This window comes from Paenibacillus sp. FSL R10-2734 (assembly GCF_037963865.1).
GTDB lineage: Bacteria > Bacillota > Bacilli > Paenibacillales > Paenibacillaceae > Paenibacillus_AQ.
Window position 1 is genome coordinate 7,150,966 of record NZ_CP150170.1, and the last position, 57,671, is coordinate 7,208,636.

At 44.9% G+C, this 57,671-nt stretch carries 50 protein-coding genes and 1 riboswitch (2 of these 51 only partly in view); of the genes, 9 read left to right on the plus strand and 41 right to left on the minus strand.

Translation table 11 applies throughout. The features are described 5' to 3' along the window. A protein-coding gene (locus NSS67_RS31000) for a sensor histidine kinase (RefSeq protein ID WP_339317620.1) crosses the window boundary here: on the minus strand, positions 1 to 833 show its 5' portion. Its footprint begins 805 nt before the window's first position; only the first 833 of its 1,638 coding nucleotides appear in the window; the start codon lies at positions 831 to 833; its stop codon lies off the left edge, out of view. Positions 834 to 1,057: 224 nt separating this feature from the next. On the opposite strand from NSS67_RS31000, the gene NSS67_RS31005 reads away from it, so the two are divergent. Then, the gene (locus NSS67_RS31005; protein ID WP_339317621.1) at positions 1,058 to 2,848 is read left to right on the plus strand and encodes a flavocytochrome c; all 1,791 of its coding nucleotides are present in this window, start codon (positions 1,058 to 1,060) and stop codon (positions 2,846 to 2,848) included. A 716-nt stretch (positions 2,849 to 3,564) separates the two neighbouring features. Here the strand turns inward: NSS67_RS31005 and NSS67_RS31010 are convergent. The 6 genes from NSS67_RS31010 to NSS67_RS31035 all read right to left on the minus strand — a co-directional run bounded on the left by NSS67_RS31010 (position 3,565) and on the right by NSS67_RS31035 (position 10,067). Beyond that, positions 3,565 to 4,164: a HEPN domain-containing protein gene (locus NSS67_RS31010; protein WP_339317622.1), complete on the minus strand. Its 600-nt coding sequence runs from the start codon at positions 4,162 to 4,164 to the stop codon at positions 3,565 to 3,567. A gap of 9 nt (positions 4,165 to 4,173) precedes the next feature. After that, on the minus strand, positions 4,174 to 5,373 hold the full coding sequence (locus NSS67_RS31015) for a DUF262 domain-containing protein (protein WP_339317623.1): 1,200 nt from the start codon (positions 5,371 to 5,373) through the stop codon (positions 4,174 to 4,176). A gap of 165 nt (positions 5,374 to 5,538) precedes the next feature. Further along, complete coding sequence (locus tag NSS67_RS31020) at positions 5,539 to 7,440, minus strand: hypothetical protein (protein ID WP_339317624.1); 1,902 nt, start codon at positions 7,438 to 7,440, stop codon at positions 5,539 to 5,541. Continuing rightward, entirely contained in the window at positions 7,437 to 7,898 is a 462-nt protein-coding gene (locus tag NSS67_RS31025) for an ABC-three component system middle component 4 (protein WP_339317625.1), read from the minus strand. Before NSS67_RS31025 ends, NSS67_RS31020 begins: the two co-directional genes overlap by 4 nt. Next, positions 7,885 to 9,189, minus strand: a complete 1,305-nt coding sequence (locus NSS67_RS31030; RefSeq protein ID WP_339317626.1) for an ABC-three component system protein — start codon at positions 9,187 to 9,189, stop codon at positions 7,885 to 7,887. The genes NSS67_RS31025 and NSS67_RS31030 overlap by 14 nt, the downstream gene beginning before the upstream one ends. Positions 9,190 to 9,722: 533 nt before the next feature. Further along, positions 9,723 to 10,067, minus strand: coding sequence for a helix-turn-helix transcriptional regulator (locus tag NSS67_RS31035; RefSeq protein ID WP_339317627.1), 345 nt, complete (start codon positions 10,065 to 10,067; stop codon positions 9,723 to 9,725). Between the two features lie 160 nt (positions 10,068 to 10,227). Here NSS67_RS31035 and NSS67_RS31040 point away from each other — a divergent pair, with 160 nt between their 5' ends. From NSS67_RS31040 to NSS67_RS31050, 3 genes are all read left to right on the plus strand, one after another. Beyond that, positions 10,228 to 10,722, plus strand: a complete 495-nt coding sequence (locus NSS67_RS31040; RefSeq protein WP_339317628.1) for a transposase — start codon at positions 10,228 to 10,230, stop codon at positions 10,720 to 10,722. Positions 10,723 to 10,888: 166 nt separating this feature from the next. After that, positions 10,889 to 11,653 (plus strand): S-layer homology domain-containing protein, encoded by a 765-nt coding sequence (locus NSS67_RS31045; RefSeq protein ID WP_339317629.1) that lies wholly within the window; start codon positions 10,889 to 10,891, stop codon positions 11,651 to 11,653. 81 nt (positions 11,654 to 11,734) lie between these two features. Further along, the gene (locus NSS67_RS31050; protein ID WP_339317630.1) at positions 11,735 to 11,968 is read left to right on the plus strand and encodes a hypothetical protein; all 234 of its coding nucleotides are present in this window, start codon (positions 11,735 to 11,737) and stop codon (positions 11,966 to 11,968) included. A 429-nt stretch (positions 11,969 to 12,397) separates the two neighbouring features. Here the strand turns inward: NSS67_RS31050 and NSS67_RS31055 are convergent, their stop codons facing one another. Both NSS67_RS31055 and NSS67_RS31060 read right to left on the minus strand, forming a co-directional pair. Beyond that, positions 12,398 to 15,298, minus strand: a complete 2,901-nt coding sequence (locus NSS67_RS31055; RefSeq protein ID WP_339317631.1) for a hypothetical protein — start codon at positions 15,296 to 15,298, stop codon at positions 12,398 to 12,400. A gap of 435 nt (positions 15,299 to 15,733) precedes the next feature. Continuing rightward, positions 15,734 to 15,883, minus strand: coding sequence for a hypothetical protein (locus tag NSS67_RS31060; RefSeq protein ID WP_339317632.1), 150 nt, complete (start codon positions 15,881 to 15,883; stop codon positions 15,734 to 15,736). A gap of 146 nt (positions 15,884 to 16,029) precedes the next feature. Between NSS67_RS31060 and NSS67_RS31065 the strand changes: the two genes are divergently transcribed. Next, positions 16,030 to 17,547 carry a recombinase family protein gene (locus NSS67_RS31065; RefSeq protein WP_339317633.1) on the plus strand — a complete coding sequence of 506 codons (1,518 nt, stop codon included), beginning with the start codon at positions 16,030 to 16,032 and terminating at the stop codon, positions 17,545 to 17,547. A gap of 3 nt (positions 17,548 to 17,550) precedes the next feature. On the opposite strand, the gene rlmD is transcribed toward NSS67_RS31065, so the two are convergent. The 4 genes from rlmD to NSS67_RS31085 form a co-directional block, all read right to left on the minus strand. Beyond that, positions 17,551 to 19,029, minus strand: coding sequence for a 23S rRNA (uracil(1939)-C(5))-methyltransferase RlmD (gene rlmD / locus NSS67_RS31070; RefSeq protein ID WP_339317634.1), 1,479 nt, complete (start codon positions 19,027 to 19,029; stop codon positions 17,551 to 17,553). 100 nt (positions 19,030 to 19,129) lie between these two features. Next, positions 19,130 to 20,020, minus strand: coding sequence for a diacylglycerol kinase (locus NSS67_RS31075; RefSeq protein ID WP_339317635.1), 891 nt, complete (start codon positions 20,018 to 20,020; stop codon positions 19,130 to 19,132). A gap of 234 nt (positions 20,021 to 20,254) precedes the next feature. Beyond that, a complete protein-coding gene (locus tag NSS67_RS31080; protein WP_339317636.1) occupies positions 20,255 to 21,022 on the minus strand; it encodes a CbiX/SirB N-terminal domain-containing protein in 768 nt (255 codons plus the stop codon). A 3-nt stretch (positions 21,023 to 21,025) separates the two neighbouring features. Beyond that, positions 21,026 to 21,316, minus strand: coding sequence for a YerC/YecD family TrpR-related protein (locus tag NSS67_RS31085; protein WP_019913624.1), 291 nt, complete (start codon positions 21,314 to 21,316; stop codon positions 21,026 to 21,028). 430 nt (positions 21,317 to 21,746) lie between these two features. Here NSS67_RS31085 and NSS67_RS31090 point away from each other — a divergent pair, with 430 nt between their 5' ends. Then, positions 21,747 to 22,307, plus strand: coding sequence for a tyrosine protein kinase (locus NSS67_RS31090; RefSeq protein WP_339317637.1), 561 nt, complete (start codon positions 21,747 to 21,749; stop codon positions 22,305 to 22,307). A 115-nt stretch (positions 22,308 to 22,422) separates the two neighbouring features. On the opposite strand, the gene corA is transcribed toward NSS67_RS31090, so the two are convergent. Then, a complete protein-coding gene (corA, locus tag NSS67_RS31095) occupies positions 22,423 to 23,382 on the minus strand; it encodes a magnesium/cobalt transporter CorA (RefSeq protein WP_339317638.1) in 960 nt (319 codons plus the stop codon). A 731-nt stretch (positions 23,383 to 24,113) separates the two neighbouring features. On the opposite strand from corA, the gene NSS67_RS31100 reads away from it, so the two are divergent. Then, positions 24,114 to 24,839, plus strand: coding sequence for a hypothetical protein (locus NSS67_RS31100; protein WP_339317639.1), 726 nt, complete (start codon positions 24,114 to 24,116; stop codon positions 24,837 to 24,839). 359 nt (positions 24,840 to 25,198) lie between these two features. Here the strand turns inward: NSS67_RS31100 and NSS67_RS31105 are convergent, their stop codons facing one another. From NSS67_RS31105 to NSS67_RS31145, 9 genes are all read right to left on the minus strand, one after another. Further along, a complete protein-coding gene (locus tag NSS67_RS31105; protein WP_339317640.1) occupies positions 25,199 to 25,414 on the minus strand; it encodes a hypothetical protein in 216 nt (71 codons plus the stop codon). A 114-nt stretch (positions 25,415 to 25,528) separates the two neighbouring features. Further along, positions 25,529 to 25,666, minus strand: a complete 138-nt coding sequence (locus NSS67_RS31110; RefSeq protein ID WP_339317641.1) for a hypothetical protein — start codon at positions 25,664 to 25,666, stop codon at positions 25,529 to 25,531. An 87-nt stretch (positions 25,667 to 25,753) separates the two neighbouring features. Beyond that, positions 25,754 to 26,746, minus strand: coding sequence for an inorganic phosphate transporter (locus NSS67_RS31115; protein WP_339317642.1), 993 nt, complete (start codon positions 26,744 to 26,746; stop codon positions 25,754 to 25,756). A gap of 13 nt (positions 26,747 to 26,759) precedes the next feature. Then, positions 26,760 to 27,377 (minus strand): DUF47 family protein, encoded by a 618-nt coding sequence (locus NSS67_RS31120; protein WP_042124056.1) that lies wholly within the window; start codon positions 27,375 to 27,377, stop codon positions 26,760 to 26,762. A 200-nt stretch (positions 27,378 to 27,577) separates the two neighbouring features. Further along, entirely contained in the window at positions 27,578 to 28,042 is a 465-nt protein-coding gene (locus NSS67_RS31125; RefSeq protein WP_339317643.1) for a DUF3048 C-terminal domain-containing protein, read from the minus strand. Between the two features lie 2 nt (positions 28,043 to 28,044). Beyond that, entirely contained in the window at positions 28,045 to 28,674 is a 630-nt protein-coding gene (locus tag NSS67_RS31130) for a DUF3048 domain-containing protein (protein WP_339317644.1), read from the minus strand. A 225-nt stretch (positions 28,675 to 28,899) separates the two neighbouring features. After that, positions 28,900 to 29,676 (minus strand): class III extradiol ring-cleavage dioxygenase, encoded by a 777-nt coding sequence (locus NSS67_RS31135; protein ID WP_339317645.1) that lies wholly within the window; start codon positions 29,674 to 29,676, stop codon positions 28,900 to 28,902. A gap of 85 nt (positions 29,677 to 29,761) precedes the next feature. Further along, positions 29,762 to 30,592: an alpha/beta fold hydrolase gene (locus NSS67_RS31140; RefSeq protein WP_339317646.1), complete on the minus strand. Its 831-nt coding sequence runs from the start codon at positions 30,590 to 30,592 to the stop codon at positions 29,762 to 29,764. A gap of 2,294 nt (positions 30,593 to 32,886) precedes the next feature. Next, the gene (locus NSS67_RS31145) at positions 32,887 to 33,090 is read right to left on the minus strand and encodes a hypothetical protein (protein WP_339317647.1); all 204 of its coding nucleotides are present in this window, start codon (positions 33,088 to 33,090) and stop codon (positions 32,887 to 32,889) included. A 183-nt stretch (positions 33,091 to 33,273) separates the two neighbouring features. Here NSS67_RS31145 and NSS67_RS31150 point away from each other — a divergent pair, with 183 nt between their 5' ends. Together NSS67_RS31150 and NSS67_RS31155 are read left to right on the plus strand one after the other, a co-directional pair. After that, positions 33,274 to 33,936 carry a DUF1129 family protein gene (locus NSS67_RS31150; RefSeq protein WP_339317648.1) on the plus strand — a complete coding sequence of 221 codons (663 nt, stop codon included), beginning with the start codon at positions 33,274 to 33,276 and terminating at the stop codon, positions 33,934 to 33,936. Positions 33,937 to 33,983: 47 nt separating this feature from the next. After that, positions 33,984 to 34,925 (plus strand): hypothetical protein, encoded by a 942-nt coding sequence (locus NSS67_RS31155; RefSeq protein ID WP_339317649.1) that lies wholly within the window; start codon positions 33,984 to 33,986, stop codon positions 34,923 to 34,925. Between the two features lie 88 nt (positions 34,926 to 35,013). Here NSS67_RS31155 and ilvA read toward each other — a convergent pair whose 3' ends face one another. The 18 genes from ilvA to NSS67_RS31245 all read right to left on the minus strand — a co-directional run. After that, positions 35,014 to 36,276, minus strand: a complete 1,263-nt coding sequence (gene ilvA, locus NSS67_RS31160; RefSeq protein WP_339317650.1) for a threonine ammonia-lyase IlvA — start codon at positions 36,274 to 36,276, stop codon at positions 35,014 to 35,016. Positions 36,277 to 36,473: 197 nt separating this feature from the next. Then, positions 36,474 to 37,772 carry an SEC-C metal-binding domain-containing protein gene (locus NSS67_RS31165; protein ID WP_339317651.1) on the minus strand — a complete coding sequence of 433 codons (1,299 nt, stop codon included), beginning with the start codon at positions 37,770 to 37,772 and terminating at the stop codon, positions 36,474 to 36,476. Positions 37,773 to 38,244: 472 nt separating this feature from the next. Continuing rightward, positions 38,245 to 39,510 carry a phosphoribosylamine--glycine ligase gene (gene purD, locus NSS67_RS31170; protein WP_339317652.1) on the minus strand — a complete coding sequence of 422 codons (1,266 nt, stop codon included), beginning with the start codon at positions 39,508 to 39,510 and terminating at the stop codon, positions 38,245 to 38,247. A 23-nt stretch (positions 39,511 to 39,533) separates the two neighbouring features. Further along, entirely contained in the window at positions 39,534 to 41,081 is a 1,548-nt protein-coding gene (gene purH / locus NSS67_RS31175) for a bifunctional phosphoribosylaminoimidazolecarboxamide formyltransferase/IMP cyclohydrolase (protein ID WP_339317653.1), read from the minus strand. A gap of 162 nt (positions 41,082 to 41,243) precedes the next feature. Continuing rightward, complete coding sequence (purN, locus tag NSS67_RS31180) at positions 41,244 to 41,861, minus strand: phosphoribosylglycinamide formyltransferase (protein WP_339317654.1); 618 nt, start codon at positions 41,859 to 41,861, stop codon at positions 41,244 to 41,246. After that, positions 41,861 to 42,901 (minus strand): phosphoribosylformylglycinamidine cyclo-ligase, encoded by a 1,041-nt coding sequence (gene purM / locus NSS67_RS31185; RefSeq protein ID WP_339317655.1) that lies wholly within the window; start codon positions 42,899 to 42,901, stop codon positions 41,861 to 41,863. Before purM ends, purN begins: the two co-directional genes overlap by 1 nt. Before the next feature lie 705 nt (positions 42,902 to 43,606). Next, positions 43,607 to 45,103 (minus strand): amidophosphoribosyltransferase, encoded by a 1,497-nt coding sequence (gene purF / locus NSS67_RS31190; protein ID WP_339317656.1) that lies wholly within the window; start codon positions 45,101 to 45,103, stop codon positions 43,607 to 43,609. Next, complete coding sequence (gene purL / locus NSS67_RS31195) at positions 45,088 to 47,334, minus strand: phosphoribosylformylglycinamidine synthase subunit PurL (RefSeq protein WP_339317657.1); 2,247 nt, start codon at positions 47,332 to 47,334, stop codon at positions 45,088 to 45,090. Before purL ends, purF begins: the two co-directional genes overlap by 16 nt. Then, complete coding sequence (gene purQ / locus NSS67_RS31200) at positions 47,312 to 48,001, minus strand: phosphoribosylformylglycinamidine synthase subunit PurQ (protein ID WP_339317658.1); 690 nt, start codon at positions 47,999 to 48,001, stop codon at positions 47,312 to 47,314. The genes purL and purQ overlap by 23 nt, the downstream gene beginning before the upstream one ends. A 5-nt stretch (positions 48,002 to 48,006) precedes the next feature. Further along, complete coding sequence (gene purS, locus NSS67_RS31205) at positions 48,007 to 48,252, minus strand: phosphoribosylformylglycinamidine synthase subunit PurS (protein WP_036680912.1); 246 nt, start codon at positions 48,250 to 48,252, stop codon at positions 48,007 to 48,009. Positions 48,253 to 48,385: 133 nt separating this feature from the next. Next, a complete protein-coding gene (locus NSS67_RS31210) occupies positions 48,386 to 49,276 on the minus strand; it encodes a phosphoribosylaminoimidazolesuccinocarboxamide synthase (RefSeq protein ID WP_339317659.1) in 891 nt (296 codons plus the stop codon). 248 nt (positions 49,277 to 49,524) lie between these two features. Beyond that, the gene (gene purB / locus NSS67_RS31215) at positions 49,525 to 50,820 is read right to left on the minus strand and encodes an adenylosuccinate lyase (protein ID WP_042124027.1); all 1,296 of its coding nucleotides are present in this window, start codon (positions 50,818 to 50,820) and stop codon (positions 49,525 to 49,527) included. 5 nt (positions 50,821 to 50,825) lie between these two features. Then, entirely contained in the window at positions 50,826 to 52,022 is a 1,197-nt protein-coding gene (gene purK / locus NSS67_RS31220; RefSeq protein WP_339320755.1) for a 5-(carboxyamino)imidazole ribonucleotide synthase, read from the minus strand. 29 nt (positions 52,023 to 52,051) lie between these two features. Further along, on the minus strand, positions 52,052 to 52,537 hold the full coding sequence (gene purE, locus NSS67_RS31225) for a 5-(carboxyamino)imidazole ribonucleotide mutase (protein WP_042184739.1): 486 nt from the start codon (positions 52,535 to 52,537) through the stop codon (positions 52,052 to 52,054). A gap of 271 nt (positions 52,538 to 52,808) precedes the next feature. Next, positions 52,809 to 52,910, minus strand: a riboswitch (purine riboswitch). Between the two features lie 1,008 nt (positions 52,911 to 53,918). Continuing rightward, positions 53,919 to 54,353 carry a universal stress protein gene (locus NSS67_RS31230; protein ID WP_339317660.1) on the minus strand — a complete coding sequence of 145 codons (435 nt, stop codon included), beginning with the start codon at positions 54,351 to 54,353 and terminating at the stop codon, positions 53,919 to 53,921. A 43-nt stretch (positions 54,354 to 54,396) separates the two neighbouring features. Beyond that, positions 54,397 to 54,660 carry a DUF1294 domain-containing protein gene (locus tag NSS67_RS31235; RefSeq protein WP_339317661.1) on the minus strand — a complete coding sequence of 88 codons (264 nt, stop codon included), beginning with the start codon at positions 54,658 to 54,660 and terminating at the stop codon, positions 54,397 to 54,399. Between the two features lie 119 nt (positions 54,661 to 54,779). Next, entirely contained in the window at positions 54,780 to 55,988 is a 1,209-nt protein-coding gene (locus tag NSS67_RS31240; RefSeq protein ID WP_339317662.1) for an MFS transporter, read from the minus strand. A 125-nt stretch (positions 55,989 to 56,113) separates the two neighbouring features. Beyond that, positions 56,114 to 57,671, minus strand: the 3' portion of a protein-coding gene (locus NSS67_RS31245; RefSeq protein ID WP_339317663.1) for a DNA topoisomerase 3. Its footprint extends 578 nt past the window's final position; only the last 1,558 of its 2,136 coding nucleotides appear in the window; its start codon lies beyond the right edge, outside the window; the stop codon is at positions 56,114 to 56,116.

The following is a 57,671-nucleotide window of genomic DNA, read 5'->3' on the forward strand; positions in this document are numbered from 1 at the left end:
TGAATTGGACGAATAATGGAAGAAGCAAGCAGCATCAGAAAGACGATAAACGCACTACCGATAAGAACGCCTACCAGCAATGCAGTCCGCTGGGTTTTGATCACCGCTAGCGATAGACTTGAATTCGGTACTTCGAGTACTAGCTTCCAGCCTTCCACATTTAGAATTGGAGCCTCAAATACACTCATGTTCTTCTTATCTGCTGTATCCTCCGCTCCATCTCCTTCACCCAGCTCTCTGCAATCGACGATAAGCTGGCCTGACTGGTCATATAGCATTACATCTTGAGCAATCTCCTTCATCTTCTTGACGGAGACGGCTGCGGCAATATAAGCTACCTCATCATTCACCGATGGATTCACGCGATAGAGAATGACGACGATTTCGGCTGCATTCGCTTTGGATACGATCGGATTGCTCACCACATAATTGGAATCTGAATTTTGCAGTAGTTTTCGATAGTAGGGTCGGTTTAGTATCGAAAAAGGCTTGTCCCTTGCTGACCAGGAATTTCCGTGAATATCCACCACGCGTATGGATTCGTACTCTACTTGCTTCTTCGCCTCGAACTTATCGATCTCTTGCAGCAAATCATCTCGTGTCCAATGGTGGTCCGAAGCTAGAGAAGCAAACATGTCTATCTCACCGATGCGCTGATTAAACCAATAATCGATCTGGTCGCTGCGTGCAGTAACCACTTGCTGCGTTAAGTTCTTATTCAAAGGGACAACCGTATGGTTCATCTCCAAATATATTGTTACAAGCAATGCAACGAACAGCAGCAAGAAGCAGCCTCCTGCAATTAACGTAATTTTTAAGTGAATTGATTTCATTGTAATCATAGCCCTTCACAATATCCGTTTCTTACATGCCCGAAAAAGACAAAAAAACGCTAATCTGTGCAAATACATAATGCTGTACTAAATCTATAATAGGTCTTGTGCATATTTTCACATGAAATACCATTCATGTCTAGGCTAGAGATAAAGGATTTGCCTAGCAAATCTTCCTCTCCCTAGTGTATGTAACCAATTCACAACAGAATGAAGGAGATATTATGCAAACTCACACGAAAAAGCTGTTATCTATTCTACTAGTCCTCAGTCTTATGTTCACGCTTGCTGCCTGCGGCGGTAAAGATGCAGCACCCGCTGCAGATGCAAACGGAGTTCAAGTCTTTGAAGGAGTTGGGCAAGGTAAACATGGCGATATTAAAGTACAAGTTTCCTTATTAGATAACAAGATCACTGACATTAAAGTAACAGAGCATAAGGAAAATGAAGTACTTGCAGAACCTGTTTATACGCAGCTCAAGGAAGATGTCATGGCAACTAACAGCGCAAAAGTTGATGCCATTAGCGGATCTACGGTTACAAGCAAAGGATATCTCGAAGCAATTCAAGATGCAATTACGAAGTCTGGACTTACCCTTGTCGCTGGCGCTGCAGTCAGTAGAAGCAAAGACAAAGAAGAAGTCGAGCAAACCTATGATGTTGTCGTCATCGGTGCCGGGGGTGCTGGCTTTAGTGCGGCTATCGAAGCGAAGAGCGCTGGAGCTAATGTAGTTCTACTCGAGAAAATGCCAGCTGTTGGCGGCAACACATTGATCTCCGGTGGTGAGATGAATGCGCCGGACAACTGGGTTGAACGTGCTCTTGGCATCACAGATGACACGGCTGATTTGTTCTATAATGATACGATGAAAGGCGGAGACAACCTCGGGGATCCAAAGATGGTTCGTATTCTTGCCGACAATGCTCTATCATCTGCCGAATGGCTGCGCGATGATATCAAGGTAGAGTTCTTACCTGATCATCTGTTCCAATTTGGAGGCCATTCCAGAAAACGTGCGTTGATTCCTGTAGGTCATACAGGTGCTGAATTGATTACCAAGTTAAAAGCCAAAACAGACGCTGACCGAATCACGATCAAAACGAATATGAAAGCCGAAACCTTGTTGAAGGACGAAAGCGGAAAAGTAACCGGTGTAACTGCGACTTCGGGTACTGGCGACAAGATCACATTCCATGCGAACAAAGGCGTCATCATCGCTACTGGTGGTTTTGGATCCAATGTAGAGATGCGTAAAAAGTATAACCCTAAAATGGATGAAAAATATATGTCTACCGATACACCAGGATCTACAGGTGACGGTATCGTTATGGCAGAAACGATTGGCGCCAAACTGACAAACATGGAGAATATTCAAACGTATCCAATCTGTAATCCTGAGACAGGTGTTATTTCCCTGGTTGCAGACTCCCGCTTCGATGGTGCGATCCTGATTAACCAAGAAGGCAAGCGCTTCGTCGAGGAATTAGAACGTCGTGACGTTATTTCTAAAGCAATTCTTGCCCAAACGGGCGGATATACGTATCAATTATGGAATCAAGGCATTGAGGATATCGGTAAAACGATCGAAGTTCATCAAGACGAATACGATCAACTCGTTAAACAAGGCTTGCTCTTTAAAGCCGATACGATTGAAGAGGCGGCTGATTTCTTCAAAATTGACGTGAACACTTTGAAAGAAACGATTAATAAAGTAAATGATTATGCGAAAACAGGTAAAGACCTTGATTTCAAACATCGCGGTGGATTGAAATCTCTTGAAAAAGGCCCTTACTACATCGAAAAAGCTGTACCATCCGTTCACCATACAATGGGCGGATTGGTGATCGACGAGAAGACTCGCGTATTGAATGAAAAAGGCGAAGTCATCCCTGGGCTGTTCGCTGCAGGTGAAGTAACAGGGGTTATTCATGGTGCAAACCGTCTTGGCGGTAATGCCATCGCTGATATATTCACATTCGGCCGGATTGCAGGCAAACAAGTTGTAGCAGAGTAATCTTATGTTTGTGTAACTGCTCTATTAATAAGTTAGCCTTAAAAACGTGCAAGATAGTTTGTAGAGTGCAGGTTGAATGCTAACTTTCAAGTTGCCCTCTATGACATAGCAAACCGCCCTGTCAGCAACATTGCGAACAGGGCGGTTTTTTATGGTGGAGCCTAGGGGCTACGCTCGTCTAACTCGCTGCTCTTTTATCGTTCTCCGTTAGTGGAATTAAAATTGCCCATTTCTTTTCTGGTACTATCACTAAAACTATAGCAATTATTTAGTGTCTACTTGACAAGGGTTCCTTCAAATTTCCTAGTGTCTTCTTTACATCAGGCTCAAATCCGGTAGATTTTCACATCAATTTCACATCAAGTCTGATCTCCTCTATCTGTGCCTCCAATGTTTCAATCTGTACCACACTGGAAAACTCAAGTAAGTAAAGGGGGTTGAATCACTGTTACATCCCTCACCAACAAAGCTACCGATTCTACGTGTGTCGTGTGTACAGTGCGAACAAATCTTATATAGATGTGCCCCCAAATGTAAAGCCAGACTATATAATCATAGTCTGGCACATTTCTTGATATACTCAGACTCTTCTAAATATACCACGGACTTAACTTAGATTTAAATTCTGATCCAAACATGATTTCCACTTGCTAAATTCTAAATATAGCTCAGGATAGAAAAAATAGAATTTCTAATAGCCTGTCCAATAAAATTCACTATTGTTTTATCTTCTTATTAATAAAAACATCAAAATCCTTTAATCCATTTAAAATTAAGTTAATTGTTGATAATTCTGTGGTAACATCGATTGGTTGCTGTGTTCTTGCTGCTGTATGAGCAGTATTTCCTCGATTTTCCCCATATGAATCCAGAGTAGATAACCATGTTGAATCAAAATCATCTTTCTCAAGTCCTAATGGGATAAATAGCTTGTAAATATTATCCTCTTTAATACCGTGGTTTTTTTTAATCCTATCTCTTTCAAACCCTATACATATTTGATTTACTTTTGAACTTAATGTTTGTTTAGTTTCTATTTTTTCATAGTGAGCAAAAAGTGCAGCGATAGTAGTGCTCACCTTTTGACTCTCATTCCATTTTCTTCTAGCTCCACTCAACATTTCAGTTGCTCTATCTTCAAAGTATGCCTCGAATTCTGCATGACATAGTACTCTAAATCCCCTAGCTAAATCCATTTGTCTTTTGGTTAAGTCTGAGACATTTCTATTTTTAAAACTACCTATTAAATTTTTATTCAATTGGGTTAGCCTTCGATCTAAATCACTAAATCTACGTGATAATTTAGGATTTGACATAACTCACACTCAGCCCCATTCTACCGAGACTGTGCCATCTGTTACGTTTAGTCTTGGAATCTCACAGTCAATTATTTCTTTTAGAACGGCATGTATTTTTGTGAAACGATAAATTAATTTACGAATATCTTTAGTTGTTGAGCTAATCGAATCATTAAATGCTCTATCTTTTTGACTAATCATTTCAAACATTTCTTTAAAGGTACCTTTTTTCCCTTCCAATTGTTCCCTTACTTCAGGAATGGATAAATAGTATGTGAATACTTCATATAACGCTCTATTAAACCTATTGCTGTACCCATTTGAGTATCTACTAAAGGCTTCCTTCTCCCCGAATATATCCATGGTAATCCTAATTGCTTCTTCCAGATTATTAAAGTCCTCTTTAAAATTATTTTTTTTAAGCTCCCACAACCCATTCAACTCTTCACATGTACCATCCAAAAATTCTTTTAAATTACCATGAAAATCGCCTATATTATGTTTAAATGCGAAATACCTCAGAGCTAACTCTACATCTCTCATTCTTGCATCGGGTTTGGAGTTTCTTAATACTCGCATAAAGACTTCACTTTTAGCAGTTTCTTCATCTAAAAAATCTAGAAAATCACCCGGATGCAATGCTTGCCTTAACTCTTGCGGAGATAGCTTCTTACTGCCAGTGTTTAATCTAAGGAAAACAGCATATAAAAATTTTTCATTTGGCCAATTTCTAATGACGATCGTCCTAATTGTTTGATTTTCAAATTGTGTTTTATAATCATTAAATTCAAAATTGTCTTCTAAATCATTAAAGGTCTTACCATTAAGAGATGTTAAAAACTGTAGATTTTTTAAAACTAACATGTCAAAATCATCATTTTCTGATGCACTAAACTGTCTCAAGGTTAACAACCTTTGTTTCCCATCAATAACTATATACTTATTCTTCACTCCTTTGCGCTCTGCTAAAATAATTGGCGGGACAGGAAGACCTAGAATTAATGATTCAATCAATCTACTCTTATCATATTGATCCCATGCATCCCTTCTTTGAAACTTAGGATCTAAATCAATATTGTCTTTTTGCAATTGAGAAATAATTGTTTCTGTGGTCCAATCCGTTCCCCATATTACTGCTTGATTAAATACTTGAAGGTTTTCAATAAGCAAATCTTCTTCATTTTCCTCACCAATTAACTCAAACTCATTATCATACTCATATCCCATGCTAATTCACCTCACAAAATTACTTACATCTTGCAGAACAACGCCTTAATAATATATTTCTTGTGGAATTGAAAGCTTAATAGGTAAGGACCAATTTCCTTAAAAAGCAACAGATGTTATCCTGACTTGACAGAGGTATAGCTTCTATCCGATGCTTCAATGATATTATTTTATGCTCCTCTTCTCATTAAGGTCCATATTAATAAAGCCCTTAAGGTCATTCCGATAAAACTCATACTTTATATATTCAATTGCAATATCTGGAGGAGTGTTATCTACAATAATAATTTGGATGTTATCCTGAAGTTCAATAAGAAAATTATATATCGCTTTATAACTTTGTGGATCTAACCTGTCATCATCCGAAACACTAGCATTAATACCTAAATATTTACTAACTGTATCAAACATAAGTATTCCTGGATGATTCAATTCAGGTTGATCAATTTTCAACTTTAATATAGCCCCAAGGTATGCAATTTGTATACACATAACCAATCCGCCACTCTCATGCTCAAATACACTTGCATTGTGGTAGTATGGCATATAAGATTCAGTATTTATGTAATCAACCAATGGATTTGTTGAAAAATTAAACCTTTCTAATAACGCTCGATACTCTGTATTCAAATGTTTCAATGTATCTTCCTCTATATCCTCTTCAACCCGCAGTCCTTGTTCCTGTATTCTTAGCTTCTCTAATGTTCTTAGAGTAGAGCTAATTTCTATATTCTTCTCTTCAATTTTCTTGTGAACCCGAAGAAATTCTTTGACAAGATTTTCATTATGTTGAAAAGAGGATATAAAACTGTTAATCACCTCAATTTCGGCAAGGAATGGAGTCTCAATATTCTCTGAAAACTTTTTAAAAGCCCTATCGTAGATTTCTTTCCTACCTTTTACTTGTTCTATATAAGAATTGGCTTCATTAAGTGAGGACTGATTCTGCTGGATAGATGCCTTTAAGGTAGAAGTTTTTTTATTTAATTGATCTATTGCTTGAGTAATTGATTCATGACTTTCCATGGGAGAAAGATTCAACTTTAATAATGATGCACATAATGGACAATAATGCTCATGATCATCATGTTTATAATGAAAGAATGCTTCTTTTGTTGCAGCCATTTCTTCCATTTCTTTTATATAATCATTCAAGAGCTCAGTTTTGCTACTTAAAGAAAATTGTATGCTTCTTCGAATCTCCTCTATATTTGACAGTTCACTCGCTTGTTTTATCACCTCATGTTTAACTTCATCGTACAATTCATTAGTTCTACTCTTTTTATCATTTATTTGCTGAAGAAGCTTAAGCTTTTCTGCCTTTTTTTCACCGATTTTATCAGCTAATCTACTTAAATCACTTTGCAACACCAACTGATCTTCTGCATCCCGTTCTTTAAGATACTGATTTAAACCATCAATTGATTTTTCTAATTGCTTGATCTTATTCTCATTATCAACAATTTGTTGGATAAGTGCATCTAGATCAGGATTGATAAGTTTGTGCAGTAACTGAAAGGTCGGTTTATTCTTTGGTCTAACAAAATGATTTTCGTAACTCAGAAAATTTTTAGTTCCTAACTCATGTTGATTAATATATACAAATCGAAGAATATCTCTAAATGAAATTGACTCTGTTGTTTTAGTTGTATCATGAGCCTTATTTTTCATCCTTTTAAATTCAGGTATTTCTAACAAATCCAGAATAAATCTTGATAACTCTTGTAAATTGATAATTTTGGGTATAAATGATGAAATTTCATTTGCTTCTGCATAATAAATATGAATTTTAGAAGTATTTTGTTTCAATTCTCTTTTTAACGTAAGTGTGATTCCCATTATCTCAATTTCTAAAAACACAAAGTCACAAAACTGTCCAAGCTCTTTCTGTACATTCAAGTTTATTTTTTCTTTATCCCCAAGACAGTAGTCAATTAATTTCAAAATGAGTGACTTACCACTATAGCTATCACCAGAAATAATATTAAGTCCTGCTTCAAAAGGAAAGGTTCTTTTGTAGAAGTCCCCTTCAACAATCAACTTATTGATTCGTATGGATTGGATCATTTTTTAACTCCCATAATTATTTTTTCTGATTCAACAGAATACTTGGTTTGTTTTTTTATTCCCTCAATACGTTCTTGTAGTTTTTTATAGTAGGGACTTTCTAATTGTGAAATCATTTGTAGTCCTTCTGTTGTCATTGAGCAACTATAGTTCTCGGTTTTATCATTAGAGATACTTATATAGTTTTGAGAATATAGATTCAAAATTATAACCTTTATTTGCCTCTGAATATCAAAATATACATTTTCACTATCTTGTAAATCATTTGGCTTGGTATCAATATTGAAGATAGTCACTTCATTATCGGATAAAGCGAGACTATAATAAAATAATATATGTCTGATATTCAATCCTGATTTATTGCTAAAAGCGTTTATTATAAAAAGGACATTCATCATTTCTAAGAAAGGATTATTGAAAAGCAGTCTAAGAGAGGCTGGTAAATTATTGTTCTGCATAATATTCTTCCTTATCCATCCTATTATCCCCCCACCAAATATCTTTTTCCCAATCATTTGCCAATACATGTATTAACCCTTTATTTTCAAAATTGTATGGAAGGCAATCTTGGATTACCTTAGTCAACCTTCCGTATTCAATATTACCAAACTGTTTATGAACTTCATCTATTAAAAATTGACTATCGAAATGAGTTCCATAGCTCATCTTTTTAATGTCTATATATCTCATTGCACATACCGTCAAAATTGTACCTATTACTCTTTCATCAAAGCGTTTTTTCCTTAATTTTCTGATATATTTATCAGCGAAAAAGAAAAAATCTTTACTCTGCTCATATGTTTCATTATCAATTTTCTCTAGTTTGATTTTTTTACAAAATAAATTGTTATTTAAACCCGCTTTTATTTCAGGATCAGGCAGCTCCACAAATAGCGCATCATCTTCTGTAAACGAAGGAGGCTGGGTATCCGTAGCACTTAACTCATTTAAAACTCTACGTATTTCCTTAACATGACTGGAGTTTGTCGAGTCATAGGGAATAACTTCAAGTCTATATTTTTCTTTTAATTCCGCAGTTATTTCTTCACTTGGCTGATCTAAAAGGATGAAATGCCTAGCATGAAAAGTATCATTGTAATCCATTAAAAGTTGCCTGATATACTCATCGTCAAACGAAAACCCAATAAATAACAAAACACAGCTTCCAGAAAGCAAAGAAAATAACCTTTTGTATTTTTCTTCAGAATAAACTTGATTATATTTTGTTCTTGTAAGAACAAGCGAACCAGTATCAGAGATATTACCATGAAGATGCCAAATTCGTTTTGGTGATTGATCTAATACTAATTCATGGGAGCTTACGGTAGATTGACTCAAAATTTGAGGATATAGACGCTCACCTTGTAAATATTCAAAAAGCCATTGGTCATAGTTTGTAGTCAATATACGCTGGAAATCTAGTCTTCCTATATCCGAGTAATTATGATCCTCTTCGTTTGGACACTTAACCTGCTTTGACAGTATTAAACGGACTATTCCCTCTTGAATTTGCCGCTCGTCATATTTCCCGTATCTCATCAGTAAATCAACTGCATTCCAATAGTTCTTGTTAAGTATCTCGAACTCTATAGCAGGCAAAAGTTGAGTAGGAACATCAGAGGACAAATCATTTATTAGATCTCCCCAATTAGGTATTTTAAAAGGAACTGATAATCCCGCACCAATGAAAGGGACTAATCTCCCTTGAGAATAAATTTTTCTAAGATGAGTGATGTTTTGATCAGTCATTTATATCCTCCCAAATGCCTATAATAACTTCTAATAGTTCAAATTATCCAATAAATAACCTATTCGACGGCAATATCTCAGAACCCTTCGTAAATGGAATATATATCCGATTATTTAGAGTTTCATTTCCATAAAGTCCTCTTAAGTTACTTCAGATCAACTGGGAACGTTAATAAACCTATATCTTTCCGTACAGATGAATTCCCTTTCTTTTCATATAATTTAGTCGTGGCAAAACCTCTACATTCACACTACTATTGCATGTTATATTTATCCCAGAATGATCTGCTAATAATTCTTGAATTATGTCACTCACTTCCTACTGGTCTTAATTCAATGTATTAGTGTAGATTGTTGTGAATTTATGCATTAGATTAACCTAATGAATACGCACCTTGCACCCACTTTTCATTCGAACCAAGGTAACGAAGCTAGCATAAATTCAGCAATGTGGAATAACTAATAAGAACTTCGATTATAGAAAATAAAAAAAAGAACGGTCCCTATTACAAGAGTACCGTCCTTTTCACTATTCACTTGAATTCCTTCCACTCCAATAACAGATCAATCATTTTACTTATGCTTTGTTGTTCTTCTGTGCTCCTAATTTGAACTTTGGTAATAATCTCATTTAATACAACACTTTCTTGATCATTAGGTGCAGGTTTAATATGCCGAAATAGTTCTTCAAAACTTATCCCTAACGCATCTACAATCCCTTCTAGACTATCAATCGTAGGACTCTTCTCTCCACGTTCAAGTTGTCCAATATATACGGTATGTAGATTAGCAAGATTAGCTAACTCTTCCTGGCTATATCCCCGCCCCTTCCTATAATTTCTTATTTTTACTCCCAATGCATATTTCAAGTCGCTCATCAATTACCACCTCAATCTCACTTTGAGGATACTAACTGATATTTTCCAGAAACTATAGGCTGTATTTACGTTATATATAAAACAAAAGTATTTAATTATGTTATTATATCTACACCAATGTGATTTTAAAATACTATTATAATGAATGGGATGGAAAACTATGGCACGAAATGTATACAACTTAGATTTCAAGAAAAAGGTCTTAAAGGAGGTAGAAGAAAGTAACAATACTGCCGCGGTTGCAAGAAAGTATGGAATAAATGTTAAGTTGGTGTATAAATGGAAGAGTTCATTCTCTAAAGTCACAGATATTCAATTAATTGAACCTACTAGCCGACCTCAAAATACCGAAAACTATGACTTGCAAGTAATCCTACTTCAAATGAAAGAGATACAACAAAAGCTCGATCATTTAAGTTCAGTTGGCTCCCAGGATCAGTTTATGGCCGATATTGCAGCCTTAACTACCAGAATGGAGTATTGTGTGATGGACACTCTCATGAAGATGCAAGGGCAGTTTGCCGTAATGATGCGTAACTTCTCTCAGATGAATAATCACGCTGATGATAATGATATGCTATCACATAGCAAGAGTAGCATCTCTAATAACCTATCACCATCTATACCCCGCCCTACGAATAACCGTAAAAGATAATTCTCTGCAATTATCTTTTACCAGCTCTGCGGCCTATTTAGCCTTACCTATAGGCCGAGAAAATACATATAGATCCATGGATTATCCTACACACTTATAAAGAGTACAGTAGCATAAACGAAACCGAGAGCACAGAATCAGAATGAAGAATCTGGAGGAATTTTTTATGAAAAAAGTAATGATTACTATACTAGCTTCACTTACACTGGTATCAGCAAAACCTGTTATTGCAGCAAGTAGTTTCTCTGACGTACCGCAATCAAACTGGGCCGCCCCGGCGATTACATTTATGGTGGACAAACAGATCGTGAATGGATATTCAGACGGTACGTTTAAACCTGAGAAGCCCGTCACCAAAGCAGAATTCGCCCATATGTATCATGCTCTATTCCCTAAAGTGGGCTCTACCGCTAACATAGCATCTCCCTTTTCCGATACAAAAGGTCATTGGGCAACTAAGGACTTTTCTGCCCTATTCAATCAGGATGGTTGGTCATTTGCAGATCACTTTGACAGTAAAAATAATCTTTACTTGGCTCCTGATAAACAACTAACGCGGTGGGATTTCTCAATACTAGTAGGTCTTCTTACTGAAGAACTCAAAATTAAAGGAGACATTACCAATATCAGCGACAGACCTGGGCCTGAGGAAATCTTGGACACCATAGCTGGATATAAAGATATAAAAACAAGATCTAGAATAGGTATGGAAATGTCCACACTCTTTACTCCAATGATTTTTACTTATACGGACGAACTTGGAACTACCTATGATGGCGACTTAGAAAATATAAAAGCTGAAATTCTATATTCTGTTATTACTAAAGGAATTATGGCTGGAGCTAACGGAAAATTCAGACCAACGGATAAAGTAACTCGGGCTGAGGCTACAACAATCCTACATAGACTGTATATTCTATTAGAAAACTAATCCATTACACTTTCTCTACTACAACCCAAGTTGAATAAAAAAGTAAAGAGCAAATACTAAGTGTGGCGGGAGGTTTCAATAATGAGAGATATAGAACGAATTCCACTTGTTATGAATGCATTGAAAAATTGCTGGGACACCATGCCGGATATGCGCTTTGGACAATTAATTGAAAATATTCTTTCACACTATAAAGGAGAGGAAAATCTAGCCTCTAGCCTTTGGAATATGGAGGAGAACGAATGGTTAAAAGCTATCCAATTATTCTCTGAACACCATAAGGGTAAATGGATTTATCCACCTGACGAACAATGATTACGATTATAAAGATGAGCGAGGGACTAAAAATTGGAGACTCAACAAGAACGTAACCGTAGACTATAACAAGAAGCAATTCAGCGAAGTAGTCGTGAGTATACAAGATATTCTCAAAATCAGCCACGACAATATTTTGATTCACCGCCCTCCTCATCTGCTGAAATACGATGTCCAAAGTGCCAATCAAATCAGATCTCCGCAGAAAGAAAAGGGTTTAGTATGAGTAAAGCAGCAGCAGGTGGTTTACTATTAGGTAGCGCTGGATTATTGGGAGGATTTTTAGGAAGCAACAAGCAAGTTAATACCTGCATAAGATGTGGATACCACTGGGGGAAGTAATTCTTCGGGTGGGGAAGAATGTGTCTTTCGATTGCAATTAACTATCTTAAATATAGCCAGCTATTAAATATTTTTATTGTTAAGAGATTACTCTACTAAGGTGATCTCTTTAACGTATTTCCGGGTGTTTAGTTCAACTATATCATGATAACGAAGCAGTTCCTTAAATTCAGGTTTTTCCTGGATTCTCCTAAACTGTCTTTTTCCGCTGGATGTTGTAAGACCCAAGAGCTCGCAAATCTCAGATTTAGTAATTGTCTCACATGGGGAAAGAGCGCTCAACACCTCTGAAAAAGCTTCGTACCAAAAAGGTCTTCCTATACCAGTATCCCACTTTTCGAAGGTGCTTCCCTGGAAGTATTCATTCACTAACTTGGTTAATACCCGATCTTTCGTACATATGTATACATGAACAGAGGCATTAAAATCTTTGATTCGAAGGGCTATACGGGAGACATCCTGAATAACGGATACCAATTGATCACTCAGTTTGATCTTTTCTTCTTCTAGGTTATGATTCCTCCTAACTCCTCTAATAGGATTAATTATACCAGATGGAGATTTGCCATTAAGAAGACCGAATTTAGATGCATAATATGGCTCTCCTTTATTAAGGAGGTTTACCAGTACTACAGCTGTACAGAATTGATATTCATTTGACCCCTTTACATTACCAAAATGGTTAATTAGAACCTGCCCCGCTCGTACTTCATCAGAAAACAACTCACTTAATCGCTCTTTAAACTCCTTATAACAAAGAACAAGAACTTTATTTTCGGACGAGATCAACTTAATATGAGTAGCAAGCTCAGTCAGGATTTCATTATTTTTACGCAATTTTGTCTTGGTCGTTGATAACTCAGCAACGTGAAAAGTTGCATTTGAATAAGCACGGTACCCCTTTGGGATATCCAAAATATCTATCCTGTCCCTCATAACTTGATAATCAACATCAGTAGCAGCAGTTCCATCCAGAATGATTACGTTATAATCATCAAACTGTAGTGGATTAATATTAGAAACGGTAATCGTGTTAGAACCATCTGGCTGCCTACTCCAGTTGCCCCCGTCCCGTATAAGCAATTCAACCTTCTTCAGAAGTTGAGGATTGGTTCCATGATAATGACGGTTCCAAATGGGGTGACAGTCAAAACTAAAATCTCTTTCCATTGAAAGAATACATTTTATATCATCCTCGTCCTGGTGAAATAGGTCTTTTACTTTCTCTAGAATAGATATAACTCCATCAAACTGATTCAGATGCTCCTGCATATTGCGGATTTGTCCTTCCACATGTAGTATATCCTCCAATGTCAAAGGAGTGATGGTGACAAGGGGTGGTTTCTCATCGATAATAAGGAGCCTACGAGGATGTTCAATTCGGTTAATATCATACCAAGTAGCGTACGTATCCAGACGTTCTCCCTCCATCTCCAATCTGCTATGGGATAGAATAACAATCGGATACTTTTTTTGTTCATCATACTTTTTAAACGTTTCACAGGCGAATCGCTCATCACACCCTCTACAAATACCGTAGGTATACTCTTTGGGTTCCTTAACGCAGTATTCTGAGCTAAACGCACTCTCCATAACATAGGCAGCAGGTTGCTCATTCCAATATGGGGCGTCCAAATTCCATAAAACTTCATACAACCCAAGCTCCTCAACGATTTGCTTTGCAGTCTCAATGCGTTCGACAACAATTACCGCTCCTGCATTAAACAAATCATATTTCAGTAGATATTTGAGATATGTCTGAAGCCAAGTACTCTTGCCGCCTCCAGGAGGTAATGGAATGCAGATTGGATTCACATTATTTACCGCCGTATAATACGTCATACTTTGTATAACTTGGCGAGTCGTTGGATCGAAAATTATATTGCGCCGTTCCATTTGAGCAGACATAAGTTCCATAACCCCGATAACAATGTCTCTTTGAGCACCAAAATCTTCAACAAGCGGAACAACTTGCGGTCTTATAAAATCGGTAAGCTGTAAATCGAGATACTTCTGTTCCTTAACAGACTCCATATCATTAAGTACATCAATTAAGTCCTCCCATTCTAACTTTTCGGCCACCCACTTGAGCGGTTTTCCGTTTTCAATTTCACAGCCTCCACCCGCACTCCCAGAAGAACAGTGAACAAGTAGATTTTCTTTATACATATATGCTGATGGTTTATTATCTCCATGAACAGGACATTGGAATGCAAGACGATCCCCGTAGTCTACAAATTCCTTGCCTTCCATTTCGAGATTTGATATAAACATCGATATAATTTGCTCCGACTCCGTCTCTGAATATCTTGAAGATATCGGCTTTCTAACGAAATGCTTCTTATGAACGGGCGGGAATGCTTCAATAATTTCGGTCTGCGAATATTCAATTTGTGGGTCAAAAAAAACTATAGTTTCTGTGACCACGCGTTCAGGATATTCCTTATAATTAGACGCAAAAGGAGAACGTAATGCATTAGATGGGTTAATTACCGATCTGTCTGCTTCGAAAAATTCCACTAGTTGCTGTTGAACATTCTTAAAATGGGTGATGGACTTTGCAATAGTGTCAGGAGTAGATATATCCCAATAAGCCTCCTTAATCTTATAAAGCAGCTTAAAACCCGCCCGCCCCTCATAGATCATTGTTGGTTGAAGTTTGGATTTCTGTATTCTACTCCATTGCTCCTCTTTAGTGCCTTCATCCATATCAACAAAATGCCATCGAATGCCACGTACTTGCTCATCCTTTGAACTGCCGTTCAGATAAAGGCAAATACCAAGTCTTTCATTTTCGACCTCATCAATTAAAATTGGAATTGAAAGGTTTATACAGCCCAAATACACATTATCTTTACGTGTGCTAGACTGTTTCCCTTTCTTTGAATCTTCTAATAAAAGAATCGGTATATGTTGATCACCCGCCGCGAAGTATAGCAATGTATCTGCAAGGTTATCCAAGCGTGGTACTGTTATTAAACTAGTCATTTCAATTCCCCTTTTATTTTTAGAGGCGGTGGACTCATGATTTCTAAAAGAGGACAATTTCTAATATATATATATACTAGAGAATGTCCCCTATCTGATAAGAATAGGAGTCCGAATACCTCACTTCTGTTTAAATAACGTCTTACTGAATAGCTGCAAAGAGTTCACAACCTCAAATCCGCAACAACTCTTCAGAAAAAATTCTCCGGTATATAATGAAGCACCCTATCTCACCAGTATTTGTAACGACTTTTCTAGGTACTGGGTGGGGTAAGAATCATTATAATCGGATCATTTCATACTCTAGTACTCTTCCATATGCAACGAGAATGTGCTTTTAATCTTTATGAAAGCAAAATCAAATTGGAAGGAGGAAACAAAGTTGAAAATTGTAAATTTGATTTACTAGCGAAGAACTCATTTCTCGTTAACATTCTACTCACTATAGGTAATGTGACCATCTATTCTGTTGTCGATAATCTCGACATCAGCAGTAAGTAGACCTGATTTTAATAGAACTCTACACAGTTCTTCTAGAGCTTCCTGAATGTTCTGTTCTCCATTGTACTCATGAAGTATGCTCATAACTTCTCACCTCCCCACCCCTTTATACGACCTTGGGTTGCTATTGTTTAGGAGGTGAGCAAAGAAAAATTATTATTCATTCAACTAAATTCTTGGCGGGGGCACATCGTATAAGGCACTAGAAACTCTTTAGGAGGACTACACCTATGCGATACGCCATATATGCACGTGTAAGTACTGATCATGATAGTCAAAAGGAAAGTGTCGGTCACCAAATCGCTTTCTTCAATCGTTATGTCGAGGAAAGGTCTGGTACGATATATGATGTCTACAAAGATGAAGGTGTCAGCGGAACGAGTATTAAGGGCCGAAGCGATCTACAGCGTCTACTAAGGGATGCTAGGGCCAAAAATTTCGAATATGTGTTGTTCAAGTCCATATCCCGCTTCGCACGCGACATTCAAGACGGAATCAACATAAAACGTGAATTGGACAACCTCGGGATCGGAATGATTTTCATAGAACAAAACATTGATACTAAAACCGCCGATGGAGAGTTGATGTTCTCAATACACTTGTCTGTCGCTCAACAGGAAAGTGAAGCCACTTCGAAACGAGTCAAGTTCGGTAGACGTGAAAAAGCAGCCAAAGGCAAATTCAACGGCTCCCTTCCACCGTTCGGCTATATAAAGAACGGAAATATACTAGAACTTGATCCGAAATACTCACTTATTGTAAAGGAGTTATTTCGTCTCTATCTTTACGAAAATATGGGTCTATATAAGTTGTCGAGGTATCTAAATAACGCGGGTATCCCAACACCGAGGACAATAGCGGGGGCTAAGAATGCAGGTGTCCTTTGGCAACAAAGTACAATAAAGCTTATTCTCACCAACCCCCTCTATACAGGTAACATGGTGCAGAATAGGACTGAGACTATCAGTCTACGAACTAATCAGCGTAAGGAGATACCCGCTGAGCAGCAGACTGTTGTCCCTAATACACACCCCTCCCTTATCTCGATGGAAGAGTTTCACGAAGCTCAGATGAAGTTGAAAACAAAAGGGGAACGTCGAAGTAACGGTCAAGAGAGCCTTTTTGCACACATCGCCGTTTGTGCCGATTGCGGAATGGGAATGCATTTTAAAAAGGACAGGGGCGGATATACGTGCGGAAAATACGGAAAATATGGAAAGAAGTACTGCAGCTCTCACTATATAAAGGCAGACGACCTGCTCTCAAAGGTGAGACAGCATCTGAAGTTGTTGACTGCAGGTAACCAGATTAATACCCGTAAACTTGTTGAGATATTCAAAAAAGAATCAGGATATAATGCTGACAATCTCGACAAAGAATTACGTAAAGTTGAAAGTAAACTCTCCCTACTAGCAAAGAAACAGAGCAGGTTACTTGATCTCTTAAATGAGGGCGAGCTTACACAAGAGGAATGGCGTACTCAAAATACTCTGATACGAAATGAAAACGCCTTGCTTTCTGTACGAAAGGCTGAACTGATGACGCAGGTAAAAAACGAAAAAGACCTGGATACAAACATCCAAGTCTTTGAAAAACAAGTGAAGAAATTGCTGCATCTCAATTTCGAGGATGAGCGGATACTCAAGCAAATTGTCATGAAGCTCATTCAGAAGATTGAAGTCTACAGTGATGGAAACATAAAAATACATTACAATATCGCTCATCCAAAACTTATACATGGGGCATAGAAATTAATCCTGTCCCATCCGTTTTAGCCACACTGTACACTCCACATGTACCGTATGCGGGAACATATCCACCGGAGTTACCTCCACTGTTTTGTACCCGCCATCTTCCAACACCCGCAAGTCCCTTGCTAATGTCGATGGATTACAAGACACATAAACCACACGCTCCGGCTTCATCGCCAGAATCGTCTCTAACAACCGCGGATCGCAGCCTTTACGCGGTGGATCGACTACGATAACATCAGCCGTAATCCCCTGCTCTTTCCAATTCGGGATTACATCCTCAGATGCACCTACCTCAAACACTACATTCTTCATCTCATTCAACTTCGCATTCGCCCGGGCATCCTCAATAGCTTCCGGTACAATCTCCACACCGTATACCTTAGCCGCATGCTGCGCCAGAAAGAGAGAGATCGTACCGATGCCGCAATAGGCATCGATAACCGTTTCATTGCCAGTTAGTCCGGCATATTCAACGGTTTTACCGTACAGCACCTCGGTCTGTGCCGGGTTCACTTGATAGAACGAACGCGCTGAGATAGCGAACTGTACATCGCCGATGTAATCATAGATAACGTCTCTGCCCCACAGGACGCGGGTTTCATCCCCGAAGATGACATTCGTGCGCTGGGTGTTGACGTTCTGACAGATGCTGACTACATCCGACAGCTGTTCGCGGATGCTGCCGAGCCAGGCATCCAGGTGCGGGATGTCGCGGCCGTTGGTTACGAGCACGAGCATCATTTCACCGGTGCGGAAGGCTTTTTTCACGACGACATGGCGCAGCAGGCCGCGGCCGGTTTCTTCATTATAAGCAGAGATGCCGAGATCTCTGCCAATGCCTTTCACCTTGCGCACAACGTCATCATTATCCTCATGCTGGATCAAGCATGTTTCCATATCGACGATACGATGACTTCCCCGTGCATAAAAGCCGCCCACGAGACCGCCTTCTGTTACGCCAATCGGCACCTGAGCCTTATTGCGATAGCGCCAAGGCTCGTCCATACCGAGTGTAGGACGGACAAGAACCCCATCCGCCTGAGCTCCTTCAGCAACCCCGCCAGCAGTAGCACCACTCACCCGCAGCTTCCCAATCCGCTCCAGGTTGTCCACCACCAGCTGCCGTTTCCACGCCAGCTGGGCAGTGTAGTCCATATGCTGCAGCTGACAGCCGCCGCATTGGTCATAGATCTCGCAAGGCGCCGCGATGCGGGCGCTGCTCGCCTCCACTATATTCAACAGCTTGGCGTAGCCATACTGCTTCTTGGTCTTGAGCACCTTTGCCCGGACCTTCTCTCCGGGAAGGGCTCCCTGCACAAAAAGGGTAAAGCCTTCTACGCGGCCTACCCCTTCGCCTTCATGGGTCATGCCGATAATATCGAGCATAACCTCATCATTCTTATTCACAGGCAGTCCGGCGACAGGCGCCTTGCCGACTGGGCGGCTGGTGCTGCGTCCACTGCGGTGTTTACTCATTATTTATAGTTCACTTCTTTCATTATCATCGCTGTATAATCCCACTAGATTCCTTAGATCTTCATCATCGCTGAATAGCCTACTTTTCTTCCCGCCAACCTCAGTCATTCTCTGCAAAAATCCGCAAATGCTGCGGCAAAATCCGAAAACGCCCTGGCAGCTCTCCACCCAGTTCGCCATCCAAGTTCAATTGGACATGTCCAGGAGAGATTACATCCATCGCATCCGTACGGAAATAAATAACCTTCTTATCATTCAAATGCTCGCCGCGAAGGGCCAATCTGACCAAGCGGACAAACTCTGCTAGGTTACATTTTTTAACCGCAATAACGTCTAACAGACCGTCATCAATTCGAGCGCCAGGAGCAAGCTTTTCGAAGCCGCCAACGGAATTCGTATTTGCGATTAGGAACAGCATAAACTCATCATGTATGACTTCCTGCCCATTGGCACGAATGATCAGTTCCTGAGGAGATAGGCTGACCATTTTTTCAATACCTTTTAAATAATAAGCAAGCTGACCTATCATGGTCTTCAGCTTACTGGGAACTTCATATGTCAGTTCAGTTAAGCTACCGCCGCCTGCAATATTAATAAAATAACGGTCGTTTGCTTTACCGATGTCAATCAGACGTGACTCTTGGCGAAGGATCAGATCACAGGAATCTTCCCAATTCTTTGGGATCCCCATCGCACGTGCAAAATCATTGGTAGTACCTATCGGCAATACGCCGAGCGGGGGAAGGTTAGGCTTCTCCGCCATACCGTTAATGACTTCATTTAAAGTGCCATCGCCACCGGCTGCTATGATCAGATCATAACCGCGTTCTACTGCATCTGCAGCAGCTGACGTAGCATCGCCTTCTCCGGTTGTTGCATGGCAGGAGGCTTCAATGCCACCCATATCCAGCCGGTCCAAAATATCGGCGAGCCGCTTCTTCATTTCTTCCCGTCCAGAAGTGGGATTATAAATCAATCTCGCAGTTTTCATTACCGGAACGCCACCTGTTTTTTATAATAGAATAACCTAATTGATTATACCTAATTCGGACCACCACAATCAATGTCAGAAGCCATTTATCGTAAAAATTCCAATATACAGCAATTAACGACACTTCGTTAGGCAAAAAACAATTATATATATGTGTATGCATCAGATCCCGTATTATCCACGGATATGGGCACTATTTTTCATGATTAAGTGTGTTGGATAGGAGGCTCTTTATCACTTTTGTTGAATCTGTTCGAGGAGTTTCTCTACCTGTCTCTCAATCCAATGCGGAAGAAGGGGGTGGGGCAGAAGCGTTTGACCAGAGTATTTATAGGTTAATCCTTTAAGTTTGTTCGGAACCACATGCTTAGTGAAATAGCCTTCACTTAAAAAAAGCGGCGCCACCAATACCTCGTGACCCTGCTCCTGCCAATACTCCACTTTGCTTCTTACACTGTCTGGATTCAGCAGACCATAATCGGCCGCCGCTACACCGCTAACCTCACGCACACGTCCTGCCAACGAAGAGATGCCCTGCTGCCAACGCTGCCGGAAGCCATCATAGATGCTGCCATGACCCACCAGCAGAATCGTCTCACGCTCTGGTTCCGTAGACAGCTCAGAGAGCTTATCCCAGATCATTACAGCGATGTCTGGATCATCGTCAATAGGATAACCGTAATGAACCTTAGCCTTCACTGAGAACAGCGCTAAATCCGTCTCACGTTCAGGCTCAGGTTTGGCGCCTAGTGCATATTCTATTTCATCGACATGTGTACTTCCCGAGGAAACGAACAATGGGATCACAATTATATCTGTGACCCCTGCATGTTCCAGTTCATTTATCCCATCTTGAATCAGACGGCCCTCTACCAGCTCTAAAAAAGAGACCACAACTGGAATCTCTTCACCTAGCGATAATCCGCTTACGGCTTCCTCTACGATCGACACCCAAGCCTCGTCGCGGGATCCGTGACTGATAATAAGTACGCCCGGTACCATAAATTAGCGTCCCAAACGTTCCAACGTTAATTTATAACCATCATTGCCGTAGTTCAGACAACGTTTTACACGGGAAATCGTAGCTGTACTTGCTCCAGTCTCTGCTTCGATCTGATTGTAAGTCGAGCCTTTGCCGAGCATACGTGCTACTTCCAGTCGCTGCGACAGCGATTGAATCTCGTTCACGGTGCACAAATCATCAAAGAACACGTAGCATTCTTCCATATTTTTTAACGTTAAAATAGCTTCAAATAATTGGTCGATACTTTTATCATTTAACTTCTTAAGTTGCATCAATTTTTCATCCCCTAAAAGTTCTATCAGCATTAGTTTCTCTGATTAAGCTCCGTACAAAACTAGATCCGGAAACATCAACCTAATGTCACTATCCTGCCTCTACTATATTGCACTGGAGCGCATTTTTCAAGCATTAACGATTTCACGCTGTAAAGAGTGAAATCGACGGACAAATGTCCACGCTCCGTGCACACTAATAATATACCAAATTACGTTTATTTCTTCCTACATAAGAAATAGCACCTACACTATAGTACTACATAAGCGCCGAAAATCAAGCTTGTACACGCTTTTTTCACTTCTCAAGCATGATAATAGGCATTCGCCCTTTTCCGCTCCTATCACGGGTAACCCGGGCATTCGTCTATACCGTATGTTCGCCCATGACATACAGTATAGCAAACCACAAACAAAGGAATGTGATATTATGCCTGATCATTACTATAATCATTCCCGCCGGAGCCAGCGTTCACTGAGCGATTCGTATAATGCATCTGCCTACCCCGGCCTCAGTCCATATGCGCCTTCATCCTTCCCAGGAGAGAGCGGAGTCCTTCCCGCTTTAGGAGCAGAAGCTGCCACAGAAACGGCGCTAGCGCTTCCCGCTGCTGAAGCCACAACAAAAGCCAGTGGCGGGCTTGCCGGGCTGCTAAGCGGCTTAGGCGGCGGTGGCGGAATTGGTGGGAATATGGAGCAAATCAAAGGTATCATCGACCGAATGGGCGGCATTGACGGGATCGTAAACTCCATGGGTAAAGTGCAGAAGGTGATGTCCGGCTTCCAGCAGATGGCTCCGATGGTTAAGCTCTTCATGGGTAGCTTTGGCAAAGGAAAAGGAGCAGCAGGCGCACTAGCAGCCGAAGAGGATGCCGCGCTGTTCAGCCCGAATCGACGCAAAAAAAGACGCTCCACCTCTGGGCGTCGCAAATCTTCCACAACCACACGCCGGCGCTCTACTCCCTCTACCGGAAAACGTCGCCGCAAATAGCGGTGACGTTTTCTAGCGTGCTTACGACCATTGCCGGTTGGTCATTACAATCAGAAAAACAGCAATTCTCGGTGGAAAGAGACTTGCTGTTGACGTTGACGTTTGTGTTTACTTGTTACTTAAACCATCCACTGCGCCGGAACCATCTGAACATGCCCACGCCCACCACTAGCATAAACAGCAGAACGCCAAAATAACCATACTTCCATTCGAGTTCAGGCATCACCACGAAGTTCATCCCATAGATTCCGGCGATCAGCGTCAGCGGCATGAATACGGTGGTGATTACGGTTAATGTTTTCATGATCGAATTCATCCGATTAGAGTTAAGGGAAATATAGCTGTCACGTAGATCCGCGGTCATCTCTCGATCAGCCTCAATCATATCGGACAGCTTTAACAAATGGTCATAGATATCACCAAAATAAATCCGTTCCTCGCCGTTGCTCTGGACATGCTGTGAATTCACGATCCGGTACATCAAATCTCGCATGGGCACAATCGTCCGCCGCATTTTAAGCAGCCTTCCGCGCACACCAAACACCTGGCTCATCAAATCCTCCACCGACTCACTGCTGCCACTGCTCTCCAGATCCGCAAGCTCGTCCTCTAAACTGTAGAGGCATGGAAAATACTTATCTACCAGCTTATCCATTACTGTATATGCAGCTGCCATCGGACCGCCCGACCAGCCTTTACGACTATGTATTTCACGCCTCACCTGTTCCCAAGCTTCGTTCATCTCCGACTTTTCCTGATGATGATAGGATACGAGGTAATTCGCGCTCAAAAAAAGGTCAACCTCTTCAGCATCCAGCGTCTCTTCATTCATCGCATGCAGCACAAAAAACTGTACTCCCTCATAATGATCTAACTTCGGCCGTTGCAGCACATGCATACAATCCTCAATGGCCAAGGGGTGAAAATGAAAATATTCATCCAGCAGCAGCGTCTCCTCCGCCGTAGGTGTAGCAAAGTCTGCCCATATCCAAGCATAATCCTCTCGCCGGATATCTTGCAGAGACATCCCAGTCAGCACCTCACCTGTATGCGTGACCGCAAGTGTACGTATCATAAATGTTCCTCCGCTTCATCTTCTTCCACGCATCTATTGTACCGCAAGAAGACGACTCTTCCAAAAATATCAAAAAACACAACTAGCCAGCCGTCCGCTATCCCAGCCCGGATGTTCCATCGCTCTGCCGATACCAGTGCCATATTCGCAATAATACCTAATCTACTGTTTATTACGCCATTTGACGGAACGTTTGGATGTAAGAGTACAGAGTCGGGCAACAATTATTCGAGCTTAACCAGACGTGCTTAGCCAGACCTCCAGCTTAACCTACATAACTATGTTGAGGTTCTGTTTATCATCGTGTGCTCACTTACCTTATGTATCACAGCTTCCACTTTGATCCTATTAATAGTTTGTGATGAAAAGATTGAATTTCCATTTAGGGAGTGTCGTTTATCATCTTTTCGCTTGGAACAGTCAGATCATAGTGAGTGTATATAGCGACGCTCCTCCGGCGGCTAGGAAAGAATGGAAAAAGGAAATAGGGTTGGGTTGGGTTGGGTTGGGTTGGTTGGGTTGGGTTGGGTTGGGTTGGGTTGGGTTGGGTTGGGTTGGGTTGGGTTGGGTTGGGTTGGGTTGGGTTGGGTTGGGTTGGGTTGGGTTGGGTTGGGTTGGGTTGGGTTGGGTTCGTTGCTTGGGTTCGTTGGGTTGCTTCGGTTGCTTGAGTTGCTTGAGTTGCTTCGGTCGCTTGGGCTGCTTGAGTTGCTTGAGTTGCTTGAGTTGCTTGGGTGCTTGGGTTGCTTCGGTTGCTTGGGTTGCTTGGGTTGCTTGGGTTGCTTGGGTTGCTTGGGTTGCTTGGGTTGCTTGGGTTGCTTGGGTTGCTTGGGTTGCTTGGGTTGCTTGGGTTGCTTGGGTTGCTTGGGTTGCTTGGGTTGCTTGGGTTGCTTGGGTTGCTTGGGTTGCTTGGGTTGCTTGGGTTGCTTGGGTTGCTTGGGTTGCTTGGGTTGCTTGGGTTGCTTGGGTTGCTTGGGTTGCTTGGGTTGCTTGGGTTGCTTGGGTTGCTTGGGTTGCTTGGGTTGCTTGGGTTGCTTGGGTTGCTTGGGTTGCTTGGGTTGCTTGGGTTGCTTGGGTTGCTTGGGTTGCTTGGGTTGCTTGGGTTGCTTGGGTTGCTTGGGTTGCTTGGGTTGCTTGGGTTGCTTGGGTTGCTTGGGTTGCTTGGGTTGCTTGGGTTGCTTGGGTTGCTTGGGCTCGTTCGGTTGGTTGGGCTCGTTCCGATGGTTGGGTTCGTTCGGTTGGTTGGTTGGGCTCGTTCGGTTGGTTGCGTTCGTTCGGTTGGTTGCGTTCGTTCGGTTGCTTGGGCTCGTTCGGTTGCTTGGGTTCGTTCGGTTGGTTGGGCTCGTTCGGTTGCTTGGGTTCGTTCGGTTGCTTGGGCTCGTTCGGTTGCTTGGGCTCGTTCGGTTGCTTGGGCTCGTTCCGTTGGTTGGGTTGTTACTGAACTGATTCGAGTCGAATGATTTGTTTAATGATTAGTTAGTTTAAATTCTGACCCGCCCACCTAAGATTCGGCAGATACACAAAAAAAAGACGTCCATACCTTCGCTCATAAGCAACTTATCCCATCTTCAACCACTCTCGGCTATACAAGCTAGACACTGCAAGTCTAAGGCACTATGCCCCTTCTTTCTACTCCTTCGACGCTATTTCGCGAATTCTAGAGCATTTATGCCCCTCTTTTCGCTTCTTCGGCGCTATTTCGCCTATTCTAGTGCATTTATGCCCCTCATTCTACTCCTTCGGTGCTATTTCGCGAATTCTGGGGGATTTATGCCCCTCTTTCCGCTTGTTTGACGCTATTTCACCTATTCTGGGGCATTTATGCTCCTCTTTTTGCTTCTTCGGCGCTATTTCGCCTATTCTGGGGTATTTTTGCTTCTTTTCCCCCTCCATCGCCCATTTCCGCCATTTCTACGGGATTTATACCGTTCTTTCCCCCTCCAGCGCCGATTTCCGCCATATCTACGGGATTTATACCGCTCTTTCCCCCTCCAGCGCCCATTTCCGCCATTTCTACGGGATTTATACCGTTCATTCCCCCTCCAGCGCCGATTTCCGCTACATCTAGGGGATTTATACCGTTCATACCCCGATGAAGGGAAGAGTCGACGGTGGAGCAGGAGAATTAGCCATACGATCCTACGGTCCTTCACTCCTTCAATCCTTCGAACCGCCGCTCATCAGCCCATCCATCCATCCATCCATCCATCCATCCATCCATCCATCCATCCATCCCCCTTCCTTCCTTCCTTCCTTCCTTCCTTCCTTCCTTCCTTCCTTCCCCCACCTCTATCCCTTCACCTCACCAACCCACACAACAACAAAAAAAGATGTCCGCAGCCAAAGGCTAACTGACATCTTTTTATTAAAGGGATTAAAAAATGATTTTGAAAATCAGACCGGCTAATATCGCACTAATAGGAATCGTGATAAACCAAGTGATTACAATACGTCCGGCTACTCCCCATTTTACAGCTGAAAAGCGTTTGGCAGAACCAACACCCAAGATCGCCGAAGTGATCGCATGCGTTGAGCTGACTGGCAAATGCAGCAATGTTGCTGTGAAAATAACAGAAGCCGCGGAAATATCAGCCGCGAAGCCGTTGATAGGCTCGATTTTGAAAATCTTCGTACCCATCGTCTTGATAATCTTCCAGCCACCAATGGAGGTACCGAGCGCCATAGCCGTAGCTGCAGCCACTTTAACCCACAGTGGGATAAAATCCATATTCTCTTGGTGTCCCGAAGTTACGAGAGCAAAGGTAATGATCCCCATCGCCTTCTGCGCATCATTCGTACCATGAGTGAACGATTGTAATGCTGCCGTCACAACCTGCATAGAACGGAAGCCCTTGTTAACGGAGTGCGGACTGCGCTTTGCAAAAATCCATTTCAGGACCGTCATGATAATATAACCGATAACAAATGCAATCAGTGGGGAGAAAATTAACCCCTCGACGATTTCAACAAACCCGCCCCAGTTGATATAGGACGAACCTGCTCCAACATATACCGCACCTGCCAAAGCACCGATTAGGGCATGTGAGGAGGAGGAAGGAATTCCGAGCCACCAAGTGATCAGATTCCAAATAATCGCAGCAATCAACGTAGCTATTATGATATCCAGACCGTTATCCAGCATGGTGGGGTCGGTAATACTTCCGCCGATTTTTTTGGCCACACCCGTAAACATCAAGGCTCCGACAAAGTTCATCGTAGCTGCCATAATAATGGCTGTTCGAGGTTTTAACGCACGTGTAGAGACAGAGGTAGCAATTGCATTGGCCGTATCATGGAATCCATTAATAAAGTCAAACGCAAGTGCGAGAAATATAACTATTCCAAGAATCCATATAGATGTTTCCATATTCTAATACCCCTTATGAGTTGCGCATGATGATCGATTCCAGCATGTTCGCTACATCTTCACATTTATCTGTAGTGGTCTCGAGTCGCTCATATAGTTCCTTGCGCTTGATCAGCTCAATCGGGTCCTTAACGGTTTCAAATAGAGCTTTAGTACAAATACGAAGCACTTCGTCCCCTTGATTCTCAAGGTCATTCAGACGGATCGTATATTCACGAATCGCCAGCAGCTTCTTCTGGGAGAGCAAATGAACCGCTTTTTGGATTTCATAAGCACATTGGCGAAGAATTTCGGCGAATTGTACAATGTATTCATCCGGGTCTAACAGGTTGTACATATAGAAACGTGAGGCGGATGCCTCCAAACCATCAATGACATCATCCATGCTTGTAATCAGGTCCATAATGTCGTCACGCTCAAGTGGCGTAATGAACGTCTTATTCAATTCCTTGATTACGGTGTGCGTGTAAGTATCACATTGGGATTCGTACTTCTTCATCTCTGCAGCGAAACTATCGACATTATTCCGGAGATCAGTGATATTCTGCGCAAAATAATCTGCAGCTTGGACAATGGTGTCCGCCATATTTTCTAGCGTCTCAAAGAATATGTCCTTTTTTCTCAACTTCATTGTTTTAAACCCCTTTACATAATATTACCGTGAGTACAGAGCCACCCATATGTAAAAAGCATGAAAATGAATGACAACCCTTGTTATCTTAACATATCCATTCGAGGTATAGAAGCTATAGAAATGAACTTTTTTACACTCCCTCAACATATACCCATAATTCCGAACACAAATCTATAAAACACTGCTTATTTCGACTTTTAGGTTGCACTATCTGCCCCGCCGTATACCACATGACTGCTGAATGAAGGAGCATTAGGCACGACCAAAATATGGGTGATTCCTGGATACATCAACGCCTCTTTGCCATCCTTCACAAACCGAATCACATCACCAAGCTCACGCGACCATCTGCCCTTCGTAACCTGTCCCCGTTGAAAAAGCAACGCTTCCCCACCAAGCTCCACATCAACCTGAAGTCTTCCAACATCATCAAGCACCTTGTGATCGGCTCCCATCACCATTACATTTGCAGCTTCTACTGGATTATCGCTATTCAGATCCAAATGCGGCTTGCCATTTACGTAACGCTGATAGGTCTGGCGCTGAGTATCGTATTTATAGTCAATTTTATAGCTTTTAAGTAAGAAGTTTACGCTAAATTCAGCGACCTGCTCTCCGCCCGTCGGTATGTAATCTGGATTGTTAAAAAGATAACCCGGCACCTTCACACTTTTCTCATATCCAAACTTCTCGGTACCTCTCTCAGCTTTGCTGCATTAGTGTAGAGATTATGGGGAGCTTTACGTGTTTTGTCCCGCCAGAAATAGGCTCCGGCACGACCGATCTCGTCCATATCTGCTTTTTTCTCTTTTTGCAAAATCGCATAAGCCGCCGGACTCCCTCCGGCATGCACCGTCACACCACCGTAGCTCTCGCCAATATCCAGCAGATAGGGACGGATACTGCGAATCGGTCCAATTTTCACCACTCCAGTATGGCTCTGAAAAATACCAATCAACCGTGTGACGCCACCTTCAGCAAGGATCTCATACAAAATATCCGCTTCACTTACCCCCGACTGCGGCCGGGCAGCTGGAGCATTATTAATCATAACGGCCAAAGGGCGTGGGAGACTCTCTTCAGAAACCGGAAGACCGGTTAATCCGGATACGAGCTCAGCAGCTGGTTCTGTAGTAGGTGAGGGCTGAATAGTTTCAATGGGCGCAGGATCTGCGGTAGGCTGCACAGTCGGGGCGATTTCATTATTGGCACTCTGTGTTCCGCAAGCGGAGAGCAATAGGGACGTTAGTACAATTGCAGATAACAGACGGGAAGAAGAGCAGTTTACTTTCATAAGCTTGTAGTTCCTCCTAAACGTTTTATGTAACTTAACTGGTTTCTTCCATTTAATCACAGCCAGTCCCATTTGTCTTGAACATAAAATATCCCCACAAAGTGGGGCTTTGCTTCGATGCGTACTCAAGAACTTTGCGGAGGCCCCAAATATATTTCTGCTACATTAAAAAAGGGCACAGCCGATCTCCGGCTGCACCCTGCGTGTATCTTATCCAGTTATCATTTAGTCTAGCTTCCAGCAATTGAGGCTTAATGTCCCGTATTGGTACGCTTGAAAGATCCGCTCTGCCTTCCTACTGCCATCCGCTGTTCCCATCGCATAAAAGAGAGGTGCAAAATGCTCTCTTCCGTAAGATGGAACCGCATCTCGAACATGCGGAGCTTTTTTCTCGTAAGCAAACAGTGAAGGTAAATCCCAGGATTCTAAACCCTTGGCAATCCACGCATCAAATTCAAGTGCCCACTCTTCAGGCTGATCACTTTCATTAAGCATCCGCAAATTGTGAACAAGTCCACCGCTTCCTATCAGCAGTATGCCTTCGTCACGCAGAGGGGCTAGCATCCGCCCGATATCGTACTGCTCCTTAGGAGAACGCAGTGAATCGACGGATAAAGCGACTACCGGAATATCGGCTTGTGGAAACATTTTTTTCAGTATCACCCAGACTCCATGATCGAGTCCTCGCCCCTGAACGGGCTGATGTGAAAGATTGTTACCCTTGAAGAGCTCAGAAATCCGCTGAGTGAGAGCCGGATCGCCCGGGGCTGGATAGGTCAGCGTGTACATTTCTTCAGGGAATCCGTAGAAGTCGTGTTGAGTCTCGTGCTGCTCGTCAATGGTGAGTAGCTGCTCGGGGCTATCCCAGTGCGCTGAGAATATTACTATACCCCGTGGTGCTTCTAGTTCTTGACCGAGCCGCTCCAGAAAACGGGTATACTCGTTATCCTCCAGTGCGAGGAGCGGAGAACCGTGCGCGATAAAAAATGACGGTAATTTCATAGGATGCCAACCTCCATAACCCAGTATATGGTGTGCATCTTTATTTTACCGCTTATTTCAAGTTATTGCGAGTAAAGTCCATCACCTATATCATCCAATTTTGCCACTCTGTCTGTACATGCTCCTGCTCGTTCATCCAATCTCTTGTCCGCTTAAGCAGTTGCTGCTGTGCTGGCCCAGAAGAAAAGGTATGATCGCCTTGAAAAATAATTTCTTTATCGCAACGCCCCTCAGGGCGCGTCCAGAATAATTTTTGATAAAGAAAAGCATAATCCACGGGGATGACATCGTCAGACGTACCATGAATTACGAGCACATCACCGCTGAATTTACTAGCTTCTTGGAAAGGCTGGAAGGCCGCCAATGAATTAAAATACACCGGCGTGAACGAGTAGCCTACGTAATCCGCTGACCCATTCTTCACCGATCGATCATACGCCTCCCGCCCTACGATCTTCACAATATCATTGAAGGGGTAACCCACGGAGGCCCACAGCACGAGATTCTTTACGCGGCGATCACGAATACTTGTCAGTAGCGCAACCGCGCCACCTAGACTGTGGCCAATAAGCGTCACACGCTGTGGATCCACATCGGCAGAGCTAATTCCGTAATCAAGCACCGCTCTAGTCTGAGCGATCATCGACTCCATATCCTCGCCGCCGTAATTACCACTGCTCTCACCGCAGCCCACATAATCAAATCGAATGACCATATACCCGTCTTCCGCCAGCTCACGAGCTGCTTTGACAAATATCCGATCGACTCCAATCCGGTTACCCACAAATCCATGGCAGATTACGGCTAATGGCAATCTGTCCTTGCAACGCGTAGAAGTTCCCTTCTCTTTACTCGGATAATGAATGCTCGCTGTCAATTCTTCGCCGTTATGCCGGATTATAATATTCCGTTCCATAGCCGTAACCTCCTATATTTAAAATTTATTTTAATTTATTAGAATTCCGATTAACTTAGTATGAATTATATTCTTATTATAAAGATTTCGTTCGTATTGTCAACAGGAACGGGACAGTTCTTTGTATGATGTGAGGCATATTGGAGGTTAGGGCCTGCACGGCTAATAGGGTACCCCGTAGTCATGATCATGACTCTGAGATACCCGCTCCGTCTTTTTTGACCTCCCCACTTGATCTACACACTACCTTTGCTGGTTTAAATAACATTTTCGCGGATCAAGAAAATCAACCATCTCTATCGGACTCAGTGGACCCTATATGCAGCTTTATCCCACTTTTTGAACACTATCGGACCCCATAGCCGCTATTGCCCTGAAAAACAGCAAGTATGAGGCTCTTTCCGAGGAATAGCGTCACTGGAGTCCGAAACTCTGCTGAAAAGGCGAAAAATTTGCAAATAATGTCATCTGAGTCCGATAGCTTGTGTGGACGCCTACGACAACCATAAGTTCTCGAATAGTTGATACTTGCACGAATGAAGCAGCCCTATCGGACTCAGTGGACCCTATATGCAGCTTTATCCCACTTTTTGAACAATATCGGACCCCATAGCCGCTATTACCCTGAAAAATTGCATATATGAGCCTCATTTCGAGGAATAGCGTCACTGGAGTCCGAAACTCTGCTGAAAAGGCGAGAAATTTGCAAATAACGTCTTCTGAGTCCAAAAGCTTGTGTGGACGCCTACGACAACCAAAAGTTCTCAATAGTTGATATTTGCACGAATGAAGCATCCCAATCGGACTCAGTGGACCCTATATGCAGCTTTATCCCACTTTTTGAATACTATCGGACCCCATAGCCGCTATTGCCCTGAAAAACAGCGATTATGAGCCTCTTTTCGAGGAATAGCGTCACTGGGGTCCGAAACTCTGCTCAAAAGGCGATAAATTTGCAAATAACGTCATCTGAGTCCGATAGCTACAGCGGACGCTTACGACAACCATAAGTTCTCGAATAGTTGATATTTGCACGAATAAAGCTGCTCTATCGGACTCAATGGACACTATATGCAGCTTTATCCCACTTTTTGAACACTATCGTACCCCATAGCCGCTATTGCCCTGAAAAACAGCAAATATGAGCCTCTTTCCGAGGAATAGCTGCACTGGGGTCCGAAACTCTGCTGAAAAGGCGATAAATTTGCAAATAACGTCATCTGAGTCCAAAAGTTTGTATGGACGCCTACGACAACCATAAGTTCTCGGGTAGTTAATATTTGCACGAATGAAGCAGCCCTATCGGACTCAGTGGACCCTATATGCAGCTTTATCCCACTTTTTGAATACTATCGGACCCCATAGCCGCTATCACCCTGAAAAACAGCAATTATGAGCCTCTTTCCAAGGAATAGCGTCACTGGAGTCCGAAACCCTGCTGAAAAGGCGATAAATTTGCAAATAACGTCATCTGAGTCCGATAGCTACAGCGGACGCTTACGACAACCATAAGTTCTCGGGTACTTGGCGGGTGACGGGTCGCGATTGGCGGGTGGCGGGTGACGGGTGGCGGGTGACGGGTGGCGGATGACGGATGACGGGTGACGGGTGACGGGTGACGGGTGACGGGTGACGGGTGACGGGTGACGGGTGACGGGTGACGGGTGACGGGTGACGGGTGACGGGTGACGGGTGACGGGTGACGGGTGGCGAGTGGCGAGTGGCGGGTGACGGGTCGCGGGGTGGCGGATGACGGGTGGCGGATGGCGGATGGCGGGTGGTGGGTGGCGGGTAGCGTTGGCCGGTTACGGGTGACGGGTGACGGGTGACGGGTGACGGGTGACGGGTGACGGGTGACGGGTGACGGGTGACGGGTGACGGGTGACGGGTGACGGGTGACGGGTGACGGGTGACGGGTGACGGGTGACGGGTGACGGGTGACGGGTCGCGATAGGCGGGTGACGGGTCGCGGGTTGGCGGATGGCGGATGGCGGGTGGTGGGTGGCGGGTAGCGTTGGCCGGTTACGGATGGCGGGTGGCGGGTGACGGTGGCAGATCGAAGTTGGTGTCGTCGTTGATCCGATGTTCCGCTGTTTTCGTGAACATGTTCCGGCGCTCCAACATTCCAGCGATCCGGCACACCTATGTTCTCTCATTCATGTGGTTTCAGCGGTTCCAACGCAAACCAAGTGCCCCTCACAAAAAACACAGAGCAGCCATCCCCCAGTAAACGGAGGATCGCTGCTCTGTTGTTTTTACGATAACTAAACGATTTAAGCTTCCATGGTTGTCAATCAATCATAGCTGTCGTTAAACATCTCATGGGTTTCTTGACTGCCTTCCCAATCGTTAAGCTGGCCCTCAGCGGTTGCTTCTTCCGTGGAATTCCACATGCTGAATCCATCAGAGCCGCCCCAATCCCCCATTGAATGATTGGGCGTAGGCTCGAAACCGTTGCCCATGACTCTTCCCTGTTCCTTCTTGTTCTCATGTTCCATAAAGCTCCCAACCTTTCCCAAAGCTATATTGATCAAGCAACAACATTATCAGTGTTCACTCTTATAAAAGGATTATGCATAGGACAATAGAAATGCTTGTCCTTGCGCAGACCTGTCAGGCAAACGTATACTCTAGGTTAAAGACTATACCGATTAACACTACTGGAGGTTTACATCCATATTATGAAAGTGAAAGATATGATTAAGGAAAATAACGCCCTGCGCGAGCAGATGACGCCTTTCAATCGATCGTATTTTGAAGATATGATCTTAACGATGCGGGCCAGTCGGGTAGAAGCTCTCCGCACTGAAGAGCTTTTGCTGGATGCAGCCAAGCTGCTCCTGAAAGAACAACGTAAAGGAAAAAATGCTAAGCAAGTGTTTGGCGAGAATCCGGATGATTATTTTAAAGAACTCATAGACAGTATTCCCGCACGTCCGGCGCGCAGTAAATGGAACTATTACTTGATGATTCCCTCCGCGGCTCTAACCTGTCTTTTCGGGGTATTAGCTATAGGTGGACTCTTCTTGCAATGGACTACCGGATCCCCCGGAATGTTCGAACAGATCAGTCTCTTCACACTTTTCGCTGTGGGGGCAGGTTCCATTATCCTAATCGAGCTCATTATGAAATGGTTGACTTCCTTGTCTGAGAGCGATGCGCCTAAAGCCAAACCCTTTGATATCAAGGGACTTGGTGTCTATATCGGGATCGCCGTTGTTGCCGTATTCATTGGCTTGTACCTCGACCGATTATTTCCGATCATTACGATATCCCCGTGGGTAAGCTTAATTGTTTTCCTGATTGGGGCAATTGGACTGAAGTTTATATTTTTCAAAAAATAAATACTATGCTCCACCCGTATTCCATCCGATAGACAGGGGGAACTATCATGAATAAGAAGCAATTCATTCTCTATTCTGTTCTAGCAATAACATTGGGACTAGGCGTTGTACCTATAGGAACGATTCACGCTGAAGGCGCTATCAACCCTCCTGTGGGAGGCGCTAAGGCAAGTCCCCTTGCAGCTAACAATAATCATGCGGAGGCTGTCTATAAAGCTGCATTGCCGTTGTTGTCTTCCTCTAGCAAGTTACCGGAAGCTATTAAATATTTGAACGCCAATATGTATGCGGTAGGTTCGTATCGTGCAACGATAATGACACTGAAGCTAGAAAATCTGCACAAGGCGGCGCTTCCGATGTGGGAGAGCAAATTCAGTACCAGCAATGTCCAGCGGAAGCTCACCGACATATATAAAGCTGGCGCTAGTATGAAGACCCTTGCTGAGTCTACAGAAGATCTCACTCTGCGCACACTCCTGAAGAGTGCTAGCGAAAGTGGATATAAACTGGAGACTGCGGAGGGCACTTTTTTCCCGGTGATCGATTATGAGGCTTACCGCAAATATAAGCTATATGTCACGAATGATATCAGTGCTTATATATCTATTATGGCCACGGAGTCTGATCTGCCCTCCTCTAAGGACAATGGGCTAGTCATTGGTTGGACCGATGTAGCTGCACGTGCACTATCTCAAGAGCAATTTATTCAAAATCATCCGAAATCTAACCGAATTTCAGCCGTGAAATCCTTATATTCTATGTATGTTAACAATACGTTCTATGGTCAGAACAACACGCCCCTCTTCCACTATGACAATCTTGAAATGGATCTAGAGGCGCAGAAAGCCTATTCCAGCATTCTGAGCAAGAATAACGACAGTAGCCCTTTTCTAAAAAAACTAGATGGCTTCATGAAATTGATGAAGGACAAAGATTATAAATTAACCGATGAAGTCGAACAATACCGTAAGACTGAATTACCTCTCTAATATAAATATTACAAAAAGCCCGCCCCATTCATTCTGGGACGGGCCTTTCTATGTTCATTAACGAAATAATTAAAGTGATGAAAGAAAATTAAATAAGGATGTTAAAGAGATTGGAATCCTTATTGATCTCTACATAATCGACGCCCTTCTGCTGCATCCGTTCGATTAGTGGTTCATAAGCTTCAATGGATAATAGCTCTATGCCTACAAGTGCCGGACCATTCTCTTTATCATGCTTCTTGATGTACTCGAAACGGGTAATATCATCCTCTGGACCGAGGATTTCGTCCAAGAACTCACGCAGTGCACCTGCCCGTTGTGGGAAGTTCACCATGAAATAGTGCTTTAAGCCTTCGTAGATCAGTGAACGCTCTTTGATCTCTTGCATACGGTCAATATCATTGTTACCACCACTGATGATACAGACGACTGTCTTGCCACGGATTTGATCGCGATACATATCAAGCGCAGCAACCGTTAGTGAACCTGCCGGCTCAACCACTATTGCATTCTCGTTATAGAGTTCTAGGATCGTTGTACACGCCTTGCCTTCAGGCACCATCACGATGTCATCCAGATGCCGGGAACAAATATCATAAGTCAGTCCGCCGACGCGCTTTACAGCCGCTCCGTCCACGAACTTGTTAATTTCTTTTAGGGTTACTACTTCTCCAAGCTTGATTGCTTCAGTCATTGAAGCCGCTCCCAGCGGTTCCACCCCGATTAACTTAGTGGATGGGCTAACCGTCTTCACATATGTAGCTATTCCCGCCGCTAGACCGCCACCACCAATCGTTACGAACATGAAGTCTGCAGGAGCATCCAGACTCTCCATTACTTCCATCGCAATCGTTCCGTTGCCTGCAATAATTCTTGGCTCATCGAATGGGTGGATCAACGTCATACCATAGTCTATACATGCTTGTAACGCTTCATCATAAGCATCATCGAAGGTATCGCCCTTCAGAATGACCTCAACAAACTCACCGCCAAACCGCCGAACTTGTTTAACCTTCTGGTTAGGTGTAGTGCTAGGCATATAGACCTTTCCCTTAATTCCAAGCGCCTTACAGGAGTAGGCTACACCTTGTGCATGATTTCCTGCACTTGCGCAGACAATTCCCTTAGCTCTATCTTCTGCAGATAGACTACGAATCATATTATAGGCTCCGCGGATTTTGAAAGAACGGACAATCTGCAAATCCTCGCGCTTCAAATATACATTGCAATCATACTTGGCAGACAGTACGGCGTCACGCTGTAGTGGAGTCCGGATAATGACCTCCCGCAGTACGTGATGAGCCCGCACGATATCTTCCATTCCTACGATGCGATCTTCCTCTTCTCTCATAACCTTCTCGCCTCACTATCATTAATTCAATTCTACTTCTTGTAACATACTCTTCCAAAGACATTTTTTCAAGCATTGTCCGCTGTATGCAATACAGTATAAATACAAAACTTATACTGTATTGTATTTCAAAAAAGAGACCATAGGAATCTCCCATAGTCTCTTTAAGTTCATGTATGTTCAAGATTTGAAAGCTACTAATCCTGTTGCTTCAGCATCCACTTCAGCAGATCAGGTAGGCTTGTCCACAAGCGCGAGTGCACAATCACATATTCGATCGCTTCGTTAGCGTCGCCCATCCCTACAAAATCAGGTAGGTTATGCGGCAATCTTTTGATCCCTAACAAATAATCCGGCACATGCTTGTTCACATTCCGAGCTACGCGATAGAGCATTTTCAGTTGGGAAGTAACCCCGTTCTTCTTATATTCTAAGACCATACGGTCGTAAGCTACCGTTGCAGCAGCATCATCCCCAAATTTCGCCAGCACTTGTTCTGTCTCAGCCAGCTTATTGCTGTAGAGGTATGCCGCGGTCAGAAGGTAACGTGCACCTGTGTTATCGTCTGGGTTAAGCGTTAAAATATGCTCGAGCGTCTTTGCGGCTTCTTCCGCATTTCCGCCGAACCAGCAAGAGTCAGCGTAGCTTTTACAGATACGAATGTATGGACGCGTCTCGTGGAGGCCCCAGAAATATCCTTTGTTCTTAGCGAAAAAGGCTTCTCCAAGCTCGCGTTCACCTGCATCCATCCCTGCTTTCAGAAAAGCACGGGCTTCTTTTTCGTTCTCTGCTTCCTCCGCTAAAATGAGATATGCATCCGGGCTGTCCGGATAAACCTCTAGCGCGGCTTCAGCTAACTGAATCCGACGTTTGGAGGAATTGGTTTCGAACGCCTTTTGTAATAGTGCGCGCTCCTGATCCTTTGGAGTCCCTGAGACATTCAACAGAAGTAATTCTTCCTCCGCACCACCCATGCCATATTCCTCAATATAGTTAAGCATCTCTTTAACTTTTCTAGAGACAGTAGGCGCAGTAACCTCATGTTTGGTGGCAAGATCCGCTTGTGTTAGTGAGAAGCCATATTCTTCAGACAAAATAAATTCAATCGCCGCGCAGAAAGAGCCCATTTTCTTCACAGCAGGCTTAGTCTTACGGGAATAACCATTCCACAGCACTAGAGCTTCCCAAATAAGCTCTCTATCATAGCTTTCTCTCATGCTCTCAATAAGGTGCAGTGCCAGTTGTTCATGTGCTGGATGCTCCCATTTCAATTCACGTGACACTTTTTTTCTGAGCGTAGCAAGAGTAAGCTTCACTTCAGGTTGTGCTACGGGTTCCCGTTTCTCAGCCACAGTCTCACTAGCTGCTGCCGCTTCTTCTTTTGTTACAAGTCGCATGATCGATTCTACTGCAGAAGTCTCTTTACCAAGACAGCATTTCTTATATTTTTTCCCGCTTCCGCAAGGACACAAGTCATTTCTTCCAATCTTACTCAAAACGAATTCCTCCTTAAATCTGTGAGTAGCCATTCGCCATAAGCGTATCGCTAGTATGCACTATAAGTATCATCATTTCCAGGCACGAGGCATCCTTTATAAGGTTACTTCACAAAGTCTGAAGGACTCCGATTTAAAAGGGCCTTCCCATGATCGGAAAGACCCTTATCTGTATATATCCGCACATTTTCCCCCGTACGTGTAGTATTATAGCACTTCTTCTATCACTTGTCAGTCCTTTTTTAGGACTTTAAGCGCAAAAAATGCTAGATACAGTTCTTTTTCCTTATAGTGCGAGTTCAAAAAGTACGGTTTTCAGCACCGAGAAGATTGGATGAAGGTAGAAACTGAGGAGCGGAGCGTAGTGGGTTGCTACGTGAGCACCGGAAGTTTCGCCTGAATTCAATATTCGATGTCGAGTTAGCTTCCCCGAGATACTTCGTGATCAAAAGCGGACTTTTTGAACAACCTCTTATACCAGAGCTTTCATAGCGATGTCGCTGCGGCTCTGTTTTCCAGAAAAAGAAATTCCTTCAGCCGTAGCGTAAGCTGCAGAACGCGCTTCAGCAATCGTTGCACCTAGGCCTACCACGCCTAGTACCCGTCCGCCATTCGTTAGCCAGCTTCCGTCTTCGCCACGTGCCGTACCGGCATGGAAGATCAGCCCTCCCTGGCTGTCTTCAAGCCCTTCAATCGACACACCCTTTGGATACGGGCCTGGATATCCACCTGAAGCGAGAACCACGCATACAGCTGCTTCGTCGCTCCATTCAATGTCGATATCCGCTAGTCTACCCTCGGTGACGGCCAGGAAGATTTCTAGCAAGTCACTCTTGAGTCTAGGCAACACGACCTGTGTCTCAGGATCACCGAAACGAGCATTAAATTCAATGGTCTTCGGTTTCCCATCTGGAGAAATCATCAGTCCCGCGAACAGTACACCGCTGAATGAACGACCTTCATCCACCATGGCTTTTGCTGTCGGCTTAATGATAGTCTCAATCGCTTCTTGGATAATGGCTTCATCAATATGCGGTAAAGGCGAATAGGTGCCCATTCCACCGGTATTAGGACCTTTATCCCCATCGAACACAGGCTTATGATCCTGCGCAGCAGCCATAGGTCGTACGGTCTCTCCATCGACAAAAGCCAGAATCGACATTTCCTGTCCAGCTAGAAATTCCTCAATAACAACCTGAGCGCCTGCCTCACCGAATACCTTAGTGACCATAATATCAGCGAGCGCTTGCTCTGCTTCTTCCCGAGAATAAGCAACCGTCACGCCTTTTCCTGCGGCCAGACCATCTGCCTTGATGACGATCGGCAACGGCTGTTCCCGCAAGTAAGCTAGTGCAGTTTCATAGTCATCGAACTTCTCATAGGCTGCTGTCGGAATATTATATTTGTGCAGTAGATCCTTCATAAAGGTTTTGCTGCCTTCGATTTCCGCCGCATTCTTTCGTGGGCCAAACACAGGAATATCCTGCGCTTCAAAAGCATCCACGATCCCAGCTGCGAGCGGATCATCTGGCCCGATCACAACAAGACCTACTTCCTTCTCTTTCGCAAAAGCCGTCAGGCGATCGAACTCGAATACTCCGATCGGTACACATTCAGCTAACTGCGCAATCCCGGCGTTGCCGGGTGCACAATAGATTTTACCTGCCTTTGGGCTTTGGGATAGACTCCAAATAATCGCATGCTCCCGGCCGCCGCCGCCAACCACTAAAATATCCATCCGAATAAGATCCTCCCAGTGTTCTAGTGTTTGAAGTGACGGACGCCTGTGAAGACCATAGCAATACCATACTCATTAGCGACCTTAATCGATTCTTCGTCTTTAATGGAGCCACCTGGCTGAATCACAGCAGTGATGCCAGCTTTTGCTGCCATTTCAAGCGTATCTCCCATTGGGAAGAACGCGTCAGAAGCGAGTATGGCTCCTTTTGATTTTTCACCAGCTTGTTCGATTGCAATTTTAGCTGCACCCACACGGTTCATCTGTCCAGCACCAACGCCGACGGTCATATCATCAGCAGCCAGCACAATCGCATTAGATTTCACATGCTTAACTACTTTCCATCCGAACAACAGCTGTTTCAATTCTTCTTCCGTTGGTTTACGGTCAGTAACGACTTGTAGCTCATCTGGATTTACAGAATGCACATCGCTCTCCTGTACAACCATACCTCCATCAATGGAGGTCACTACAAAGCTGCTCTTACGTGCACTAGCCGCGCTAAGATTGCCGATTTTGAGCAAACGAAGATTCTTTTTCTTCGTAAGGATTTCCAACGCTTCATTCGTAAAGCCTGGTGCTAATACGATCTCGAGGAAAATATCTTTCAGCAGATTAGAAGTATCCTCATCGATAATGCGGTTAGCTGCTACAATTCCCCCAAAGATAGAGGTTGGGTCTGCGTTGTAAGCTTTTTGATAAGCTTCGTATACACTTTCACCTACGCCTACACCACAAGGGTTCATATGTTTAACCGCTACGACAGCAGGCTCTTCGAATTCCTTCACGATTTGCAGTGCTGCGTTAGCATCATTGATATTGTTATAAGACAACTCTTTGCCATGCAATTGCTCAGCCGCAGTGAGTGTATCTAGTGCCGCCAATGGCTTGCGATAGAAAGCCGCTTTTTGATGCGGATTCTCGCCATAGCGCAGATCCTGAATTTTCTCATAAGTCACGGTGTAGCGCTCTGGAAGAGGCTCGCCAGTAACGTTAGCCAAATAATCGGAAATCAAGGCATCGTAAGCCGCCGTATGACGGAACACTTTTGCCGCAAGACGTTTGCGTGTTTCAAGCGTTGTATCTCCACCTGCGCGAACCTCTTCAAGTACAGAAGCATAGTCACTAGCATCTACCACTACGCTCACAAAAGCATGGTTCTTGGCCGCAGAACGCAGCATCGTCGGTCCGCCAATATCGATATTCTCGATCGCTTCCTCGTAGGATACGTCAGGTTTTGCGATAGTTTCCGCGAACGGATACAAATTCACAACGACCAGATCGATATAGTCCAGCCCAAGCTCTTTCATTTGACGCGTGTGTTCCTCGTTATCACGAACCGCAAGCAATCCGCTGTGTACAGCAGGGTGCAAGGTTTTGACACGTCCGTCCATGATTTCTGGGAATCCTGTCACATCGGAAATACCGATGACTGGAACACCTTCTTTAGCCAAAAGCGTGCTTGTTCCACCTGTGGAGATAATTTCTACGCCTAATGCAGACAACTCGCGGCAAAAATCCACGATGCCTTGTTTATCCGATACGCTGACTAACGCTCTTTTGATACTCACTTTGAATAGTCCTCCTTCGGGTTGTACGTGCGATTTAATATGAAGAAAACCTACAACGCGACACATAACGCCGCTAATGCAATATTTCCCGAGAAATATCGGAAACAGTTCGTACCGTCTCACCAAATGTCGATCTAAAACTCGGAATTGCTGCGGTGCGACTTACTTTTCGCGGATAATCGTCTTTCTTCCACTCAGTTCCACTTTCCCGCTGGCAAAAGCGCCAACCACTTCGGGATAGAGCTCATATTCAACCTTATGAATGCGTTCCGCCAATGAATCCGCCGTGTCGTTATCCAGCACAACTACGCTGCGCTGAGCAATAACTGGACCGGTATCCATGCCTCCATCGACAAAATGTACAGTAACGCCCGTTAGCTTCACGCCATAATCCAGCGCTTGCTGGATCGCATCTTTTCCCGCAAAAGCTGGCAGTAACGAGGGGTGAATGTTAATAATTCGTCCAGCATATGGCGTCAGTAGAACAGGTGTAATGAGGCGCATGTAACCTGCCAGCACAATCAGTCCAATTTCCCGTCGTTGAAGCTCTGCCACAATCTCTGCTTCATAGTCTTCACGGCTGGGGAAGTCTTTTGGCCGCAGCAAGAGGGCGGGAATGCCCGCATCCTCCGCTCGCTTAGCTACAGGTGCCTCTGGCTTGTCAGATACTAGCAACTCAATATTACCATCACCAAGCAAGCCCGCTCTCTGTGCATCGATCAGTGCAGCAAAATTACTGCCTTGCCCGGAAGCAAAAACAGCGATTCGACTCAATTGCATCACACTTCAGCTCCAGTAAAGGTTACTTTGCGTTCCCCTTCTGTCACTTTACCAATGATATACGCCTCTTCCCCACTAGCTTCGAGCAGTTCAAGGGCACGTTCTCCATCAGCAGCACTAACTACCAGAACAAGTCCGATTCCCATATTAAAAGTAGTAAACATATCACGGTTGCTTACGTTTCCTTTGTTCTGCATCAATCCGAAGATCGGCAAAATCGGCCACGATCCGTAATTAATCTCCACATCTACACCGTCAGGCAATACGCGCGGGATATTCTCGATGAATCCGCCACCTGTAATGTGTGCCATTCCTTTTACCGGAAGCTGCTCCAGCAGCGCCAGCAAAGGCTTTACATAGATCTTTGTTGGTGCAAGAAGTACATCCACAAGCGGAGCTCCAAGCTCTGGAAGCACATCATTCAGACCGTAGCCATCTTGCTCCAGCAAAAGCTTACGCACCAGCGAGAAGCCGTTGCTGTGCACACCACTAGAAGCGAGACCAATCACTGCGTCTCCCGCTGCGATGTTAGCGCCGGTTACCAGCTTCGCTTTATCAGCTACGCCAACTGTGAATCCAGCGATATCATATTCACCCTCCGAATACATACCCGGCATCTCAGCTGTTTCGCCGCCGATGAGCGCACAGCCTGCTTGGTGACAGCCTTCTGCGATTCCCGCTACGATTGCTTCGATTTTCTCCGGCACGACTTTGTCGCAAGCCAGATAGTCGAGGAAAAAGAGTGGCTCCGCGCCTTGCACTACAATGTCGTTCACACACATAGCTACAGCGTCGATCCCAATCGTGTCATGGCGATCCGCCGCGAATGCGATTTTGAGCTTCGTGCCTACACCATCGGTTCCCGATACGAGCACTGGCTCTTCATATTTATCTTTATTGAGGCCAAACAGCGCTCCGAACCCACCAAGATCCGTCATTACTTCTGGACGGTAAGTACGTTTAACGTGCTTTTTCATGCGTTCTACCGCTTCGTTACCAGCCGCAATATCCACTCCGGCGTTTTTATAAGCTTCCGACACTTGGGACACCTCAATCTATAATAGTTTAGAGCGCTTTTGCGGGCGCATTCGGGGGAGTTGGTGGTTATAGGGGAGCTATTCCAAGGAATGTTTGGACTTCCGATCGCTGTTATGTTTGGATTTCCTGATTTAAACCGCTTTTCGCGGTAGAAATCCAAACATAAGCGTATGCTTACGAAGTGAGCTTTCCTACGGAAAGCTTTCGGGCGAACGCTACGCTTCTACAGTTCCAAACTTCCTCTCCATAACTCCTTCTAACCACTGGGCTCACTCCTACTGCAAGCCGCAGTGTGCGCCTTGCACACGGACCTCAAGACCTCGGTGCATGAGCTACGCCATGCACCTCTTTAGCGAAACAAGCGGGTCCCGCATTTGCGCAGCAAACAGGGACGAGCTCGGCGAGCTTGCTCTTGGCGCTTAGGGCGCAGCCGAGCGCTACCTTAGCGAAACAAGCAGCCCTCGTATTTGCGGAGCAAACAGAGGGGAGCTTGGTGAGCCATTCCCGGCGGCGGTAAGCAGCCGGGGGGCGGAGCGCCGTAAAGCGTGTCCCGTCCGTGCGAAGCACACAGGGACAAAGCGAGCACTCGCACCCAAGTTCTCTTAGCAAGTTATAACCAAACTCCTACCGCCGAGCTTTCGGGTGGCCGGAGGGCAGAGCCCTTCGGAATCGCCCTTTGCAAGGGGGACTTAGGGGGATGTTCCGTTCTAACAGCTGCACCCATCTTTTTCAGCCCCGCCAAAATCAACCTGAGTAGGGTAATCGTTATCGAAGCAGGAAAGGCACAACCCGCCTTTGTAATCATCTTTGTTGTGACCACCGATGGAAGAGATTAAGCCCTCCGGTGACAAGAATGCCAAGGAATCGGCATTGATCTCTTCGCACATTTCCGCAATGGTCTTGTAGGACGCGATGAGATCGCGGCGGTCTGGGGTATCAATGCCGTAGAAGCAAGGATTCTTGAAGGGCGGCGATGTAATCCGCACATGCACTTCAACGGCTCCCGCTTCGCGAAGCAGATTGACGATTCGGCGTGAAGTCGTACCACGCACGATGGAATCATCGATCATGACAACACGTTTGCCATCCACCACACTTCGCACGGCGCTTAGCTTCATTTTCACACCTTGCTCACGCAGTTCTTGGCTCGGCTGGATGAAGGTCCGGCCTGTGTACTTGTTCTTAATGAGCCCAAGCTCATAAGGAATGCCCGTCTGCTCCGCAAATCCAATCGCTGCCGAGATACTTGAATCCGGTACACCAGTTACGAGGTCAGCATCTACGAAAGCTTCTAATGCCATTCGGCTACCCATCCGCTTACGCGCGGTGTGTAGGTTAGCACCATTCATATCACTGTCTGGGCGAGAGAAGTAAATATACTCCATCGCGCACAGCGCTTTACGTTTGGGCTCGGTAAAACGATCTTCTAAGAGGCCATTTTTATCGAGCACGAGCAGTTCGCCAGGTTCGATATCGCGAACCAGCCGAGCTCCGATTACTTCTAAGGCGCAAGATTCAGAAGCAAAAATATAGGCATCGCCGATCCGTCCCATTACAAGCGGACGCAAACCATGGGAATCCGAAGCGACAATTAATTTGTCATTCGTCATGAGCAGAAAAGCAAACCCGCCAACCAGTTGTTTTAGCGCATCCTTAGCCGCTTCAACAAAATCCTTTGGCGAACGCGCAATCAGATGCGCCAGCACTTCTGTATCACTCGTAGTTTGGAAGATCGATCCACTTTGCTCCAGCTGTTTTCGAATCAACGGTTCGTTAACAATGTTACCGTTCGTAGCAATCGCTAAATCTCCGTCACGATATTTAAATATCAGTGGCTGTGCGTTGGTTAAACGGCTATCACCGCTAGTGGAATAACGCACATGCCCAATGGACATGTCTCCTACTAGTGAGGCAATTTTGTCCTTGTCGAATACTTCTTTTACTAACCCCATTCCACGGTGATAGTTGAAATCACGGCCGTCTGCTACGCAGATGCCCGCACTTTCTTCCCCGCGGTGTTGTAAGGCGTGCAAGCCGTAATAAGACATGGACGCCGCTTCCGGGTGTCCGAAGACCCCGAAAACGCCGCATTCTTCTTTTAATGTGTCAAAAATATCTCCCGAGCCCGTTCCTTCATTGTAAAAGTCACCAGTCCACAGGATAGGGGTCTCCTGCTCTTTCCCGGTCTTTATTTCATAAGACATGGAATAGCATCCTCCCAAACGTGCTTCAATTCTGCTACTGCTTCATCTAGTGCGGACTTGCCGTCCAGATTTACGCGTAGTCTGTCTCCACCTACAGTTCCGATAATTTCTACTGGAACCCCGCTAGCAGCAATCGCTGCTTTCAGCTCTTCCGTACGATCAGGTGCAGCTGTCAGCACGATACGTGATTGGCTCTCACTGAACAACGCGACATCAGATCTAAGTCCACCCGCCGAAAGCTCAACGTTCGCACCAACGCCACCGCTGATACAGCTCTCTGCAAGTGCTACGGCAAGACCACCTTCGGACAAGTCATGTGCCGAACGCACTAGACCGCCGCGAATCGAGGTAAGCACTGCGCTCAGTAGTTTTTTCTCAGTAGCCAAATCCAAAGCTGGAGGACGACCTTCGGTTACACCATGAACGGCGTATTGGAATTCACTACCGCCAAGCTCAGCCTTAGTCACTCCTAGCAGAAGAATAGAATCTCCTTCTTGCTTGAAGCCTTGAGTCGTAATATGATCCGTATCCGTTACTAAACCAACCATGCCGACAACCGGCGTTGGGTAGATGGATCCCGTAGTATTTTCGTTATATAGACTGACATTCCCGCCGATAACCGGAGTATCCAGCACACGACAAGCTTCGGCCATACCATCAACCGCGCGCTCCATTTGCCAGAATACATCAGGCTTCTCAGGGTTTCCGAAGTTTAGGTTATCGGTAATCGCCAACGGTTCAGCACCGGAACAAACGATGTTACGTGCAGCCTCGCTGACTGCAATACGTCCACCCACTTCAGGATCAAGATGAACATAACGACCATTACAGTCTGTAGTCATCGCAAGTGCTTTACGAGTACCATGAATAGTAACTACAGCCGCGTCAGATCCAGGACGTACAGCTGTGCTAGTCCGTACCATGTAATCGTATTGATTGTATACCCATGCTTTACTTGCTACGGTTGGTGATCCAAGCACAGTACGTAGTGCGCCGCCCAAATCCGTAACTTCCTCGTAACGAAGGGTATCTACCTTTTCATTCGCAATATAGTAAGCTGGAACCTCAGAAGGCTTGTTATATACTGGGCACTCATCCACGAGCGCTGTTACTGGCATGTCACCAACAACCTCACCGTGATGATACAGCTTCAAGCGACCGTCATCCGTAACTTTACCGACCTTACAGCAGATTACACCCCAGCGATCAAAAATCTCTTGCGCCTGAGCTTCATCCTTCGGTTCTACTACGAACAACATCCGTTCTTGCGATTCCGAAAGCATCATTTCGTAAGGGGTCATGCCCTCTTCCCGTTGTGGCACCTGATCAAGATACAGCTCCAGACCATTGCCTGCTTTACTGGCCATTTCCGCACTAGAGCAAGTAAGACCAGCAGCGCCCATATCCTGAATCCCAACAACGATGCCGCTGTCGATCAACTCTAAACAAGATTCCATTACGAGCTTTTCCATAAATGGATCGCCGACCTGTACAGCTGTACGTTTAGCTTCTGATTCCTCACTAAGTTCAACAGATGCAAAAGTAGCCCCATGAATTCCATCACGTCCTGTAGGAGGACCTACGTAGAAAACTGGATTACCTACACCTTTAGCTACACCGCGTTGGATTTTGTCATGATCGATAAGGCCCACACACATTGCGTTAACAAGCGGGTTGCCGTCATAGCTATCATCAAACATGATTTCTCCGCCCACGGTTGGAATCCCGATACAGTTACCATAACCTGCAATACCAGACACTACATGCTCGAACAAATATTTAACGCGATCACTTTCCAGCTTGCCAAAACGCAAGGAGTTCAGCAGTGCGATGGGTCTAGAGCCCATGGAGAAAATATCACGAATAATACCGCCCACACCTGTTGCCGCACCTTGGAAAGGTTCTACAGCTGACGGGTGGTTATGACTTTCGATTTTGAATACAACCGCTTGATTATCTCCGATATCAACAATCCCTGCACCCTCGCCGGGTCCCATCAGGACACGTGGTCCAGTAACTGGGAAACGTTTCAACAATGGCTTAGAGTTCTTGTACGCACAGTGCTCGGACCACATTACGCTGAATACGCCGATTTCAGTATAATTGGGCAAGCGTCCCATAAAAGACTTGATGAGCTCATATTCGCTGTCCGACACACCGAATTGGCTGTAAATTTTCTGCTCTGCGATCTGTTCTGCGGTCGGTTCCTTAACGGATACTTGCTGCGTCATGACGATCCCTCCAAGTCTTCAGTATAGATGTGAACATCCGTTTGCCATCTTCTGATCCGAACAAGCTGTTAGCTGCACGCTCAGGGTGAGGCATCATGCCGACAACATTACCTTGTACGTTACTAACACCCGCAATATCAGCTACAGATCCGTTAGGATTATCGCTATACGTGAATATAATCTGATTGTTAGCTTGCAGTTCTGCCAATGTCTCTTCATCACAGTAGTAGTTACCTTCACCGTGAGCAATTGGGATAATGATCTCTTCATCCTTAGCATAGTCAATAGTAAATGGGGTTTCATTATTAACAACCTTAAGCACCGTATCATGACAGCGGAACTTCATTGACATGTTACGACGCAGCGCACCTGGCAACAAACCAGCTTCAGTAAGAATTTGGAACCCGTTGCAAATGCCTAGCACGAATTTACCTTGCTCTGCCGCTTTAGCTACTTCAGCCATAACAGGAGCAAATCTTGAAATCGCACCGCAGCGCAGGTAATCACCATATGAGAATCCGCCTGGAACCAAAATACAATCATACGCCGACAAATCTGTCGCTGTATGCCATACGTAATCGACTGGTTCGCCGAGAGTGTCCTCTACCGCCTTGTAGCAATCAATATCACAGTTGGAACCTGGGAAGACAAGTACAGCAAATTTCATGTCGTTTAGTCCTCCAATTCGTAGCGGTAATCCTCGATCACCGTGTTGGCAAGTAGCTTTTCGCACATTTCCTTGAGACGCACTTCCGCTTCAGCACGGTTATCCGTGTCTAAAGTCAGCTCCATATATTTCCCAATACGCAAGCTTTCAACTTCTTGGAATCCTACCGAGTGAAGTGCTCCTTGAACTGCTACCCCTTGTGGATCGAGAACGCTTTTCTTAATGGTGACATATACCGTCGCTTTTAACATATGCTTGTAGTTCCTCCTAAATTTTTATGTGTATATATTTTCTGAAACTGAAACTGCAACTCTACTAAAAGTAAATCTAGCTTCAAAAACATATACTTTAATTTATTCCCATGAGTAAACGCACTATGTTGAACTATAAAGACTTGCCAGTAAGACGATGATAAATGTCCAGATAACGGCGTGTAGTTTCTTCAACTACTTCTAGTGGAAGCGGGTCAGGTTTGCTATTTTTATCCCAGGAGGATGCAGATAGATACGTACGAACAGGCTCTTTATCCATGCTATCAATTTCGATATCAAGAGCATATTTGTCCTTAGCCCAGAAGCGTGAAGCATCCGGCGTAAAAATCTCATCAATCAAAATCACCTTGCCATCCAGCAAGCCGAATTCGAATTTGCAATCTGCAAGAATGATTCCCCGCTCAGCACAATACTCTCTGGCAAAAGAGAACAATTTCAAGCTTTTCTCCTGTAGCTCAAGCGCTAGATCAGCACCGATTAACTCCTGCATCTTTTCAAAAGGAATATCCTCATCATGACCTACATCGTTTTTAGCCGCAGGGGTAAAGATCGGCTGAGTCAGCAGCGCGTTTTTGCGCAAACCCTTAGGAAGCTCAATACCATTCACTTTTCCAGTTTCTTGATATTGTCTCCAGCCTCCGCCAGTGATGCAACCGCGCACTACACATTCGATATCGATGCGCTCCGCTTTGCGTACCACCATAACACGGTTTCTGAGGGCCTCCTTGTCCTTAACGATGTCTCCGAGCAGATCCACATCGATATGAACGACATGATTCTCCATCAGCTCTTTGGTCTTTCCAAACCAGAACGCACTAAGACGGTTAAGCACATTGCCCTTTTCAGGAACCGCTGGGTCCAGCACATAGTCAAAAGCAGATATCCGATCCGTGACGACGATCAGTACATTCTCCCCTAAATCGTACAGCTCACGAACCTTCCCTTTATAGAGCAGCGGCGCATTGATAAGTTCCACGGCTGTGGATACGGCCGACAATGTCATGACCTTTCCTCCCTTGAACTAATGATCTTGATTACTGCAACTGGTCTCAAAGGCGTAATTCTGAGGAATGTTTGGACTTCCGATCGCTGTTATGGTTAGATTTCCTGATTTAAACCGCTCTTCGCGGTAGAAATCCAACCATAAAGGCGAACGCTAACGCTTCTACAGTTCCAAACTTCCTCTCCATTACGCATTCGACCAATTTCCTTTATATCTAACTCCTTAGTTCACCACTAACTTATCTTTTTTTAGATGAGCTCTAGCTTGCGGAAGATGGTGTCCACATGCTTAAGGTGCCAAGAAGGGTTAAATGCATCTTCAATCTCTTCTGGGGTAAGAACGTTTGTGATCTCAGGTGTAGCTTCCACGATATCGCGGAACTGTTTTTGCTCTTCCCACGCTTGCATCGCACGCGGTTGAACGGTATCGTACGCTTGCTCACGGCTAAGGCCTTTGTCGATCAATTTAGTCAAAATACGACCGGAGAAAGGAACGCCGAAGGTACGGTTCATGTTGCGTTTCATATTCTCTGGGAATACAGTCAGGTTCTTCACGATGTTTCCGAAACGGTTCAGCATATAGTTGAGAAGCATCGTAGCATCTGGAAGGATGATACGTTCCACAGAGGAGTGCGAAATGTCGCGCTCATGCCAGAGTGGCACGTTTTCGTAAGCTGTAACCATATGTCCGCGAATGACGCGGGACAGACCGGAGATGTTCTCGCAGCCAATTGGGTTCCGTTTGTGAGGCATAGCGGATGAACCTTTTTGACCTTTGGCAAAAGCTTCTTCCACTTCGCGAATCTCACTCTTTTGCAGGGCGCGAATTTCAGTAGCAAATTTGTCTAACGATGTCGCTACCAAAGCAAGAGCAGCCATGTATTCAGCGTGACGGTCACGCTGTAATGTTTGTGTAGAGATTGGAGCTGGGCTTGTACCGAGCTTGCGGCAAACAAATTCTTCTACGAAAGGATCGATGTTAGCGTAAGTACCAACGGCACCGGAGATTTTACCGAACTGCACTCCATTCGCAGCATGGCGGAAACGCTCCAGGTTACGTTTCATTTCTTCGTACCACAGTGCCATTTTTAGACCGAAGGTAGTTGGCTCAGCATGCACACCATGTGTACGGCCCATCATCGGCGTATCTTTGTAAGCAATTGCTTTATCTTTAAGGATCTCAATAAAATTGATGATATCCTTCTCTAGAATCTCGTTCGCTTGACGTAGCAAGTAACCTAGCGCCGTATCTACCACGTCAGTAGAAGTAAGACCGTAGTGTACCCATTTGCGTTCTGCGCCAAGGCTCTCGGAAACCGCACGTGTAAAGGCGATTACGTCATGGCGTGTTTCTTGTTCTATTTCATCAATACGTGCAATGTCGAATTTTGCGTCCTTACGTAGTTTAGCTGCGTCTTCGTGCGGGATTACTCCCAGCTCAGCCCATGCTTCACAAGCGCAAATTTCAACTTCCAGCCACGCTTTGAATTTATTTTCCTCTGTCCAAATAGCTCGCATCTCAGGTCTGCTGTAACGTTCGATCATATTCTTTAGTTCCTCCAAAGTTTAGATTGCTCCACCCAGGACAAGCCGTCTCCGGTGTCCTTGCAGAGCAGATTGACATGGCCCATCTTGCGGCCGATCTTACTCTCAGTCTTGCCATATATATGAAGCTTAGGTACAACTCCCAGCTTATTATCTTTTTCGTCTCGTGTACAGGTCGCTTTAATGGCTCCGTCCAAATGCTGGCCTAGTACATTTACCATAACTACAGGTGTCAAAAGCGTTGTATCCCCCAGCGGCAGATTGCAGATCGCCCGGACATGCTGCTCAAACTGCGAAGTCGCGCAAGCGTCCATGGTGTAGTGTCCAGAGTTATGCGGCCTTGGAGCCAGCTCATTGACGAACAATTCTCCGTCCTCTGTGACGAACATTTCTACTGCCAGCAGTCCAACTGCATGAAGTCCAGCGATTAATGTCTCTGCCAGCTCACATGCTCGCTGCTGAATCTCCTCTGACACGCTTGCAGGCACAATGGATAGATGCAAAATATTATTCACATGAATATTCTCCGACGGCGGGAAGCTCTTAACCTCTCCAGATGCACTGCGAGCTGCAACGACGGATATTTCACACTTAAAAGCTACAAACTTCTCAAGCACCAGCTCCGGCACAACTGCTCCGGGTGCTACTTGTCGGAAGGCTTCCTCTAGCTCTTCCTCCTGCCGGATGACGGCTTGGCCCTTGCCGTCATAACCTCCTGTGGTTGTCTTTAGCACACAGGGAAGTCCAAGTTCAGCCGCCGCCACTTTCAGCTCCGCAAGGCTATCCACCTTCCGGTACGGGGCGACGGGTACGCCCGCCGCCTCGATGGCGGCTTTTTCGCGCAGCCGATGCTGCGTCGTATACAGCAGCGCGCTGCCCTGCGGCACGTACGATTCCTCCGTCAGCAGCGCGGCAACGCCCGCGTCGACGTTCTCAAACTCGTACGTGATGACGTCCGCGCGGCGGGCTAGCTCCCGCGCCGCGTCCCGGTCGTTATACGCCGCTGTAATCTGCGGCGTAACTTGACCGCTAGGCGCATCCGGCGCAGGGTCCAGCGCCACAAAGCGATACCCCATGGCGCTGCCAGCCAGCGCCATCATGCGCCCGAGCTGCCCGCCGCCGAGCACACCGACGGTCGCGCCGGGCAGTAGCGTCCGGACGGTGTCCGCGCCAGACGCCTCAACAGCGGCTGGCGAAGCTATGCCGCTAACATCCTGCAGCTCCTCCGGTCTCATAAGCTGTCGCTGCTTTCAAGGACTTCATCGCGGATCGCATCCCGCCGCAGCTGCGCGCGCTGCTGCACTTCTGGATCGAACGCTCCGATGATCTGTGCAGCCAGCAGGCCTGCATTAATGGCTCCTGCTTTACCAATCGCTACCGTTGCCACTGGAATGCCTCCTGGCATCTGTACGATGGAGAGAAGCGAATCAAGGCCATTTAACGCCTTCGACTGCACTGGTACTCCAATCACAGGTAGGATCGTCTTTGCTGCCACCATTCCCGGCAAATGCGCAGCTCCACCCGCTCCCGCAATAATGACGCGAATGCCGCGGCCCGCTGCTTCCTCCGCATAGCTGAACATCAAGTCCGGCGTCCGGTGCGCGGATACTACCTTCTTCTCGTAAGATAATCCCAGCTCTTCAAGCACCGCACAAGCGTGCTCCATCGTATCCCAATCCGATTTACTGCCCATGATGACAGCTACCTGCACAGACATGATTCGACCCCTTCCGACCACTAGTAATTTCCCCACAGAGTAGGGTTTTGCTTCGATGCGTACTCAGGTACTTTGCGGGGGCCCCGAGCCCCAAATACATATTTTCTAAAATAAAAAAAGTCCGAGTTCCAAACGCATATTGCTGCGGGAAGATCGGACTAGTAAAGGAATTAGGAAAAAGTAATCCGCATGCCTGCCTATCACTAGGCTGTCTTTAAGCGCGGAAAATGGCACAATGCATCACTCCGTTACCCGGAACGCATTGCCGCATTCTATCATCCTATTTCCTCGTAGTCCGGTAATTTACGGTTCCCGGGTAGAAACTTCCGGGCCTTATCCCCGGTTTTATACGAGTTGCTCATGACATCAGTTTAACAACCCCCTACATAGGATGTCAACTCAAACACGAACATTGATAAATTTCAAATACCAAACGTTCGCTTTTAGGCGAGTTTGAATTCTCAATAGCCACTTATTTGGCTGATAAAGACTTCTTTCCGTACAGATTCTCAAAGAAACAAGAAAAACGCCTAACGGCGTCCTTAGAGATAGAGTTACAAGCTGAGTACATCCGAGATTCCATACTCGTATCCATATGCACCTTCGTAGTGAGGTTACGCTTACGGACCATATTGCACTTACTCCCTAATAACAAGCCCATTCCCGGGTGATATTCGACGAATAACGGCGCTGGCTCTTTTACGTTACCGTCGGCACAATGTGTTCGATTTTTCGCATACATTTGGCTCTTTTACGTTACCGTCGGCACAATGTATTCGGTTTTTCGCATACATTTGGCTCGATTACGTTCCGGCGGCACATTGTATTCGGTTTTTCGCATACATTCGGTTCTTTTACGTTCCGTCGGCACAATGTGTTCGATTTTTCGCATACATTCGGCTCGTTTACGTTCCGTCGGCACAATGTGTTCGATTTTTCGCATACATTCGGCTCTTTTATGTTACCGTCGGCACAATGTGTTCGGTTTTCCGCATACATCGGCTCGTTTACGTTACCGTTGGCACATTGTATTCGGTTTTTCGCATACATTTGGCTCGTATACGATACTGGTGGCACATTGTATTCGGTTTTTCGCATACATTTGGCTCGTTTACGTTACCGGAGGCACATTGTATTCGGTTTTTCGCATACATTTGTCCGTAAGCTCGACTGAAACATACATTTCGGAGGATATAAGGTCCACTCGGTCCGTTATACATCCCAAAGAGGCTTGTGCTTAATTAAAAACAGGGCTCCCCATGGCCATCAGTTGAATATAGGCTCATCCCTTGAATTCGGTTCACATTTCTCCGCAGTCTCGAAATTTAAATTCTATTATAGTAAAAAAAGGGACGCAATCAGCGTCCCTTTTAACTTTATATTATTTTACAACCAATACTGGGATACGAGCACTTTGTACTACATTATGGCTTACGCTACCCAGAACAAATTCACGTATTCCGCCAAGTCCGCGGCTTCCAATTACAATAACATCCACCGCATGTTCCTTAGCATATTTCAAAATCACTTCAGCAGGCGATCCTTGTAAAAGCTCAACCTCAGCGTTCAAGCCTTCAGCTTCAAGGCGCCCCTTCACTTCTTCAGTAGTTTGCAATGCCAAATCATAATATTCTTTATTTAGTGAAGCTGGTAGTGGTGCAAGAGCTTCTCCGATATAAAATCTTGGGAATTCAAATGCGTGTACGACATGCAGGATAGATCCTGGAGTAACTTTTGCAAGTTCAATTGCACGTTCCAAAGCCTGATTGGATGCCTTAGATCCATCAAAGGCGAGTAAAATTTTAGAGAATAACATGTAAAGCCACCTCTTTTTTTCTAGTTTATAATCATAAAGACTATCACCTTAAAAAATAGCTGTACAAAAAGATATTCAACAGAAGCAGCAGCGGAATTCCGATCCTGAAGGACGTATGTCGCGTCTTGTGGCGCTTACGGTACATGGCAATCAGTACTCCTAGTGCCCCGCCCATAGCCGCTAGCAGAAAAAGTGTCTTCTCAGGTACACGTTCCCGCCTTTTACGGGCTTTGTTCTTATCTTCGGACATGACTACATACCCGATAATATTAATTACCACAAACCACAACATTATAACCTTGACCATTCTACCGGGCTCCTCCACCTTGCTTTCTATCAATATATCTATCTCTATTATATTCCTCTTTTCAAAAAATGCCAATCGCCCATACAGCTCCGATAACTTCACTACTTCCCTCTTATGTTTCATTGATTCTTCGTATCCTTCATCCATACCCAGGACAACACTGCAGCTAGCACCGCCGCAATCCCGCCCAGCCAGAAGCCTCCAGTCAAACCATACACAGCGCTCATCCAACCTGCCACGAACGGTCCCGCCGACATACCTACCGCATAGACAGCCTGATAAAAGCCCATAGCTGTTGCGCGTTTATAAGGATCTATTTCTGACACCGACTTCCCTAGCAGCAATGGAAAAATAAGTCCCTGCATAAAGCCGTTTCCTACCTGAGTCAGACAGAGCGCCGTTAGCGTCGGCATTGCAGGAATAAGTAATGTAAACAGTGCACTACCTAAAAAGCCAAGAAGAAGCGTTCCCCTGTCTCCCAGCAGCTTGCCGAATGTCCTCGAGCCGTAGAGAGTCGCTACAGCATGCGGAACCATAAAAGCGAGCGTCAGCCAGCCCAGGCTTTCTTTGCTTGCTCCGATGTTAAGGGCTTGGTTCGGAGTATATCCAAACATCGTTATGAATAGTACACAATGTGCCAACACAGACAGCACTGAAACTCTTACCAAAAGCGGCTCCTTCATAACGCCGGCCAGATCCTTGATCTGTATCGCGCTTTGACGTTTCTCCTGTTTTTGTTCAGGCAATCGCAAAGCAAGCAATAACGCCGCAATAGCTACAATTCCGCCAATTAGGAACGGGGCGTTCCAACCCCAATGCTCCACCATATAACCGCTGATCATCATGCTCGTCAATTGGGCAATAACTGTAGTGAATTGCAGCATGCCCATTGCTTTTCCAGCTTCCTCTTTCGGGAAATATCCCGCGAACATTACGGTGTACACAACCCATGCCGAAGCCGCTATACCGGATACCGCACGTGCTGCTAATGCCCACCCAGGTTGTACTCCCCACATAAAAAGAAAGCAGCTGGCTCCGCTCGCAATCAGTCCCAGATAGATAAACGGCCTCCGCCGATTCAAATAATCCGAACCGATCCCAATCGGCAAACGGAATAGAATCTGCATTAACCCATATACGCCAAGCACCATACCTACCATAAAATACGATGCCCCCAGATGCTCTACATATGGTGAAAGCACCGGAACATAAATATAAGAAGAGAACCAGAACATAAATACAATAACGAGAAAGAAAAACTTACTGCCTCCCTGCCCCTGTGTTCTATTTACCGCTTTCAACTGATCCGCTTGCTGTTCAGCTGCCACCCTAATCACCTGCTCTATGTATTTGCTTAACATTCTAATTCAAAGCCTAACCGTAGACCACAAAAACTTACTCAGTCAGAAAAAAGGCTACTGAGCATACTCAGCAGCCTTTTTTTTACAATACTCTACTTATCCTTTTTCTGACCCTCAAGCGCAGCCTTCAGTAGCTCCCCAAGGTTAGAACCAATGCTTTCTTGCTTACTGTATTGCTGCACCAGTTTTTGCTGTTCACGTTTATTTACATGCTTGTGGTCTTTATCCAAGGTTTCCGTGATTCCACAGCCTAGACATTGTACGAACATGCCTGCTTTACCCTCTTTAAGCTCCATTTTCTTATGGCACTGCGGGCAGCGACGATTCGATAGTCTTTTCTCTCCGGCACGGGTATAGCCGCAGTTATCTGCAGGACACACAAGCAGCTTGCCCCGTTTGCTCTTTTTCTCAAGTAGTCTTGTACCGCATTCCGGACAATTACTGTTAGAAACATTATGCGGTTTGTATTCTGCTCCACTAGTTTTGACACCTGTCACCAGTTCCTGTGCCATACTACGGATGCCTTGTAAAAAGAGCTCCGGCTTACCTTGACCACGCGCTATTTTCTCCAGCTCAGCTTCCCAGCGCGCGGTTAGATCCGGTGTCCGTAGCTGAGTAGATACCAACTCGATGAGCTGCTTGCCTTTTCCAGTCGGGTGCAGTAGATTTCCCTGCCGCTCAATCGTATCGGAGCTCACCAGCTTCTCGATAATATCCGCACGCGTTGCCGGGGTCCCCAGTCCATGCTTCTCCATTTGCGTCAAAAGCGAAGCCTCATTATAACGCTTCGGTGGCTGTGTTCGTCCAGCACGCACCATACAGCGGCTAATAGTTACAGCTGCTCCTTCACGTAACTCGGGCAGCTTAACACTCCCTGCCGCAGGCTCATCCGAATTATCCTCTTCATCATCACTACTCATATCTCCGCCGTACACTTCACGCCAGCCTGCATCTTTTACCGTGGTTCCTTTTACATGGAAGCTCTCACCCTCCACGTTGACCATCACGGCTACCGCATCATAACGAGCTGGTGGGTAGAACAAGCTTATAAAACGCCGCACAATTAGATCATAGAGCTTACGTTCCTCAGCACTCAGCCCATTTAGCAGTACCGTCTGCTCAGTTGGAATAATGGCATGGTGATCACTTACTTTACTATCATCCACAATACGCTTCGTAATCGGCAGCTGTTTGCGCAGCAGTGGACGTGCCAACGCTGCATATGGACCGACCGCTACACTATCCAGTCTTTCCTTGAGTGTTCCAGTCATATCTGAAGTTAAGTAACGGCTGTCCGTACGCGGATAAGTGACGAGCTTATGCTGCTCATACAGCCGCTGAAGCACACTGGAGGTCTGCTTCGCAGAGAAGCCAAACTTCCGGTTCGCATCACGCTGAAGTTCCGTCAGATCATAAGCGAGTGGATGAGGTTCACTCTTTTCACTCTTTTGCACCTTAACAATGCGTCCGCTACGTCCAGTAAGCTTATCCTTTAGACTTGCCGTCTTATCTTTTTCGAATATCCGTCCATCTCCGTTACTAGCCCGCCAAGCTGCTTGGAAATCTCCGAAATCTGCAGTCAACGTCTCAAAATCAACAGAACGGAAACCCGTGATCTCCTGTTCGCGATCCATGATCATCCCTAGTGAC

What these genes read in the sequence shown, in the direction of transcription:
- purF (WP_339317656.1), bottom strand. Translation starts at nt 45,103, where the DNA reads ATGTCTTATGAAATAAAGACCGGGAAAGAGCAGGAGACCCCTATCCTG.
- NSS67_RS31075 (WP_339317635.1), bottom strand. Translation starts at nt 20,020, where the DNA reads ATGAAAACTGCGAGATTGATTTATAATCCCACTTCTGGACGGGAAGAA.
- NSS67_RS31105 (WP_339317640.1), bottom strand. Translation starts at nt 25,414, where the DNA reads ATGAACGGTATAAATCCCGTAGAAATGGCGGAAATGGGCGCTGGAGGG.
- ilvA (WP_339317650.1), bottom strand. Translation starts at nt 36,276, where the DNA reads ATGAGAGAAGAGGAAGATCGCATCGTAGGAATGGAAGATATCGTGCGG.
- purN (WP_339317654.1), bottom strand. Translation starts at nt 41,861, where the DNA reads ATGCAATTGAGTCGAATCGCTGTTTTTGCTTCCGGGCAAGGCAGTAAT.
- NSS67_RS31015 (WP_339317623.1), bottom strand. Translation starts at nt 5,373, where the DNA reads ATGGGATATGAGTATGATAATGAGTTTGAGTTAATTGGTGAGGAAAAT.
- purQ (WP_339317658.1), bottom strand. Translation starts at nt 48,001, where the DNA reads ATGAAATTTGCTGTACTTGTCTTCCCAGGTTCCAACTGTGATATTGAT.
- NSS67_RS31085 (WP_019913624.1), bottom strand. Translation starts at nt 21,316, where the DNA reads ATGCAACTTAAGAAGTTAAATGATAAAAGTATCGACCAATTATTTGAA.
- purD (WP_339317652.1), bottom strand. Translation starts at nt 39,510, where the DNA reads ATGGATATTTTAGTGGTTGGCGGCGGCGGCCGGGAGCATGCGATTATT.
- NSS67_RS31065 (WP_339317633.1), top strand. Translation starts at nt 16,030, where the DNA reads ATGCGATACGCCATATATGCACGTGTAAGTACTGATCATGATAGTCAA.
- NSS67_RS31150 (WP_339317648.1), top strand. Translation starts at nt 33,274, where the DNA reads ATGAAAGTGAAAGATATGATTAAGGAAAATAACGCCCTGCGCGAGCAG.
- NSS67_RS31080 (WP_339317636.1), bottom strand. Translation starts at nt 21,022, where the DNA reads ATGGTACCGGGCGTACTTATTATCAGTCACGGATCCCGCGACGAGGCT.
- NSS67_RS31045 (WP_339317629.1), top strand. Translation starts at nt 10,889, where the DNA reads ATGAAAAAAGTAATGATTACTATACTAGCTTCACTTACACTGGTATCA.
- NSS67_RS31005 (WP_339317621.1), top strand. Translation starts at nt 1,058, where the DNA reads ATGCAAACTCACACGAAAAAGCTGTTATCTATTCTACTAGTCCTCAGT.
- NSS67_RS31055 (WP_339317631.1), bottom strand. Translation starts at nt 15,298, where the DNA reads ATGACTAGTTTAATAACAGTACCACGCTTGGATAACCTTGCAGATACA.
- purB (WP_042124027.1), bottom strand. Translation starts at nt 50,820, where the DNA reads ATGATCGAACGTTACAGCAGACCTGAGATGCGAGCTATTTGGACAGAG.
- NSS67_RS31090 (WP_339317637.1), top strand. Translation starts at nt 21,747, where the DNA reads ATGCCTGATCATTACTATAATCATTCCCGCCGGAGCCAGCGTTCACTG.
- NSS67_RS31035 (WP_339317627.1), bottom strand. Translation starts at nt 10,067, where the DNA reads ATGAGCGACTTGAAATATGCATTGGGAGTAAAAATAAGAAATTATAGG.
- purE (WP_042184739.1), bottom strand. Translation starts at nt 52,537, where the DNA reads ATGTCTGTGCAGGTAGCTGTCATCATGGGCAGTAAATCGGATTGGGAT.
- NSS67_RS31115 (WP_339317642.1), bottom strand. Translation starts at nt 26,746, where the DNA reads ATGGAAACATCTATATGGATTCTTGGAATAGTTATATTTCTCGCACTT.
- NSS67_RS31135 (WP_339317645.1), bottom strand. Translation starts at nt 29,676, where the DNA reads ATGAAATTACCGTCATTTTTTATCGCGCACGGTTCTCCGCTCCTCGCA.
- NSS67_RS31145 (WP_339317647.1), bottom strand. Translation starts at nt 33,090, where the DNA reads ATGGAACATGAGAACAAGAAGGAACAGGGAAGAGTCATGGGCAACGGT.
- NSS67_RS31025 (WP_339317625.1), bottom strand. Translation starts at nt 7,898, where the DNA reads ATGCAGAACAATAATTTACCAGCCTCTCTTAGACTGCTTTTCAATAAT.
- purS (WP_036680912.1), bottom strand. Translation starts at nt 48,252, where the DNA reads ATGTTAAAAGCGACGGTATATGTCACCATTAAGAAAAGCGTTCTCGAT.
- NSS67_RS31230 (WP_339317660.1), bottom strand. Translation starts at nt 54,353, where the DNA reads ATGTTATTCTCTAAAATTTTACTCGCCTTTGATGGATCTAAGGCATCC.
- NSS67_RS31130 (WP_339317644.1), bottom strand. Translation starts at nt 28,674, where the DNA reads ATGAAAGTAAACTGCTCTTCTTCCCGTCTGTTATCTGCAATTGTACTA.
- NSS67_RS31155 (WP_339317649.1), top strand. Translation starts at nt 33,984, where the DNA reads ATGAATAAGAAGCAATTCATTCTCTATTCTGTTCTAGCAATAACATTG.
- NSS67_RS31030 (WP_339317626.1), bottom strand. Translation starts at nt 9,189, where the DNA reads ATGACTGATCAAAACATCACTCATCTTAGAAAAATTTATTCTCAAGGG.
- NSS67_RS31235 (WP_339317661.1), bottom strand. Translation starts at nt 54,660, where the DNA reads ATGGTCAAGGTTATAATGTTGTGGTTTGTGGTAATTAATATTATCGGG.
- rlmD (WP_339317634.1), bottom strand. Translation starts at nt 19,029, where the DNA reads ATGAGTAAACACCGCAGTGGACGCAGCACCAGCCGCCCAGTCGGCAAG.
- purL (WP_339317657.1), bottom strand. Translation starts at nt 47,334, where the DNA reads ATGACGCAGCAAGTATCCGTTAAGGAACCGACCGCAGAACAGATCGCA.
- NSS67_RS31210 (WP_339317659.1), bottom strand. Translation starts at nt 49,276, where the DNA reads ATGACATTGTCGGCCGTATCCACAGCCGTGGAACTTATCAATGCGCCG.
- NSS67_RS31060 (WP_339317632.1), bottom strand. Translation starts at nt 15,883, where the DNA reads ATGAGCATACTTCATGAGTACAATGGAGAACAGAACATTCAGGAAGCT.
- NSS67_RS31140 (WP_339317646.1), bottom strand. Translation starts at nt 30,592, where the DNA reads ATGGAACGGAATATTATAATCCGGCATAACGGCGAAGAATTGACAGCG.
- NSS67_RS31040 (WP_339317628.1), top strand. Translation starts at nt 10,228, where the DNA reads ATGGCACGAAATGTATACAACTTAGATTTCAAGAAAAAGGTCTTAAAG.
- NSS67_RS31010 (WP_339317622.1), bottom strand. Translation starts at nt 4,164, where the DNA reads ATGTCAAATCCTAAATTATCACGTAGATTTAGTGATTTAGATCGAAGG.
- NSS67_RS31120 (WP_042124056.1), bottom strand. Translation starts at nt 27,377, where the DNA reads ATGAAGTTGAGAAAAAAGGACATATTCTTTGAGACGCTAGAAAATATG.
- NSS67_RS31020 (WP_339317624.1), bottom strand. Translation starts at nt 7,440, where the DNA reads ATGATCCAATCCATACGAATCAATAAGTTGATTGTTGAAGGGGACTTC.
- NSS67_RS31050 (WP_339317630.1), top strand. Translation starts at nt 11,735, where the DNA reads ATGAGAGATATAGAACGAATTCCACTTGTTATGAATGCATTGAAAAAT.
- corA (WP_339317638.1), bottom strand. Translation starts at nt 23,382, where the DNA reads ATGATACGTACACTTGCGGTCACGCATACAGGTGAGGTGCTGACTGGG.